Below are 57671 nucleotides of genomic sequence, written 5' to 3' on the forward strand. Positions count from 1 at the left end.
ATTACGCTACGATAGTTGCTACAACACCAGCACCTACAGTACGACCACCTTCACGGATAGCAAAACGAAGACCTTCATCCATCGCGATTGGTGCGATTAGAGTTACTGTCATCTTGATGTTATCACCAGGCATTACCATTTCTACGCCATCTGGTAACTGTACGTCACCTGTTACGTCAGTTGTACGGAAGTAGAACTGTGGACGGTAACCTTTGAAGAATGGAGTATGACGACCACCTTCATCTTTCGAAAGTACGTATACTTCTGAAGTGAATGTAGTATGTGGGTTGATTGAACCAGGCTTAGCTAGTACTTGACCACGTTCAACATCTTCACGTTTAGTACCACGTAGAAGTGCGCCGATGTTTTCGCCAGCACGACCTTCGTCTAGAAGCTTACGGAACATTTCAACACCAGTACAAGTAGAACGAGTTGTATCATTGATACCAACAATTTCTACTTCGTCATTGATGCGGATGATACCAGCTTCAACACGACCAGTTACAACAGTACCACGACCCTGGATTGAGAAAACGTCTTCGATAGGCATGATGAAAGGCTTATCAATGTCACGCTCTGGCTCTGGGATGTAAGTATCAAGTGCGTTTGCAAGCTCAACAATCTTATCTTCCCACTCTTTCTCGCCTTCTAACGCTTTAAGCGCAGAACCAGCAATTAGAGGTAAGTCATCACCTGGGAAATCGTATTCTGAAAGAAGTTCACGAACTTCCATTTCTACTAGTTCAAGTAGCTCTTCGTCATCTACCATGTCACATTTGTTCATGAACACGATGATGTAAGGAACGCCAACTTGACGAGAAAGAAGGATGTGCTCACGCGTTTGTGGCATAGGGCCATCAGTCGCAGCAACTACTAAGATCGCGCCGTCCATTTGAGCAGCACCAGTGATCATGTTTTTAACATAATCGGCGTGACCAGGACAATCTACGTGTGCGTAGTGACGTGAAGGAGTATCGTATTCAACGTGAGACGTTGAAATAGTGATACCACGTTCGCGCTCTTCAGGAGCGTTGTCGATTGATGCGAAATCTTTAGCAACACCGCCGTATACTTTTGCAAGTACGTTAGTGATTGCTGCAGTTAGTGTAGTTTTACCGTGGTCAACGTGGCCGATTGTACCAACGTTTACATGCGGTTTTACGCGTTCAAACTTTTCTTTTGCCATGACGGAACCTATCAGTTTTGTGTATCTAAATTACATATGAAAATAATCCACCAGAGGTAGATTAAGTTAATTTTTTCAAATAGTATTTTCTGACAGATAAAGGAAGTAATCAAGGAGATTCTTAGGACTGGTGCTGATAGGCAGAGTCGAACTGCCGACCTCACCCTTACCAAGGGTGCGCTCTACCAACTGAGCTATATCAGCAACACAAGAACTGGAGCGGGCAGCGGGAATCGAACCCGCATCATCAGCTTGGAAGGCTGAGGTAATAGCCATTATACGATGCCCGCATAAAAATCTGTTCTTAAACTACCTCTAACCGTCAAGAATAAAGTGGTGGAGGGAGCTGGATTCGAACCAGCGAAGGCTGAGCCGTCAGATTTACAGTCTGATCCCTTTGGCCGCTCGGGAACCCCTCCACGATAATTCTCTACTAATTCACTTCCGGTAAAAGGAAAGTGGTGCCGACTAACCGAGTCGAACGGTTGACCTACTGATTACAAGTCAGTTGCTCTACCAGCTGAGCTAAGTCGGCACTGCTTTAGTACGGGGCGAGATATTAGAGTAAGGTTTATTGGGATGCAACAATAAAATTAAAAAAAGTGTAAATTTTTAGTTTAAATGCTCAATATTCACGCGAAAACGCGTTTTTTGCACTTTTTTATACTGTTTCGGTTAATTCGTACCAATAATTCAATCCCTTCATTACGAGCAATGAATCAAAAATACTTCCTGCAAATTGCTGCTGCAATAGTGAGCCATAGCCACCAGCAAAAATAATTTGTGTTGCTTGTTCTGTTTTTTGAGCCGTTAAATTCAGCTTAGCTTGCTCAATTGCCCCGATGGTTGCCACTAAGGCACCGTTTTTTAAACCATTTGGCGTGTTTTTACCCAATTCATTAGTAAACGGTGTTTTACCGTCATCAAAAACACGTTGGGTGTTTTGTGTAAGCGATGAGGTCATTAAATCAAGCCCGGGTAAAATCCAGCCACCTAAATGTAGGCCTTCACTATCGAGCACGTCAATTGTGGTTGCGGTGCCTGCATCAACAACAATACATGCTTTATTTGGGTATAGCATAAAGCCTGCAATAAGCGCCAACCACCTGTCTATGCCTAAGTTACCCACATGCTCGTAAGCGCATACAAGATCTCCAAGCGTTTTGGTTACCTTGGCCTCAAAGCAAGTAATATTATTGCTAGCCGCTTGCACGAGAATATCATTTAGTAAATCACTGCGCCCTACGCACGCATAAATCACTTCGGTTATTTGCAACCAAGGTAGGTTATTTATATCTGCTGGTTGTGCTTGCTCGTTATGCCACAGCACAGCTTTTAGTGATGTATTTCCTACGTCGATCAGTAATCTCATACTTGCGCCTTTCTGAGGGAGACTTCCCCACCGTAATAACTTTTTACTTCACCATCTTGGCGAATTCGTATTCCACCTTGTGGGTCAATACCTTCGCATATTCCACGCCAGCTTCGGTGTCCTGTATTTAGCTCAACATAATCGCCAGCAAACGCATTAAGCGAATTCCATTGCTCATACATATCTTGTAAGCCAGTTTGACGATACTGCACTAAACGCTGCTCTAAATGATAAGTAAGTGACGCCACCAGCTGGTTTTTATCAAGCTTTTGAGTATGTTGATTTAAGTCGGTCCACGCTTGGTCTATATGTTGGCTAAAACTCTCAGGCATTTGTAAATTAATACCTATACCAATCACTAACTGACAAGGTCCTTGCGGTTGCCCATCTAATTCAACCAATACACCTGCAAGTTTTTGTTTATTTATATAAATATCGTTAGGCCATTTAAGCTCTACGTCAATTTGGTATAACGCTTTAATTGCATCATAAACAGCAAGGCCTACCGCAATTGATACACCCATTGCAGCTTGAAGCCCGTCATCTAAGCGCCAAAAATAACTGTAATACAAATTAGCGCCAAATGGGGATTGCCAAACACGGCCGCGTCGGCCGCGTCCTGCTTGCTGCATTTCAGCAACAATAACAGTGCCAGACTCAAGCGCTGTTTTGGCCTGTATACGGCGCATAAGCTCGCTGTTGGTCGAATCAATAATAGGGTGTACTTCTACATCGGCAGTATTTGCACCTAGCGCTTTGTAGTGCTGATCAATTTGTGTTTTATTTAAAAGGCCCACCTGACTATTCAAACAATAGCCTTTGCCAGTCACTTTAAAAATATCCAAGCCCATTTCTTGTAACGTTTTGATATGTTTACTCACCGCAGCTCGGCTAATTCCTAGCTTTTCACCCAAGGCTTGGCCAGATACAAAGCCCCCTTGGTTAAGTGCATTTAAAATAGCGAGTTTGTTTCCATCAGGTGCTTTCATTGCTCAGGCTCCGCGTTAATATGGCATTCGCTGCGCGCATCCATTAAACGCACTTCGTGTTCTAGCATAATGCCGTAACGCGTATAAACAACTTGCTGAATGTGTTTAATCATTTTTATTAGGTCACCACCTTCACTATTTCCGTGATTAACAAGTACTAGTGCTTGTTGTTGATGCACTTCTATACCTGCCTCGCGGTGCCCTTTTAAACCACTTTGATCGATTAACCAACCTGCTGCGACCTTGTGATGGCTTTGTCCATATTCGTAATGAGGTAAATCTACAAATTGCTTTAATAGCTCAGCTAACTGCTGGTTGGTTATTATTGGGTTTTTAAAAAAGCTACCCGCATTGGCAAGTGTATATGGGTTAGGTAATTTGCTATTGCGCGTTTTTATAACTTGATCGAATACTGCTTGCGGGGTGATGCTTGAGAGCTGCTGCAGGGGGCCATAACTTAATACTGGTTGCCATTTTTTTGGGAGCGCTAAATGCACTTGCGTGATCACCGCTTTATTTTTGAGAGCATTTTTAAATATTGAGTCTCTGTAAGCAAATTCACATTGCTCGTTATTTAGTGAGTGCATAGTTTTAGTAGTTATATCAAAGTACTCTACCAACTCGACAAATTTAGCTATCTCAACGCCATAAGCACCAATATTTTGTACCGGCGATGCACCCACAGTGCCCGGTATAAGTGCTAGATTTTCAAGCCCGGGTATATTTTTCTCTAATAAATAACTGACTAGTTGATGCCAGTTTTCGCCTGCAGCAATACTAATTAGTGTGTCGCTCTCACGCTCGGTAATTTTAATACCTTTTAAGGCTATTTTTATAACCGTACCCATGTAGTCATTTAAAAATACGGTATTACTGCCCTCGCCTAGCAAACAAAACGGTGCACTAAAACTTTGCGTTTTAAGTTGCTCAAGCTGAGTAATTTCAACAAAATTTTGGCATTGGCTGTTTAATGCGAATGTATGTAAGGAGTGTAATGAATGCGCCACAAAGCTCTCTAAAAATACCGGTAACTAATCGCAATAGTTTACCTCATCGTCGCAAATGTGGCACTAGATTGTAAAAATCACTCAACCCACCGTGTCAATCGTGATATAAAACCAGCACTTTTTTATTTGTGTTCAGAGTAATGATGAAAATTAAACCTCTTTTTTTAAGCCTCGCTATGGCGGGTATGTGTTCGCAAGCAATGGCTAATGCGATTGACCAAAACTCGTATGCTAACCTTGACGATGTTGTTACTACTCACTTAAACCTTGATTTAGATGTCGACTTTGCCGACAAGCAGTTAGAAGGTTTTGTGGAGCATACTCTTCAGTGGAACAACAGCAAAAGTAGAACTCTCGTACTTGATACCCGCGACTTAGACATTGATAAAGTAATGTACAAAGATCAAAGTGGTAACTGGAAAAAGGCGACTTTTGATTTAGCTAAGCGAGATGACGTTAAAGGTTCAAAGCTTACTATTGTGTTTAAAAACCAAGCTGAATTAGTTCGTATTTACTACAACAGTCGTCCAGAAGCATCTGGCCTGCAATGGTTAACACCAGAGCAAACGGCAAGTAAAACGCACCCATTCATGTACAGCCAATCGCAAGCAATTCATGCGCGTAGTTGGATCCCAGTGCAAGATACACCCGCAATGCGTGTAACTTACTCTGCACGAATTCATACACCAAAAGATATACGTGCTGTAATGAGTGCTGATAACAAAGATGCGCTTTATAAAGATGGCGACTACATTTTTGATATGCCGCAAGCAATTTCACCTTACCTAATTGCTATTGGCGCAGGTAACTTAGAATTTAAAGCAATGTCGCATCAAACGGGCATATTTGCTGAGCCTACTATTTTAGATGCCTCAGTTGCTGAGTTTGACGACACCCAAGCCATGATCGACAAAACAAACGCTATGTACGGCGAATATGCATGGGGTCGTTACGACTTATTAATGCTACCGCCTAGCTTTCCGTTTGGTGGCATGGAAAATCCACGCTTATCATTTATAACCCCAACGGTTGTTGCCGGTGATAAAAGCTTAGTGAACCTTATTGCCCATGAGCTTGCTCATTCTTGGTCAGGTAACTTAGTAACTAACGCAACGTGGGAAGATTTATGGTTAAACGAAGGTTTTACCTCGTACGTTGAAAACCGCATTATGGAAGAAGTATTTGGTCATGACCGTGCGGTTATGGAACAAGCACTTGATTCAGCGTCTTTACGCGCACAAATTAAAACAATTGATGCACCAGATACACGCCTTAATTTAAAACTTAATGGCCGCGACCCAGACGATGCGTTTAGCTCAGTGCCTTACACTAAAGGTCAGTTATTTTTAATCTATCTAGAAAACAAATATGGCCGCGATAAGTTTGACCCGTTTGTAAAAGCATACTTTAAAGAATTTTCGTTTAAATCACTTACTACCGCGCAATTTGTTACTTACTTAAAAGCTAACTTAATTGAGAAGTACCCTGGTGTTGTAAGTATGGATAAAGTAAACGAATGGATTTTTGAGCCTGGCTTACCAAGTGATGCGCCAAACCCTACTTCTGATGCATTTGATAAAGTAGATACTGCAACAGCAGCATGGTTGAAAGGCGACACAACAGCAGCTCAACTACCAACGGCTGATTGGTCTGTGCATGAGTGGCTACACTTTTTAAATAACTTACCACGCGATTTAAGCATAGAGAAAATGAGCGAGCTTGATAGTGAATTTAACCTAACGCAATCAACTAACGCTGAACGTGCGTTTGCTTGGTTTATGCTAGCAGTAGGTAATGGTTATCAACCAATTTATCCTGCGCTTAATAAGCACTTATCAGGTATTGGCCGTCGTAAGTTAATTGTGCCGTTATATAAATCACTTATCACTAACGGTAAAAAAGACTGGGCACAAAGCGTGTACTTAAAAGCACGCCCTGGGTATCACCCTCTTGCGCAAGGTACTATTGACGCATTATTTGAATAAATAGCGTTAACTAGAAACTAAAAAGGGCCAAATTTGGCCCTTTTTGTTTTTCTGTTATTTTACTTTGTTACTTTTTCTAAAAAAGCTTTACGCTCTGTAGTTGTAGCTTGTTGCCACCAAAAATCAAGCATTTGCGGCGCACTTGGCATTCCTTTACCTGTAATTGGTGCTATCGGCTTTATTGGCTGACTAGGACGTGAAGGTCCTGCAGGCATTGTATTTTGCATTACCGGTTTATTGCTTGCTAGCTGCGTGTTAGAAATAACACTTAAAGGCTTAGCAACAGCGCTACTTTTTGCTTTTAAACTAACTTGTGGTGCTTCTGCAAATACTTTTGCAGATACTGAATTTTCAGCACGATTAAACACTAAGGTATAATCTTTACCTGCTTCAACAGTTACACTTACCCAAAATGGTTCCGACTCCACAACTTCATGCGTGTCATAATCATCTTCATATAAATCGGTGTACTTTAGCCTAAGCTGATAAGTTCCGGGAGCAAGCTCTACATCATCAATACGACTAAACAAAGAGCTTTCTAGCATTTTATCGCCCACTTGCAGTGGTACAAATTCTTCTGGAAAGTGAATATTCTCAGCATTAGCCGAAAAACTAAGTAGTAATGCAACTGCACTACTTATTAAAATTGGTTTAAGCATATTAACTCCTTTATTTGATTTCAGTTTGACACTGCTTTGAAAGTTTGTCATTAGTGAGCTTAAAATTCACAACACTTAATTAGGAACACACTATGAGCCAAGAAACTATTTTTACCAAAATCATTAATCGTGAAATTCCAGCAGATATTATTTACGAAGATGAAAACACTCTCGCATTTAAAGATATAAACCCACAAGCGCCATTTCATGTGTTAATTATCCCAAAAAAAGCAATTGCTACTATAAATGATATAAATCCTGAAAACTCACATTTAGTAGGCAACTTATACGTAGTTGCAGCTAAATTAGCTAAGCAACATAATTTTGCTGAGGACGGATACCGCGTAGTTATGAACTGTAACGAACATGGTGGGCAAACTGTTTATCACATACATTTACACATGCTTGGCGGTAAAGAAATGGGCTGGCCACCTTATCAAAATGTAAAAAAAGTAAAATAATTAAAAGTTTTTATTAAATTGTTCCACTCAATTAATTAGTTACAAATGTTATAATTTTCATAGTTATAAAGAATAAATAGTTACTTATTTGCAACATTTTGTGTTTAAATAATCGTAATATCGTATTTGTTATTGAGTACATCAGCGATTTTCTAATACAAAAGGTGTGGAAGTCGTGGTAAACTTAGTCAGTCAGCTTTATAAAAGAGTATAAAAAACATGAGCAGTTCAGCCTTTTTGTTATTAGATCAAGAGCCAATTAACACTATTGGTATTAACGTTTTAGAACCTTTGTTAAAAACGCAAGGCCTTGACGTAACCACAGGTACTAATATTTTAGACATACCTGAAGGGACTCGACTTTTGTTTATTGAAACATCAAGCAAGGATGCATGGGGAAAACTAAAAGAACAACTAGTAAACCTACGTATTAAATGCGATATCATATTATTTAATTTAGACGAAAACCCTGAGCTTGCTAATCGTGCATTGTTAAGCGGTATTCGTGGCGTATTTTACACAACAGATAACGCCGATGTATTAATGAAAGGTATTCGCTTACTACTTGAAGATCAACTTTGGTACCGTCGCGATATTATGTGTAATGCATTAAATCGTATGCTGCAATTTAATAAAGATGCGCTGCATAAACTAACCGAAGGTGATATTGAGCCTGTTAAACTTACTAAGCGAGAAAAAGCAATAATCTCACTAATGAGTAAAGGTTCGAAAAATAAAGAGATCGCAGAAGATTTAAGTATTAGTCCACATACTGTTAAAACACATTTATACAGCGCATTTAGAAAAACCAAATGTCGTAACCGTATTGAACTTCTATCGTGGGCACAACAAAATATCCCTGATGAAATTCGTTAATCAAATATTTAGTTTAAATTTAAAAGCAGACACTTAGGTGTCTGTTTTTGTATGTGCTATACACTTATTTAATACCAATTAGCTTAATTAAGTAATCTGTTTTGAGGATTGGTATAAGTGTATACTTTTGATAACCTTAGTTTAATAGCTACTTTGCTGGAATATTAATGCTCGACTCCTTCACTCTTTATTTTGCCAGCATCGCCATCATGGTCGTAATGACCTTACTTAACTTTTTGACATGGCGAACAAACAAACAAATATCGGGCACGCTGCTATACATTTTCTATCCCATATTGCTATTAGGCTCTGTTATTGGCTTTACTCTTGTTGGTGATACACATAATTTAGTAATTATTAGCGCTGCCAGTAGCATGATGTTTGCCGCATCAATAGTACACTGCCTTTCACTTAGTCAGTTTTTAAATTATCGCGGTATTGGTTTTAAATTACTCTGCTCAGTGACCGCTTTTTGCACTGTAATGCTTGGCTATTACACCTTTTTTGACCCATCTTTACACGAAAGAGTGATTGCATCCGATATACAACACATAGCAGAAGCCGGTTTTTTACTGTTTATATTTATCAAGTGTGCACGCAAACCCTATCCTAATGGCAGTATTGTATACATAACCATTTTAACGCTTGTTGCTTTAAGCTTTATTGGCCGCTCGTTATTTATGGATAACATTGAACAAAAAAATCTTTTAGTAAACGGCTGGTTTAGCTCTTTGCTATTTTTAAATGGCGTAATTGCTCCCATGTTTTATGCTGCAGGTATGGCGTTATTATGTAATGAGCGCAGAGAGCAGCACCTCAATAAATTAGCCGATAAAGCACAAAAAGATTTAGAAATACGCGGGCTCTTTTTATCAACTATAAGCCACGAAATTCGCACCCCGCTAAACGGTATTTTAGGCAGCGCCCAACTTGTTATGAACCAAACAAGTGATACCCGCAATAAAGCCTATTGCGAAGCGATTATAAATTCTGCCGAATCACTTAACTTATTGGTAGATAAGGTCCTTGATTACGCGAGCCTAGATCAAAGTGACGAAGCGCTTTACGAAGAAGATGTAGAGTTTAAAACATGGCTTAATAATTTATGCTTATTACTAAGCCCTCTCGCCGAGCAAAAGCAACTCAAGTTTGAACTAATATGTAATATTCCTGAGCAAGCCTGTTATTACTGCGACCAGCAAAAACTTAGGCAAATAATTATTAATTTAGTAGGTAATGCCATTAAGTTTACAGACCACGGAACCGTTAAAATTCAGGTTGATTTAGTATTAGAAAAACAACTTGAGCACACTATAAAAATTAGTGTCAAAGATTCAGGGCCAGGTATAGAAAATGATGAGATAGCCTACTTAACAGAACCTTATGTACAAAGTAGCGCAGGAAAAGAAAAAGGCGGAACTGGCCTTGGCTTAGCTATTACCAGTCGCCTGCTTGAAAAGCTCAGTAGCCGACTCGAAATAGCCAGCCAGCTTGGTACTGGTAGTGTATTTAGCTTTACCGTTACTTTTACTTTAGGTGAATTAAGCCTTGTAGAGCAGCGCCATCAAACTAAAGATTACTTAACAGGTCTTGATGTACTACTGGTTGAAGATTTAGATTTAAATCAAAAAATTGCTATAGAATTTATGGCCGACGATGAGCACAAAATTAAGCTCGCAAAAGATGGGAAAAGCGCCATAGAGCTCATGCAAGCTCACCACTTCGATGTTGTTTTGCTTGATATGAACCTACCTGATTTAACAGGCCAAGAAGTACTTAAACGTCTAAAACGCATTGATCATAAAAATCAACGAACTCCAGTACTCGCATTTACTGCAAGCCTTAGCCCTGACGAAGTAAAAGAATATTTAGAATTAGGAATAAAAGACATTGTAGGCAAGCCTATTAAGCACGAAAAGCTTCGCCAAGCACTTAGCGACTCTCAATCTAATCAAACTGCGAGTATTGCAGTAGAACTTATTGATACCTTGTATGACAAAACAGCGGCCGAAACACTCACCAGCTCATTTAGTGAAGATGAAGTATCGTCGATTTATAATGAGTTTGTGCTCTCGGCGCGTAACAAGCTAATTCGCTGTCAAAAGCTTATTGACCAACAACCAGAGCAATGCATTAAGCTTTTACATCGCCAAGCAAGTACCGCTCTGCAACTTGGTTTTAATCGCTATGGTATTGAGCTTAAAAAAATAGAACGTCGTTTACTCGATAAAAAGCCACACAACGATATGCTTGATGAAGCGTTAGATCTGTGGCAACGCAGCTTAGAGCAATATTTAAAGTTTGTGCGCGGGCAGTTAGAGTGAAATTAAAAAAGCGTTAAGGTTTTTTAAATTTTACTTTAAGTTAATCAAATCTCGCTACCTCTTCAAAGTTAAGACCTGTGAAACCATGTGCTCGCAAGGCACAAAAGAGGTTTAAAGTAATATCTTTATCATTTACACGAGAGTCAAAAACGTAAGTGCCTTCAAATCGGTCTTCTGGCATTTTAAATATGCAGCTATGCTTTGGTAGTTTTTCTTTTTTGAACACCGCTTTTTGTAATCCGATATTTAAACTTGGCAGCATAAAAGTACTCATCTCAACATTTAATATACCCTCTATTTTTCGAGTGACATTATAAAAGTACCAGTTGTCATCACCTACATAGAAAGGAAGTAACTCTCCCGAATCTTCGAAAAGTTCAGCTAACTCATTTGCAACATGATCCCTTATAGCAAGGCCTTGTAAATTAATTGCAGTGAAATCACCTAGGGGTGTCTCTTTTTCATTATTATAATGGGCACTAAAATTTATCAGTGTAGACTCTTTTGATGAACCATCAGGCTTCCATAGGTCAGGTTCACATAAAGCTTCGCTATCAGCGAAATATGACTCTGAAATGATTAACATCCGTCGTTATTTTATAAATTATTTTACTCATTAATATTGAAACGTCCTTTTTGGCATGGATCTGATTTTTTAACCCCTTCCATATTTATCATCAAATCGCTCTATATCGCTTTCATCAAGTACAGCACCGGTTTGCACTTCAATGACTATTAGCGGCTCTTTTTGATTATTAGCCAAGCTATGAATTTGTTTTGCGGCGATATAACACGATTGGTCGTGCGTTAGCGTATACGCTTGCTCATTAATACACACATCTGCAATACCCGAAACCACAACCCAATGTTCAGCGCGATGCTGATGGCGCTGCGTCGAAAGCTTAGCACCGCTGATAACAGTAATTTTTTTAACTTTAAAGCCAATGCCTTCAACCAAAGTACGGTAATTCCCCCATGGGCGAAAAACCACTTGATGATGGTTAAGTTTATCAGCCTGTGTTGTAGCAATTTGCTTAAGCAACAAAGGCAAAGAATCTAGCTCATTTTGGTTTGCAATTAGTGTGGCATCGTGGGTATGAATAATTGCTAAATTGCTTACTCCAAGCGTGGCAATAGTGTGTTCAGCCTCGTTAATAACTAAGTTATTAGTACTTTTTTGAGCCATATAATTAGCGTTTAAACTATTACCGTTTTTATCTTTTTTTGTAAGCGCATCAAGGGATGAAAAACTACCTACATCACTCCATTTTAAATCAACAGGCATAACAACTACGTTATTACTGCGCTCTAAAATGGCGTAATCAATTGAATCGCTTGGGCAGTGTTCAAGCGCACTGTTGCTTGGGCGGGTAAACCCTAAATCTTTAGTAAATTGTGCTGCTGCAGCGACACTCGTTGCTATTTTTGGCGCAAACCGCTCGAGCTCTTTTAAATAGGCTGCGGGGGTAAATAAAAACATGCCGCTATTCCAGCTATAACCACCTTGAGCTAAATAACGGTTCGCTGTATCTAAGTCAGGCTTTTCTTTAAATTGTGCAACATCGTAACAACCAGTTCCAGCAATAGCCGAGCCTTGTTTTATATAGCCATAACCAGTATGCGGTTCTGTAGGAGTAATAGAAAATGTAACTAGCTTTCCTTGCTCAGCAAGTTTTACAGCTTCTGGGAGCTTAGCTGTTAATACATCAAAGTTTTTAATATGATGATCGGCAGGCATCACTAATAGTGGACCGGTAATCCCATTTTGCAGTGCATAGTGGGCGGCTAATGCGATGGCAGGCGCGGTATTTTTACCTTTGGGTTCGAGTAATAATGCACTAGGAGTTGAGCTTGCAGCTTGCTCGGCGGCAATAAATCGGTGCTGCTCATTACACACTAAAATAGCATTATCAAACAACTCATTAGAAACACGCGCCAACGTACTTTGTAGCAATGACGTGTTTTCATTTAGTAGTGGTAAAAATTGTTTAGGCATTGCTTGGCGAGAAAGCGGCCACAAGCGAGAGCCTATGCCACCAGCTAAAATTACAGGAGTGATTAAAGTGTTCATAATGTATATTAGCCGCCAACAAAAATATCAGCGACTATTTTAACACTTTATTAGCTCTGCGCTAAATTAACCTGTCTATATTAATGTAAAAGGGTCTGCATCTAAATAGGTAGGAAACGTTGCTTTAAACTCATCCAGTGGTGCTTTTTCAAGTGTTATAGTAACTAGCTGCTCAGTGTTATCTTGCGCTTTAGTTAAGGCATCGCCTTTAAAGTCGTATACCGCTGTACCGCCATTGTGCGAGGCACCATTACCGTCTTCCCCCACGCGATTAACGCCTACTACGTAGCATAGGTTTTCCATTGCACGCGCCATAAGTAACGTATCCCAAATATGGCGGCGTACAGCAGGCCAATTTGCTACGTTTATCATTACATCGTAGTCGTTATTATTGCGTTGAAATACCGGAAAACGCAGGTCATAACATACTTGCGGTAATAGTTTAAAACCATTGATTTCAAAAACTTTGCGCGCTTGCCCTGCTACAACGTAGTCGCCCTCACTGCCTAAGCGAAATAAATGGCGCTTATCGTAATAACTCACCTCTCCATCGGGTTTTACCCAATAAAACCGATTTGCTTTTTTATCGCCTTGTGCAACAAGTACCGAACCCGCAATAACCGCATTATGTTTATGAGCCTGCGCTTTTAACCAAGTCAGTACTTTACCATTTTCGGGCTCTGCACAATCTAAATTAATAGCAAAGCCAGTCGAGAATGTTTCTGGCAGTAAAATAAGATCGGGCTGATGCGTAATTGCGTCAAGCTGTTTATTAAACATGGCTAAATTAGCGTCTTTATCAAGCCAATAAAGCGAGCTTTGCAATGCTGTAATGGTTAAAGTTGACATAATATTTGCGCAGCCTCTATGAGAGTGTTGTCGTTTTTAGCAAAGCATAAGCGAATTACTTTATCGGTTGGTGGTTTTTGATAAAACACACTTAACGGAATAGCCGCCACACCTGCTTGCTCAACTAACCAATGGCAAAATTCAACATCGTTTAAATCCGATACATCACTGTAATCTAATAATAAAAAGTAAGTGCCTTGGCTAGGTAAAATTTTAAAACGACTATTACTTAAATGGCTCGCTAATAAGTCGCGTTTTTGCTGATAAAACCCACTTAGCTCATCTATATGCTCGCCTTGCTGCTCGAGCATATCGGCAAGCGCATGCTGTGCGGGGGTAAAACTTGAAAACGTAACGTACTGATGAATTTTTCTAAATTCGACAGCTAAATCGGCAGGTGCAATACAGTAACCCATTTTCCAGCCCGTACTGTGAAACGTTTTACCAAAACTCGATACAACAAAGCTTTTGGCAAATAATTCATCATCGCGTAATACGCTTAAATGTGGTTGTTCATCAAACGTAATGTGCTCATATACCTCGTCGCTTATTACATACAAATTGTGAGTACCAACTAACTCTTTAAGCTCTTTTATATCTTGTGGCTGTAATATTTTACCGCTTGGGTTATGAGGCGTATTTATAATAATTGCACGGGTATTTTTAGTAATTACTTGGCTCACTACTTGCCAATCAATAGTGTAATTTGGCGCACTTAAAGCAATGTGTACCGACTTTCCACCAGCGAGTTCAATTGCGGGTTGGTAGGAGTCATATGCAGGGTCAAATACAATCACTTCATCACTGGGGCGCACGATTGTTTGAATAGCCACAAACAATGCCTCTGTTGCACCTGAGGTAACAGTAACTTGATCAGCTGCGTTTATAGCAGCTGCATATTTATGCTTTGCTAAATCAGCAATTTGTTGCTGTAATCGTGGTACACCACTTGAAGGTGAATATTGATTAACGCCCTGCTGCACATAATAATTTAACTGCGTTTTTAAAAGATCAGGAGCATCAAACTCAGGAAAGCCTTGAGAGAGATTAATTGCCGAAAACTCATTAGCCAACCCACTCATTTGGCTAAATATACTAACGCCTAAATTTGGTAATTTACTTTCAAACACGTGATGCCCTTAATGATGGTTTTGCGCTTACAGCGATGCTATCATTGCTTAAAACAGAAGTATAGCCGTCTAAAAACAATTAACTTTACGCTCATTAGTGAGGAATGTATGCAAAACAATACCGCTATTTCACAACTTATTGAAGCCGGAAAATGGGTTAGCCAAAAAGGCTGGGTACCCGCAACAGGTGGAAATTTTTCAGCTCGTACTAGCACTGGCTTTGTTGTTACGGCAAGTGGGCACGATAAAGGCTCACTTACGCAAGAGCATTTTTTGCAATTAGACCACCAAGGCGAGCGCCTAGCAGGAGCTGTAAAGCCATCGGCAGAAACACAATTACACCTAAGTTTGTATCAGCTTATACCTGATGCACAGTGTGTTTTGCATACTCACTCTGTAGCCGCCACCGTACTGTCGCAAATTACCCAAAGGCATCAGCTTGATTTAACAGGCTATGAAATGCAAAAAGCACTGAGCGGCTTTACTTCGCATTTAGAAACGCTGAGCATTCCTATTTTCGATAACGATCAAGATATTGACCGATTAAGCCTGCTGGTCAGTGACCATCATTTACATACGCCGATAGAGCACGGCGTACTGATACGTGGTCATGGCTTATATGCAGTAGGGCGTAATATTGATGAAGTTCGTCGCCACCTAGAAGCCTTAGAGTTTTTATTTAGTTGCGAACTAGAGCGCCTGAAAATAATCGGTATTCAAGCGGGAGTAACTAAATGATTAAAGCCATTTTAACCGACATCGAAGGCACAATAACCCGCATCTCGTTTGTTAAAGAGGTGTTGTTTCCTTACGCGGCAAAGCAGTTACCTACCTTTGTACGTGCCAATGCTGATAAGCCTGATGTAGCCGAGCAAATTAGTGCCGTGAAAGCCCTTGTCGAAAAGCCAAACGCCGATATAGAAGAAGTCATTAGCACTTTACTTACCTGGATTGATGAAGATAAAAAAATCACTCCACTTAAGCAGTTACAAGGCTTAATTTGGCAAACAGGGTATGAACACGGTGATTTTAAAGGTCATTTATACCCAGATGCATTTGATTTTTTACAAGCTCAACACAACAACGATATTACTTTGTATGTGTACTCGTCAGGGTCGGTAAAAGCGCAGCAGCTACTTTTTAAATACAGTGATTATGGCGACATTAGCAGCTTGTTTACTGACTTTTTTGACACCAAAGTTGGCGCAAAACAAGAACAAACAGCCTATAACACTATTGTTAAGCTATTACCGTTTAAAGCAGCAGAAATACTCTTTTTAAGTGATGTAGCCGGTGAACTTGATGCCGCGCAAGCTGCAGGCTTAAAAACACTACATTTAATTCGTGATGGGCAAGCAAGCACTAAAGCACACCCTTATATTAATGACTTTAGCCAATTTAAATTGGGGCAATTAGTATGAGCCAATTAACAGTGTATGCCGACAACAATGCAAACAAAGCACTTGTAAACACATCAAATGCTGATGATATTGCAAAGCAACTAGCTAAAGTAAACGTACGTTTTGAACAGTGGCAAACAAATGCAGATATTAATGAGCACACCACCCATGAGCAAATTATTAGTGCGTACAAAAGCGATATAGATCGGTTAAAAATCGAAAATGGCTATCAAACAGTAGACGTTATATCTCTAGCTAAAGGCAATCCTGCCGCTTCAGAGCTACGCAAAAAGTTTTTATTTGAACATACTCATAATGAAGACGAAGTGCGTTTTTTTGTAAAAGGCCAAGGGCTATTTTGCCTGCATTTAGGCAATAAGGTTTATCAGGTACTTTGCCAACAAGGCGATTTAATTTCAGTACCTGAACTTACCCCGCATTGGTTTGATATGGGAAGCGACCCTGAGTTTACTGCCATTCGCTTATTTAGCAATACAGAGGGCTGGGTAGCAAAAAGTACTGACTCGTCTATTGCAGAGCAATTTCCGCTATTATCGTAAGTTAGTCATTCAAAACCTTGGTCCACACTAATAAACATAACGTGGACCAAAAATATCGCGAAGTTACTTAAGCTTTATGAGATCGCCATTTTCTACCTGACTTTGGTTATACACACCCGTATCTAACACCCACCCTGTGACCAGCTTTGCCGGCGTTATATCAAATGCAGGGTTATATACATTAGCATTGGTGGGCGCCCATAAAGCTTCGCCAAAGCTACCGCTAACTCCGCGCACTTCTTGAGGATTACGTTGCTCTATTTCTATATCATCACCACACGCGGTGTTGGTATCAAGCGTCGTAATAGGCGCGACCACATAAAATGGAATGTTATGAAAATACGCAAGTACGGCTAAATTATAGGTGCCCACTTTATTAGCAAAATCACCATTGGCAGCAATACGATCAGCCCCTACCACTATTTTATCTACTTTACCTGCAGCCATTAAACTTGCCGCCATATTATCGCAAATTAATGTGTAAGGTATTTTCCAGCGCTCAAGCTCAAAGGCAGTTAAGCGACCGCCTTGTAATAATGGCCGTGTTTCATCAACCCACACATGTACGTTGCCATGTTTTTGCTGCGCTTTATAGATAACACCTAGTGCAGTACCAATACCAGCGGTTGCAAGCGCCCCTGTATTACAATGAGTTAATACATTGTCGCCACTATTTATAAGTTCGGCGCCACGGTTTGCCATTCGCTCACACAGCTCAATATCTTCAATAAACAACCGCTCGGCTGTGGTAACAATACTGGCAACATAATCGCTTTGCGTTAAAGCTTTACGCAATGCCGCCATACAATGCATTAAATTAACCGCCGTTGGGCGAGTGGCTTCTAGCTCATTGATTGCTTTTTCAAGCTCACTTTTAACTACCCCTTGCTCAGCTAAATACGCCACTAGCAAGCTCGCGCTTAAACCAATAAGTGGAGCTCCACGTACTTTTAAACTAATGATCAGCTCTTTCATGGTTTCTACATCATGGCATTGATGCCATACCTGCTGGTGAGGTAGTAAATATTGGTCGAGCACACTAAGCGACCCGTTTTCATATTTTAAACTGCTTGCGATTAAATTTTGCATAATGCTTAAGGTATTAAAAATACGTAACGTTATTTTACACCACTTTGAATAACTCTCAAGTTAGACTTATAGACATCTAAACATTTAAAGGTATAGAATGCTTAAAAGCTGATTTTTGAGATTTAAACCATGACTAACTATGTTGCTTTTAACGCACAGCGCGCTATCGATTACGTATCGACATTAATTGAATCTAAACAATGTAATTTTTTTGCTCAAGGACAAACCTTATCGGCATATGAGTTTGGCGATGGCAATCTTAATTTGGTATTTAGAATTACTGATGAGCAAAACAATAGCGTTATTTTGAAGCAAGCTCTGCCTTACGCGCGTTGTGTGGGCGAGTCGTGGCCATTAACACTTGATAGAGCTCGTATAGAAGCGCAAGTTTTGCTTAATCATGGCGCTATTTGCCCAACTTATACTGCTAGGGTTTTACATTATAGTGAAATGCAAGCGCTGACTATTTTAGAGGATTTAGGTAATTTACAAATACTGCGCACTGCACAAAATAATGCGGAGCAATTTCCTAAATTGGCGCAGCATGTAGCGACCTACTTAAGCCATACTGGCTTTTATAATTCAGATTTTTATTTAACCGCACAAACTAAAAAAGCACTCGTTAGTCAATTTACTAATCCTGAGCTCTGCCAAATCACTGAAGACTTATTTTTTAGCGATCCGTACATTGAGCACGAACGCAATAACTACCCAAAGCAACTACAAAACGAAGTTGATGCAATACACAAAAACAGCGTATTAAAGTTAGAAATAGCAAAACTAAAAGCTAATTTTTTATCTAACCCGCAAACATTACTTCATGGTGACATGCACAGCGGTAGCATTTTTGTTGATTGTAATAATACAAAGATGATTGACCCAGAGTTTGGTTTTTTTGGACCTGCTGGGTTCGATATTGGCTCTTTTATTGGCAATTTACTTTTAAATTACTGCGCACAATACGGGCATATTGAAGATTTTGTGGCTCGTCGTAATTACCAAACCCACTTATTAAGCACCCTTGTTGAATGCTATACCTTATTTGAACAGCATTGGCTTACGCTTATAAATGAGCACACTACTGAAGGTGCGCTAAAGGTTACAGGCTACGGTGAATACTTTATAAAGGGCGTATTACAAGACGCCATTGGCTACTGTGGTGCTGAGTTAATTAGGCGCACCATAGGGCTCGCACATGTAACCGATATAGATAGCATAAATGATGAGAAAGCGCGTCTTATAGTGCAAAAACAAACATTAGCACTAGGCGAGCAACTTATTTTGAATGCCCAAACATGCGACAACAAAGAAGCATTTTTTAGTTTATTAATAAGCCAATTAAACTAAAAAACATTAAAAAGGCGCTATTAGCGCCTTTTTTAGTTAGTTAAAAACTTACTTATAGTTTTCGTAAATTTTATCGAGCGGTTCTGATAAACCACTTTCTTGCACTATACGTACATGTTCACGTTTTAATTCGCGTGCACTAGTCACACCACAAGAATGAGCTATTAGCCCAGCTCCGTAATGAATGTATTTATTATAGTTAGCTACTCGCTGCGCTTTATCAGCTACATTTAAACCACGTTGCAAACGCTCGTTATGCGTAGTGATACCCGTCGGACAGGTATCTTTATTACATTGCATTGCCTGAATACAGCCCAGTGCAAACATATGCCCCCGAGCCGATACAACAAAATCAGCACCGAGCGCTAACGCCCAAGCAACCTTTGAAGGAACAATTAATTTACCTGAGGCGATTATTTTAATACGATCTCGCAGCCCATGTTTTTCAAGCATGTTAACTACAAGCGGTAAACTTTCGCGCAGTGGTAAACCCACCGAATCCATAAGCGGTTGTGGTGCTGCGCCCGTACCACCATCAGCACTATCTATGGTAATAAAGTCAGGTGCAGACTCTATACCACGGTGGTTTATTTCAGCGAACAACGTTTCTAACCATCCGTAAGCACCAATTACCGCTTTAAAGCCTGTAGGCTTTCCTGTCGCGTTACGTACAGTGGCAATCATATCGAGAATATCGGCTGGGTTTTTAATTTCAGGATGACCATTGGGGCTAATAGAATCTTGCCCTTCTGGTATACCCCTAATTTTAGCTATTTCGGCGTTGACTTTGCGCCCTGGTAACATACCACCTTTACCTGGTTTTGCGCCTTGGCTCATTTTAAGTTCAAACATTTTTACTTGTTCGTGAGCCGCTATTTCTTTAAGTTTTTCAGTACTTAAATTACCGTGCTCGTCTCGTGCACCATATTTAGCGGTACCAATTTGGAAAACAATATCAGCCCCCCCTTCTAAGTGATAAGGGCTTAACCCCCCTTCACCGGTGTTCATCCAACAACCTGCTAGTTTTGCCCCTTTTGATAAGGCTCGTACAGCTGGCTTTGAAAGCGCACCAAAACTCATACCAGATACATTGAATAACGAGTTGGTTGTGTAAGGTGTTTTACAGTATGGACCCAAAGTAACATTGCTCGGGTCGAGTGCTTCTTCATCTAAAGTAGGAAAAGCACAGTTCATAAACATAACCGTACCTGTTACTTCTAAGCTTTGCGTAGAACCAAACGCAGCTGTACGGTCAACATCTTTTGCTGCACGATAAACCCAGCTTCGCTCTGCGCGGTTAAACGGCATTTCTTCTCTATCTTGAGCAAAAAAGTACTGTCTAAAAAACTCCCCTTGGCGTTCAAAAAAATATCGAAAGCGACCAATAACAGGGTAATTACGTCTAATAGCATGCTTTGTTTGCGTTACATCTCGAATATAAAAAATAATAACAGTAAGCACAACGAACCCGAGTACAACTATAAACATACTTGCAAATATATCGATACTAAACATTATAAAATTGCTCATTTATGACCCTTGGTGATTTTTAAAATAATACCTAATAAATACTGACCGTTTTAATGAACTAAATGGCTCATTATATTTACTAACTTGCTTGCTTAAAATAACAAATACAAACACTTACCAACAAACTAGTAACTTAAATAGCTATAAAAACAACTCAGTACCCATTTTTTAAAATTATACTTATTTACTTTCCAGCTTAACTGATTCATTTTTTATATACATGCGTACTTGTGTTTCTAGCACTGATAAAGGCACTGAACCATGACGTAATATTTGATGATGAAATTCACGAATATCAAAGTTTTTTCCTAGCGCTTGCTCTGCCTCAGCGCGTAAACGCTTAATAGTTAGCTCACCTATTTTGTACGAAAGCGCCTGTGCAGGCCATGTAATATAACGATCGGTTTCGGTTTTAACGTTATGCAACGAAAGCGCTGTATTTTCGCTCATAAAGTTCATGGCACGCTCGCGACTCCAGCCATACGTATGCATACCTGTATCAACAACTAAACGCGCTGCTCGCCACATTTCATACGTCAAACGACCAAAACGGCTATATGGGTCTTGGTAAAAGCCTGCTTCTAAACCTAAATATTCAGAGTAAAGCCCCCAACCTTCGCCAAATGCCGAAAGGTAAGCATCACGACGATAGCTCGGCAGATTTTCAAGCTCTGCATTAAGTGATATCTGTAAATGATGACCTGGCACTGCTTCGTGCAGCGTTAATGCTTCCAAAACATACAAAGGACGCTTATCTAAAGCGTAAGTATTTACCCAATAATACCCTGCTTCATCATCTCGATTAGAGCCTGAATATCGACCGGTTGTGTATTTAGGTGCAATACTGGCCGGTACAGGTGCTACACCATAAGGTTTGCGCGGTAAGGTATGAAATAACTTAGGCAGTTGTGCATCCATTTTTTTAGCAATATAAGATGCTTCTTTTAAAAGCTGCTCTGGTGTTGTAGCGTAAAATTGTGGATCAGTGCGTAAAAAGTGGATAAATTCAGCAAACGTGCCTTTAAAACCTACCTCTGCTATTACGTTTTCCATTTCACTACGAATTCGCTCAACTTCTTTTAAGCCAAGTTCGTGAATCTCTTTAGGTGTCATGTCGGTGGTGGTGTAGTACTTAGCTCTATTTTTATAAAACGCTTCGCCATTAGGTGTTTCTGATATGCCAATACTTGTACGTGCAAAAGGTCGATACTGCTGCGTAAAAAACACTAAGTAACCTTTATAAGATTTTATAACCTCTTTTTTTATAATGATTTTGGCTTTTTGTTGTAGTGCTTTAAATTCACTGTCGCTCAAACCCGCTGTATTAGTTAAAAAAGGTTTATAAAACTCAGATGTAGTTACATCGTCAACAATGTAAGCATTAATTGAATCTTCATAACCTTCCAATACAGCTTTAGGTTGAGTAAGCCCAGTCTCAAGCCCTTTTTTCATCCAATACATGTTTTGCTCAAAAAAGCGCGGAACTTGCGCCAATCGTGCAAGATACACTTGGTAATCTTCCGGGTTTTTATATTGAGAGCTATTTATTATGTACGACAAACCAGAATGAAACCCATATTCAGAGGTGAGCGGCATATAGTGCGCATTAAATACATATTCATCGACACTGTTTTGTACTTGAGCTCGAATAATATCGAAGTTAATTTGATTTTCATCGCTTAGCTTTTCAATATTAATAGTGTCTAATTCAGCAAGTAATCGCGTTTTATTTTTATATTCTTGTGCTAAAAATTCGGGCGATAAATTTGGTAATAAGTAACCTTCAACTCCCTCTAAGTTTCTATAAGGATTAGTACTTTGCCTATAATCGACAATGCTTTTCGCTACTTGGGTGAATTGTTTATTGGCATTTGGTGTTGTTATTTGGCATGCACTCAATGAGCACAAAACCGTGATGCCAAATAAATATTGGCGAAGTGGCTTAATTAAAAAATGATTCATTATAATGTAACTTAGCAGTGTTATTAATTTCACAAAGCTATCGCAGGCTAAATAAATAGCAAGTAAATGAGACCAACTTTAATTAATAAACCTTACTAAAAACAAGTGTATTAAAGTGAAAAGCGACACTAACAGAGTTAATAATAAGCTTAATTGATGAGAAAAACAGCTATCAAGCTGCTAAAGTAAAATTTAAGTTCCCTAACATCTGTTTTTACTTTTAAATAACGCACATAACGATTACTGTAGTAAAAAATAATAAAAAGCTCGGACGCATAACCGCCTCATGGAATGAGATATTCGAATTTGCACTTATGCGTACTTAGTTGGTATTTAAAAAATGATGTTCCATGATTCCATGGCTATTGCACAAGAAAAAATGACCAAAGTGTGTGTTTTTTTAGAGCGTTATGCGCTCCCACCTACGCCGCTGAATTATCAAGTTATTTATGCTTATACCAGTCAAACTAATCTCAAGCTAAATAAAGCTTTAGACCGTGCTATTGCTGTTGAAGACAATATAGATAGCGTTTTAATTGAACAGCTACATTCTGAGTTTTTAAATACTGGGCACAAAGCGCAAGTTAACATGATTCAAAATGTTGATGGTGTTATAAACTCACTTTCTCAAAATTCTCAAGCTACTGAAAAGCAAATAATTCGCTTTGCGGGTCAAGTAAGCGAATGCGTACATTCGCTAGATGAGAACAACATAGAACAAAGCCGTCAAGCGCTTGAAGTACTTCATAATCAAACCGCCGAATTACTCAACCAACATAAGCAATTTAAGCAAGAACTAAGCAAAGCCAAACAACTACACGAAAAAACACAAAAGCACCTAACTCAACTTCGTAAACAGCATATTATTGATAGCCAAACAGGGCTTTATAAGCGCCATTATTTAACGCAACAAACCCAAGTGTGGACTAATCAACAAAAATCTATTTGCGCAATAGCGATTCAAATAGACAACCTTGACCACTTTACTAAAAATTATGGTGATATTATTGGTGAAGTCATTTTGAGTAAGGTAGCTAAGCAAGTGCAAAAATATGTTTTTCAAAGTGGCTTACCTGGTCGCACAGCTAAAGATCAATTTACTGTTTTGCTCGCCGACATCGACCCAGATACGGCCAATGTGATAGCCGAGAAAGTACGAAATGGGGTCGAAAAGCTACGCTTTGTTAGTTCAAAAACAGGTATCAAGCTACCAAGTATTGGCTTATCACTAGGAATTGCACAGCATCAACAAGAAGATGATTTTAATCAGTTAGCAAAAAAAGCATCTCATGCGGCTTTTAAAGCACGTTCATTAGGGCAAAGTAGTTACACTGCAGGGCAATAAATTACCTGATAAATCATATTCAAATTGCACCTACTGCGTACAATAAAGTACACTAACCTCTATTGTCACGATAGAGATTAATCATGAACGAAACCGAACAAAAGACCACGCATTTTGGTTATAAAACAGTAGCCGAGAACGACAAAGCTTCTATGGTTGCTGATGTATTTCACTCAGTAGCTGCAAAATACGATGTAATGAATGATTTAATGTCTTTTGGTGTGCATCGTTTATGGAAACGTCAAACTATTGCAAGCTCAGGTGTTCGTAAAGGCCATCATGTACTCGATTTAGCCGGCGGTACTGGCGACTTAACTGCAAAATTTAGTCAATTAGTGGGCGAAACGGGTCAAGTTGTTTTAGGTGATATAAACTCATCTATGCTTAAAGTTGGTCGTGAAAAACTACATAATCTTGGGTTAGTGGGCAATATAGACTACGTACAAATGAATGCAGAAATGCTGCCGTTCCCAGATAATAGCTTTGATGTGATCACTATTGCCTTTGGCTTACGTAACGTTACCGATAAAGACAAAGCATTACGCTCTATGTACCGCATTTTAAAGCCAGGTGGTCGTTTACTTGTTTTAGAGTTTTCAAAACCAGAGCATGACGTACTTAGTAAAGCTTACGATTTTTACTCATTTAATTTATTGCCTACAATGGGTAAGCTAGTTGCTAACGACAGTGAATCGTATAAGTATTTAGCTGAATCTATTCGTATGCATCCAGATCAAGACACGCTAAAAGCGATGATGGAAGATGCAGGCTTTGAGCAAACAACATACCAAAACCTCACAGGCGGAATTGTTGCGCTGCATCGTGGTTTTAAATATTAAGGCTAGCAGTTATGGCGCTTGAGAAAATAACAAAAAATAATAATGATGCAATGCCATCTGAATTTTTTATGTTACCTAGTTTTGTACTCTCGCTTATTGAGCGTGTACTAAATCAAGCACTTAGCCTTGACCCACAATTATCTCAAAAGCTAAGCGCAGTTAAATATCAGCGCTTAGTGGTTGAAGTAAGAGATTGGCAACAAAGCATCCAACTTGTTTATAGCGCTGAGCAATTACACTTATACAGTGCTCAAAATAATGAAAACGCAGATTGTATGATCAGCGCAGACATAGACACGCTTTTAGCTCTTAAAAACCCAGCTATGCTTACCCAGTTAATTCGCCAAGATAAGCTCAACTTACAAGGCGATTTAAATATTGCGCAAACTTATAGTAATGCGTTTTCAGGCATTGATATTGATTGGCCTGAACAGCTCTCTAGATACATTGGTGATACTCCCGCCCAGCAGTTATATCTGCACTTAAAAAAACTAAAACAAAAGAGCAGCAAAACCAACACTAAAATAAGTACAATGCTTACAAGTTTATGCCAAGATGAGCTCGCAATTACTATTCACCCATTAGAACTTGAGCAATTTAAACAAAAAAATAGAGAACTCAAAGGCCAAGTCGCTGCTGTTGAGCAGCGTATAAATACCCTGTTAAACTCTTTTTCACCTTCAAACACCCGCTAAGGATTTTTTGTGTCGACTGCACGTTTATATAACATCACCAAAACTTTACTTAGCTATGGGCTAGACGAGCTAATTCCAAAACATAAGATCCCTTGGTTTGGTAGAGTAGCTCGTGGCAGTTTGTTTTGGCTGCGTAATCAGCACAAAGAAAAACCTGCAGGGCTACGCTTACGTTTGGCACTACAAGAGCTTGGTCCTGTTTGGATTAAGTTTGGCCAAATGCTCTCTACTCGTCGTGACTTACTCCCTCATGATATCGCTTTAGAGCTTGCATTTTTACAAGATCAAGTTCAGCCATTTGAAGGCGAACTTGCACAAAAAATCATAGAAAAAGCGCTAGAAATTAACGATATAAGTGAATTGTTTAGTGAGTTTTCACAAACTCCACTGGCCTCTGCATCTATAGCGCAAGTACATACAGCAAAGCTTATTGATGAGCAAAGCATTGAACAAGATGTAGTCATTAAGGTTATTAGACCCAATATTTACGAGCAAATTAATGCCGATTTAGCGTTAATGGAAAAGCTCGCTAAGGTACTTGCAAAAGTCCATAACGAATCAAAACGTCTACGCCCCGTTGAAGTGGTTAAAGAATACAAAAAAACACTCCTAGACGAGCTCGATTTAATGCGAGAAGGTGCCAACGGCATTCAACTAAAACGCAATTTTGAAGGCTCTGATTCATTATATATCCCTGCAGTTTACAGTGATTATAGCCGTAGCAATGTGCTGGTAATGGAGCGTATTTACGGTATACCGGTGTCTGATACGAATGCATTACTGGCGCAAAACACTAATATGAAATTACTTGCTGAGCGCGGCGTAGAAGTGTTTTTTACGCAGGTGTTTAGAGACAGCTTTTTTCATGCCGACATGCACCCTGGTAATATATTCGTCTCTCGCGAGCATCCTGAAAATCCAATGTATATCGGTATTGATTGCGGTATAGTTGGTACGTTAAGCAAAGAAGATAAACGCTATTTAGCTGAAAACTTTATCGCCTTTTTTAATCGTGATTATCGCCAAGTTGCACAGCTACACGTTGATTCAGGTTGGGTACCACCAGATACTAGCATTGAAGAATTTGAATTTGCGATTCGCACAGTTTGTGAGCCTATATTTAATAAACCTTTGGCTGAAATTTCATTTGGTCACGTGCTCGTAAATCTATTTAATACTGCACGTCGTTTTAACATGCAGGTACAACCGCAATTAGTATTGCTACAAAAAACCTTATTATACGTTGAAGGATTAGGGCGTCAGCTTTACCCGCAACTCGACTTATGGAAAACAGCCAAACCCTTTTTAGAAGATTGGGTGAAGCAGCAAGTTGGACCGCTATCAGTACTGAAGCAAATGTATGCTAACTTGCCATTTTGGGCTGAAAAAATGCCTGAACTACCTGATCTAATTTACCAAAATTTAAAGCGTGCACCACACGCTCATCAACCTCAAGAACAAAAGGTATCTCATAAACCTTTAATATTGAGTTTATTTGGTAGTGCTACAATGATTATGGCAACACTTTGTTATTTACAGCACGATTTAGTAGCTGCAAGTATTGCAATAAGCTTATCGGCTATTAGCTTTATAGCGGCATGGCGCAGCGCATAAACTGGGTGCTATTTGCGCTAGTGAGCGTATAATTAGTATTTAAAATAAACATTTAACCGTTTTATATATTGGAGAAAACCATGGGTTTTGGTGGTATTAGTATTTGGCAATTATTAATTGTTTTAGCGATCATAGTTTTACTTTTTGGCACAAAAAAACTACGCGGTATGGGTGGTGACATTGGAGGCGCTGTTAAAGGCTTCAAAAAAGCAATGTCGGATGATCAAATGAGCGAAAAAGAGAAATCCGAGCAAATTCAACAATCAGAAAAAAACACTGCTGACAACTCAACCGATACTGAAAAAAACAAAGATAACAATAAGGTTTAATTAGTATGGGCATGTGGGAACTTGTTGTTATTTTTATTGTGGGTTTAGTGGTGCTCGGCCCTGAGCGCTTACCTGTTGCGATTAGAACAGTGAGTAAATGGGTTAAAACCGCTAAATCACTTGCCAACTCAGTAAAAGCCGAAGTAAGTGAAGAGCTTCGTATTCATGAGCTGCACGAAAACCTTAAAAAAGCAGAACAGCAAGAATTAAAAGATTTAAGCCCTGAGCTACAAAGTTCATTAACAGAGCTACAAAAAGCGGCGGAGTCAGTTACTCACAGCTACAAAAAAACACAACCTGATACATCAAATAACCAACAACTTGATGAAAAAAAGTGAAATTTATCTCTCACTTTGTGGTCAACTTACTACATGGTATAAAAAATAATGGCTGAGGAAGTAAAATCGGGGTTTGTAGCGCATTTAATTGAGTTACGTGATCGGCTAATAAAAGCACTATTGAGCATTTTAGTTATTTTCATTGCCATAGTATATTTTGCGAATGATATTTACGCCTTTGTTGCACAGCCGTTAGTTTCGCATTTGCCAAGTACTGCGACTATGATTGCAACTGATGTAACTGCACCCTTTTTTGCACCTTTCAAACTTACTTTATTTGTCGCTTTATTTGCGTCGATTCCGTGGATATTGCATCAAATTTGGGGCTTTATAGCACCGGGGTTATATCAGCACGAAAAGAAAATGCTCATGCCCATTCTCGCCTCAAGTATAATATTATTTTATGGCGGCATAGCTTTTTGTTATTTTGTAGTTCTGCCAATTATTTTAGGCTTTTTTACAAGTACCGGCCCAGAGATGATGACTCTTGCCCCCGATATAAGTAGCTATTTAGGGTTTGTATTAAAACTATTTTTTGCATTCGGTGTCGCTTTCGAAATTCCAGTGGCAATTATGTTGCTATGCTGGAGTGGCGCAACAACAACAACAAGCTTAAAAGAAAAGCGCCCTTATATCGTGGTGGGTGTATTTGTAGTGGCAATGTTTTTAACACCGCCTGATGTTTTATCACAAACATTATTAGCATTTCCGATGCTTCTTTTGTTTGAACTAGGTTTAATTTTAGCAAAATTTTATACCGCCAAACCACAAAAAGAATCTGAGGAATAAAATGAAAAAACAACTACTCTCACTATTGGTTTTATTAAGTGCGCCTACTTTTGCTGCGCAAACTGAATTTAATACTCAGGCCCTGCAAGCATGTAGCTTTATTGAAAATGACTTTAACCGATTACTTTGCTATGACAATACAATTGCTGGTAAATCACTAACAAAGCCAACAATAACAAAAACGCTCACTCCACCAACGGCTAACAATGTGCCTCAAGTCGTAGCTGCAGCACCAATTCAAGCAAAGGCAAAAGCTGACAATTTTGGTTTAGAGCATAAAATAGAAGAGCAAGTAGAGAAAGAAACTGAAATAAAAGCCATGATTACATCAATTGATGAAGCTGCTTATGGCGAGTTAATTATTTCACTAGATAACGGCCAACAATGGCGCCAAATTGGCTCTGACAGCATGCGTTTAAAAGAAAATGATACAATTATAATTAGTCGCGGTGCATTCAGCTCTTTCTTACTGAAAAAAGACGGTAAAAACCGCTCTATTCGCGTTAAACGTACTAAGTAATGTCATATACGTTAATTGATGCTGGGGTTAACTTAACTAATCATCAATTTGATGACCAGCATCGTGATGTAATTACCCGCGCAAGCGAAGCCGGGGTTACAAATATGCTTATTATAGGTTGTGATATTGCAAGTAGTCAGCAATCACTTGAACTTGCGATAAAACATCTTCAATATTCTACGGCGGGTGTCCACCCGCATGATGCTAAATCGGCGACGAATGAATTAGAAGTACAATTAACTGCACTTGCAAACAATAAGCAAGTCATAGCGATTGGTGAATGCGGCCTTGATTATAACCGTGACTTTTCACCTCGCGATGTACAGCGTAGTGTTTTTAGACGCCACCTAGTGCTTGCCGAAAAATTAGATTTACCTGTTTACTTACATGAACGTGATGCAAGTGACGATATGTTGAGCATTCTAAAAGAGTTTAATATTCGCGGTGTGCTTCATTGCTTTACGGGTAACTCAGTAGCTCTTAAGCAATATTTAGATTTAGGTCTGTATATTGGTATAACAGGTTGGGTATGTGATGAAAGGCGTGGTAAAGATTTACAACAACTAGTGCCTAGTATTCCTCTAGATCGATTATTAATAGAAACTGACGCGCCATTTTTAATTCCACGAACAGTTAAGCCAAAACCTAAATCGCGTAAAAATGAACCTGCCCTGCTTCCTTATATCTGTCAAACGGTTGCACAACTTTATCAAATAGATGAAGAAGTTGTAGCCCGTAAAACTACAGAAAATTTTCACCGTGTTTTTGGTTTAGAAGATCGTTAATGGCCTATGCAAAGGCACTTTTAAGCCTATTGGTATTCCTTTGCACTTTTTGCTCTTTCGCAAACCCGGTAATAATAAAACACGATTTTAACTCTCAAAACATCAATAATCTGTATTACTCTTTTGAACCAACATCGCTATTAAGTGCACAACAAAGTGGCCATATACAGTGGCTAAAAAACACAGGAAAACCTCTCAATTTAGGACTAGAGCAGCGTTCTGTGTGGATAAAATTTAAAATAAAAAACACGCTTAGTTATAATACCGAACAACTGTTGTCACTAAACAACCCTCTGCTAAACGACGTTCAAGTATATCAGTTACATAACTCGCAATTAATTTCTCACACCCAAATTGGCGATGCATACCCCCTTGATAAACGTGCGATTAAGAGTGAATCTTTATTAGTTAAATTAATTAGCCCTGCAAATAGCGAAACCATTATTATTATGAGAGTGACGAATAGCTCCGGCTTGCGAGTCCCTTTAACGCTGTGGCAACCAGAAGCTTATTTGGCACATAAAGGTAAACTTAATTTACTCTATGGCTTATTGATTGGTTTTATATTTTCTTTAGGTGTGAGTTGCTTAGTTTTATATAGTTTTTCACGTAAACGTTATTTTGTTTATGCTGGTTTAATTACCCTCACATTAGGTAGTTTATTAGCCTACATTTGTGGCTTTGGCCTAAAATATATTCATCCTAATTTGCCAGCATTACAGCAAGTTATGATCCCTGTATTACTTATGCTTATTGCTTTAATGTTTTTGCCTTTACAAAAGCAAATTTGCCATCCAAAGCCCTCTTTTTTACTAACGGTTCAAAAAGTGGTAGTTAACGCATTAGGTGTCTCGTTATTATTTATTTGGCTATTTCCAAACCATATAGTGACACTATTTTGCTTAACTACTATCCCAATCGTTTTAGGCTTTTATATTGCAACTACACTTATGTGCATACGTTTATCACCTTCTAAACCTAATAAAGCGCTACTGCTCGTATTAGTTTTTTTCTTGGTGGTGATGCTTTATTTTATTGTTGCAGTAATAGGGCTATACGCCTTTGACAGAAGTACATTAGCATTTGTATTTACATGCTTTTTTAGCTGCACATTTTGTCTATGCTACAGTGTAATGAAGTTATTTATTTTGCAACGTGATGAAGAAGTAATTGCTCAGCAAACCTTGATTGCTGAAAATGCGGCTCAAGATACGCTACTTAAAGAGCGCTTAAAGTTACAAGAAAAAACACGCCAAGAACTCGAATCACAAGTCGACGAACGCACCTTTGAATTACAAATTACACTCAGAGAACTTGAAGAAAAAAACCGCTCACTTGAGTTACTCAATACCGAAGACGCTTTAACCGGAATAAAAAACAGACGCTTTTTTGATAAAAAGCTAATAATGGAGCTTCGTCGGTCTCGCCGTGAACAAACGCCGCTTAGTATTGTTATGCTTGATATAGACCGATTCAAAAGCATTAACGATACATACGGACACATAATTGGCGATCAAGTTATTAAAGCTGTATCTGACCTTATAAAAGATCATTTAAAGCGACCACTCGATGAAGTTGCTCGTTATGGCGGTGAAGAGTTTGTGGTGCTATTACCTAATACCCCCAGCGAAGGTGCACAAGACATAGCTGAAAAAATACGAGCAGCTATCTCAGCCAGTACAGTAACGGTTGCCAATAATGATATTCAATTTACAATTAGCGCTGGTGTATACACCAGCATTGCTGATGATGTTAGCAATCCTCAAATTTTTACTGAGTGCGCCGACAAAGCACTTTATTACGCAAAGCAACATGGCCGTAATCAAGTAATCACTTTTCCATTACCACAGTAGGAGCATATTAATATGGCCCAATCAGGATTAGACCTTTTCCCGTATACTCGCATGCGCAGAATGCGCCGCAGCGACTTTTCTCGCCGCTTAATGGCCGAAAACCAACTTAGCGTAAACGATTTAATTTACCCTGTATTTGTACTTGAAGGTAAAAATCGCCGCGAAGCAATTGAATCAATGCCTGGTATTGAACGTCTATCGATAGATTTACTATTGCTTGAGGCAAAAGAACTTGTTGAACTTGGCGTACCTGCCGTTGCTATTTTTCCGGTAACCCCTGCGGACAAAAAATCACTATTTGCCGAAGAAGCATATAATGACGATGGCTTAGTGCAACGTACTGTTCGCGCTTTAAAAGAAGCCTTTCCTGAGTTGGGTGTAATTACTGATGGTGCACTTGATCCATTCACGACGCACGGTCAAGACGGCATTATTGATGACACAGGCTATGTAATAAACGACGTAACCACCGAAATTTTAGTTAAACAAGCACTCTCGCATGCAGAAGCGGGCGCCGATGTAATTGCCCCTTCGGACATGATGGATGGCCGTATTGCTGCAATTCGTGAAGCACTTGAAGCTGATGGGTTTGTGCATACCCGTATTATGGCCTACTCAGCTAAATACGCATCTAGCTACTATGGCCCATTTAGAGATGCAATAGGTTCTGCTGGGAACTTAAAAGGTGCCGATAAAAAAACCTACCAAATGGACCCTGCAAACTCTGATGAAGCAATACGTGAGGTCGCATTAGACTTACAAGAAGGCGCTGATATGGTCATGGTTAAGCCTGGCATGCCTTATTTAGATATTGTACGTCGTGTTAAAGACGAGTTTGGTGTACCTACTTTCGCATATCAGGTAAGTGGCGAGTATGCAATGCACAAAGCAGCTATTGATAACGGTTGGTTAAGTGAGGAAGCTACTATAATGGAGTCTTTACTTGCATTTAAGCGTGCAGGCGCCGATGGAATATTGACCTATTTTGCTAAGCAAGCCGCACAATACCTAGCTAAAAAGTAAGGTTTTTATAAAAAGGCGGTTAAATCGCCTTTTGTTTACATTCGTTTACATTTTTGTATTATTTTCGTCATATTTATTCTCTAAACTGGTGTCCCATTTTGGGATTAATACACGGGAATAATAAAAAAATGTTTAAAACAAAAATAACACCACTCGCACTTGTTATAGCAAGTCTCAGTGCACCAGCCTCTGCAGATCTAATCATTTCAGAATACATAGAGGGAAGCAGTAATAATAAAGCAATTGAGCTTTATAATAATGCACCTACCTCAATAGTACTTGATGGATACACATTAGGACTGTATTCAAACGGTAGCGATACTGTAGGAAATTCTATTGCTTTAACAGGTGAATTAGCTGCAAATACAACATACGTAATTGCCAACTCCGGCGCAATTGAAGACATACTAAGTATTTCCGATACTACTAGCACTGTTACATTTTACAACGGTGACGATGCTCTTGTGTTAACAAAAGATGGTATTGTAGTCGATAGCTTTGGTCAAGTGGGTGTAGATCCAGGGTCATTTTGGTCTGATGCCTCAGCACAAACGCAAAACAAAACACTCCGTAGAAAAGACAGTATTACAACAGGCCGCACTGATTCAACATCAGCGTTTAGCCCTAGCGATGAATGGGTTCAATTTGATATAGATACATTCGATGGATTAGGTTCTCATTCTGGTTCTGAAGGCAGTGCTCCTGAACCAATTCCAGAACCAGAACCACTTGAACCACTTGTTTGTGGCGCAGAAAAAGTACTAATTAACGCTATACAAGGCGATAGCTCTGCAAGCCCGCTTGTTAATACTTTAGTAGAGTTTGAGGGTATTGTAACCGCAGACTTCCAAGATGATGATCAATTAAAAGGCTTTTTTGTTAGCTCACTTGCTGCTGACATAGATGCAAATCCTCTCACCTCTGAAGGTGTATTTGTTTATTTTGCAGATATTGACGTAAACGTAGGCGACCATGTACGTGTACAAGGTACTGTAGAAGAATATTTTGATGCAACACAAATCGGCAGTGTTAGCCAAGTTGCCGTATGTGGCACTGGTTTAGCTGCAGCAGCTACAAAAATCACTTTACCTTTAGCTGATACAACTGATTTAGAAGCTTTTGAAGGTATGTTAGTTACATTAGAACAACCATTAGTAGTAACTAATAACTTTGGCCTTGGTCGATATGGTGAAGTTGAATTAGCAACAGAACGCTTGTATCAAGGTACCCAAGTTGCATTACCTGGAGATGCAGCTAATGCAGTTGAAACTGAAAATCTACTTAAAAAGATTTTACTAGATGATGGCTCTACAGTACAAAACTTAGACCCTACAGCCTACCCAACTCCAGGCTTATCAGCAGAAAATACATTACGTACTGGCGATACAGTTAATACGGTTACGGGGGCACTTGCTTATAGCTTTAGCCTTTACAGAATCCACCCAACTGTAGCACCTTCGTTTATTGCAACAAATGCACGTGAAAATGCGCCTGAACTTAATGCTGAAGCAGATTTACGTGTAGCTAGCTTTAACGTACTTAATTACTTTAATGGTGATGGCCAAGGCGGAGGGTTCCCGACAGCCCGAGGTGCAGATTCAGAAGCTGAATTTACTCGCCAAGAAGCTAAAATTGTAAGTGCCATTAGCGCTATCCAGGCCGATGTTGTTGGTTTAATGGAAATTGAAAATGATGGTTTTGGCGAATTTAGTGCAATTGCAAGCTTAGTAGATGCATTAAATGACGCTGATAGTGCTAACAACTATGCATTTGTTGATTTTAACGTAGATCAAATTGGTACCGATGCAATTACTACCGCACTTATCTATCGTGCTAACAAAGTAGAAGAAATAGGTACTGCTGCTATTACGACTGAGGCTCCATTTGATTTTAGTAACCGTGCTCCAATTGCACAAAGCTTTAAATCATTAGAAACTGATGAAGTATTTACTGTTGCTGTGTCACACCTTAAATCTAAAAGCTGTGGTAGTGCTTCTGGAAACAATGCAGATTCAGGTGATGGACAAGGCTGTTGGAATGAAATACGCACAGAAGGTGCTAATGCATTCGCAAATTGGCTTGATAGCAAACCAACCGGTGTTGACGACGAAGATACTATTTTAGTCGGCGATATGAATGCTTACGCAATGGAAGATCCTATACGTGCATTTGCTGATAAAGGCTACAAAAATGTAGTTGCAGAAATTGATGGTGATACGCTTGGTTATTCTTACAGTTTTTCTGGTCGCGCAGGTAGTTTAGATCATGCAGTAGCTACCCAATCACTACTTAGCAAAATTGTCGCAGCAACAGATTGGCACATCAACGCAGATGAACCTATTTCTCTTGATTACAATGTAGAGTTTAAAAGCGAAGGTCAACAATCTAGTTTGTATTCTGAAAGTGCATACCGCGCATCAGATCACGACCCTGTAATTATTGATATTAAATCTGAAATCACTTTAACACCTGAAGAACAAACGCCAGTTATTAAAGCTGATCAAGTTTTTGCAGTCGATGAAAACAGCGCAATTGGAACAATTATCGGCACACTCGATTTTAGTGATCCAAATGCCGATGAATCACCAGTTGTTAAATTTATTACATCTGATAATGACAGCGTTTCTATTAACAATCAGGGGCAGCTAATTGTTGCTGGAGAGATTGATTACGAATTTGAAAATCGTATTACTTTAACAGTGCAAGCTCAGGATAGCGTGGGTAACTTATCTAACGTTGAAAAAGTAGCCGTGAAAGTAAATAACTTACGCTCAGATGATGATAATGATGCAGGTTCATTATTATGGTTATCACTTCTTTTAGCACCACTATCAATAGTGCGTCGATTTAAAAAGAAATAACTAAGTTAAATCTAAACATTTGAAAGCCGCTCTTGCGGCTTTTTTATTTTATACAAATGTAATTCAGACAAGCTTCATTAAACCCCCCGTAATATGTTCAGACGATCTGTGAATCTTCTAGTAATTAATCAGTAACAACTACATACATTTGAGTGAATTTTACACAACAAAACCTCAGTGAATTATGTATATAAATATTACCTATTGAAAAATATGAACTTTTATTAAGGTTTAAATTTTGCTCTAAGTTATTTAGAAGATACTTACAAAATAAAATCAATATTTACCCTAAACGTAAAAATAAGTCGTGTTTTTATAAAGGAATGAGAATGAAACAACTAACCCAAAATCTGCCTAAATGGCAAAAGAAGTCAGCACCACTACTGGGTCTACTTATTATTTTTTCGACTTGGGGCAATAGCAACCAAGCGATTGCTGCAACCGTTGATGTAGCAATCCCACAAAGTAGCTTATTTGACGTAATTAGCGCCCGCGCTAAAAAGTTAGCAAGCGAAGAATACGTGGCGCCTAAAAACATTGAGCTTGAAGCACTTAACAATATTGATTATCAAGATTACCGTTCAATTCGATTTAAAAAAGACAAAGCAGTATGGAAAGATGAAGGCCTGTACGAGCTGCAATTATTCCATCCTGGTTTTTTATATAAAACACCTGTGACAATAAATACCGTTGATAGCGACTCTAAACGCAGTCGCTTACCTTTCAGTACCGACTTTTACCAATACGATGGCACTGCTGCACCACTACAAGAAGAAATAGCTAAAAGTGTTGCGGATACTCAACTAGGCCATGCTGGATTTCGCTTACATTACCCGTTAAATACTAACGAGTATAAAGACGAAGTAATGGTATTTCAGGGAGCATCGTATTTTAGAGTCGTTGGCCCTCAGCAAGTTTATGGATTATCAGCTAGAGGCCTTGCCATTGATACAGCAGAAAATTCGGGTGAAGAATTTCCAATGTTCAAAGAATTCTGGTTAGTTAAACCAAAGGCCGACCAAACCCAAATCACCATTTTTGCATTATTAGATAGCCCATCTATATCGGGTGCATACAAGTTTAGTGTTGACCCTACAACTAATATGCTAGTTGATGTTGATATGCAGATATTTGCGCGTAAAGATATTAAAAAGCTAGGTGTAGCTCCACTAACGAGTATGTTTTACCACGGTGAAAACAGTACCAAATTTTTTGATGACTATCGCCCTGAAGTTCATGACTCAGATGGCCTATTAACTCAATCAGCTGATGATAAATGGGTATGGCGCCCTCTTAACAACCCTTCACAGCTAAGTGTAACTTCGTTTTCATATAATAATCCAAAAGGTTTTGGGTTAGCTCAACGAGACCGAGACTTTAATAACTACCTGGACACAGAAGCACATTACCACAACCGCCCTAGCCTATGGATCGAACCACAAGGTGAATGGGGAAGTGGCCGTGTAGAACTTGTAGAAATACCTACTGATACAGAAACTAACGACAATATCGTAAGTTACTGGGTACCAGAAAAGCCAATGAAAGCCGGTGATTCATTAAAGCTAAGCTACAAAATGACGACCTTTAATGCAGTTTTAACTCAGCACGAGAAAGCGAGAGTACTGCGCACAAGGATCGGTAGCGCCGCTTTACCAGGTGAAGACAATCCACCACCAAAAAGCCATCGCCAATTTACTGTTGATTTTACTGGGTCAGAAATAAATCAACTCTCTGAACAGTTAAAGCTAGATGCCGACATTCAACTTACAACAGGCGAAGTAACCGACGTGAATGTACAAAAACTGCCTGATTCACGAGGATGGCGTGTAGCCTTTAAAATTGCACCACAGGACGATCAACCCGTTGATATGCGTTTATCGTTAAAACTACGTGATAAAGAAATTAGCGAGGTATGGAGTTATGTTTGGTACCCAAATGACATCAAGTAATAAAGGTAAGGGCACTCCAATGCCATTCAAAACATTAAGAGTTTGGCTATTTGCTATTGCAGCGCTTGGCACATCTGGCTACGGCATATCTATTATGTTTGAGATTTTAAGCTCAAACGGTATGACATTACTTGAGTATGCTCTTTTAGTATTATTCTCAATCACTTTTGCCTGGATTGTAACGGCATTTTGTAGTGGAACAATCGGCTTTGTATTACAGCTATTACGAATTGACCCACTTACGCTAAAGCGTATTAAACCAATTGAGTTCAATAGTGAGGCAATTAACGCCCAAAAAACCGCCGTTGTAATGCCTATTTACAACGAAGACACCCACCGTGTTATCGCGGGCTTTGAAGTTAGTCTGCAATCGTTAAAAGAAACAGGTCAACTTGCAAACTTCGATTTTTATCTATTAAGCGACACGCAAGACCCAGAAATAGCTAAAAACGAGCTAAGTGCATGGCATGCATTGTGTGAACGTTTAGGTGATACGACTAAAAACGTTTTTTATCGTCGTCGCGAAGATAACAAACACCGTAAGGTAGGTAACCTAACCGACTTTTGTGAGCGCTGGGGCAGCCAGTACGACCATATGATTGTGCTTGATGCAGATAGCGTAATGACCGGAAAATGTATGCTAGAGCTTACTACAAGTATGCTCAACAACCCACAAGCAGGCCTGATCCAAACTATTCCGATCCCTGTTCGTCAAGATACCTTTTTTGGCCGCTTTTTACAGTTTGCGTCAGTGCTATATAGCCCAATGCTCGCTACTGGCTCAGCTTTTTGGCAAACTGATAAAGCCAACTACTGGGGTCATAATGCAATCATTAGAGTTGAAGCATTTATAACGTGCTGTGGCTTGCCAACACTAAAAGGTAATGCACCTTTTGGCGGCGAAATTTTAAGTCATGACTTTGTAGAAGCTTCACTACTTCACAGTGCTGGTTGGGATGTATTGTTGCTATCAGATATTGAAGGTAGCTATGAAGAAGTACCAAGTAACATTCTAGACTACGCTGTACGCGATAGACGCTGGGTGCAAGGTAATATTCAGCACTTAGGTTTACTATCGTCATCCAAATTAAAATTAATGAGTAAGCTACACTTTTTACTCGGTGCCACAGCCTATATTTCATCACTAATTTGGCTCTCAATGCTAGCGCTAAGTACTATTGACGCAGTAACGCGCGCATTAAATAGTGATGTGTACTTTAACCGTGTTTATCAATTATTCCCTACATGGCAAATAGCTAAAACCGATCTGATTGATTCACTCTTGTATTTAACTATTGTTATTTTATTAATGCCTAAACTAATGGGCATAATAGTCACCTTAATACATAGAAACAAACGCTTTGGTGGTTCAATTAAGCTCATACTAGGCTCAATCATTGAAACCGTATTTGCTATTATTGTTGCCCCATTAATGATGGTATTTCATGCTTACTTTGTACTTTGTGTGTTTTTAGGTAAAAAAGTGAAGTGGGATGCGCAACCGCGCGAAGGTCGTATGGTTCAGTGGAAAGAGGCGTTTGGTTATACGTTATTCTCAACTATTGTGGCTATTGCATGGGGTTGTACGGCTTACTACTTCACACCAGTATTCTTTTGGTGGTTATCACCTATATTGCTGGGCTTAGTATTAGGCGCTCCGATTATCCGTTATACCAGTAGCATTAAACTCGGTGTACAACTAAGAAAGTTAGGTATATTTATTTGCCCTAGTGAAGTTGATAACGACTCAACTCTAGAAGCACTTAAAATACATCTAAAAGAAATTTCGGTACCAAAGGAAGGTGCTTATCCACAAACAATACCGGCACTACCACAAGAGCAGTTGGTAACAATGCCTATCCAGTCTTTTAAGAAGCCACGCAGGCTAAAGATGAAAGCGCTAAAAGCTAAGGCTATAAAAAAGTTTAATTAGCGCGTTATAAAATACAAAAACAAAAAAGGAGCGATTAATCGCTCCTTTTTGCTATCTAAATTAAAGATCAAGCATTGCATTTATCGCTAATATTTTCAATTTTGTTAGCTAACTTATTGCAGTACATTTTAGAAATAGCTGATTGCGTTTCATCATCAAGTTGCCAGTTATAAAAATGGAACGTTTTACCATTATCTAACTCCACCTTAAAAATGGTGAAAAGAAAAAACGAACTAAATGATACGCAACTAATTTCCTCGCTATTGATATAACGCTTTGTGCATAAACGCGTATAACAAATGCCTGCTTTATAACAATGTAAAAAACGAAGATGAAGAATATTAAAAGTAGTAATAATCAGTAGAGCTGGCATTACAGTGAGAAAAACAATTTTTAGGTTCACAGAAAATATAATATGAATTAAAAATATTAAGCTGAATGCTAAAACGCATTTTGTAAATTGTAGCCACCAGTTTGGTGCTAATTTAATAGATTTCATGATTGTTACGTCTTATATAGAATTAATAGCAAACGTCTCTGCTGCGGAGACTTCCTTATCTGACTTTAGAGCTCTAGTCTAAAAGTGCTAGTATTCTACATTACGTATATAGATGCATCAATAGAAGTTCTTAAAATTCATACAGTTACATTTACTTTACAATTAACCTCTTATAAACCAACCAATTAAGTAATTGAGGTAAATAAATTGCTCTCTAGTACCTTTTTATTAATTAGTAACATAGGACTAATTAATAATAAAAAGTAGTTATAAACAACTAAAAAAATAAAACCAAATTATAGGCAATAAAAAACCCGCAACATGTGCGGGTTTTTTTAAAGAGTTAAAGAGCTAATTACTTAGCAGCTTTTTTCTCTTTTTCTGCAGCGATTACTGTATCAGCAACGTTTTGCGGACATGCAGCGTAGTGTGAGAACTCCATAGAGAACTGACCACGACCAGATGTCATTGTACGTAGTGTACCGATGTAACCGAACATTTCTGATAACGGTACGTCAGCTTTAATACGGCTGCCTGTTAAACCAGCTTCTTGGTCTTTCATCATGCCACGACGACGGTTAAGGTCACCGATTACGTCACCAACGTGATCTTCTGGAGTGAACACGTCAACATTCATGATTGGCTCAAGAAGTTGTGCGCCCGCTTTAGGGATCGATTGACGGAAAGCGCCTTTAGCAGCGATTTCGAACGCGATTGCAGATGAATCCACGGCATGGAAACCACCGTCGAAAAGTTCAATTTCAACGTCAAGTACAGGGAAGCCAGCTAGAACACCAGTACCCATCATTGACTTGAAGCCTTTCTCAACTGCAGGCCAGAATTCTTTAGGTACGTTACCACCAACAACTGATGATTTAAACGTGAAACCTGAAGCAACTTCGCCTGGCTTGATGCGGTAGTCGATTTTACCGAACTGACCAGAACCACCAGATTGTTTCTTATGCGTGTAGCTATCTTCAATTTCTTTAGTGATAGTTTCACGGTAAGCAACTTGTGGTTGACCAACAATAAGGTCTACGCCGTAAGTACGCTTAAGAATATCTACTTTGATATCTAAGTGAAGCTCACCCATACCTTTAAGGATAGTCTCGCCTGAATCTTCATCAGTCTCAACTTGGAAAGATGGATCTTCTGCAACCATTTTACCGATAGCAACACCCATTTTCTCATTACCGCCTTTATCTTTAGGCTGTACAGCAATCGAGATTACTGGAGTTGGGAATACCATTGGCTCAAGTGTTACTGGGTGCTTAGGATCACATAGAGTGTGACCAGTTTGCACGTTTTTCATACCTACGATAGCAATGATGTCACCAGCTTGCGCGCTAGTTAATTCGTTACGATCATCTGCTTGCATCTCAACCATACGGCCAACACGCTCAGTTTTACCAGTAAACGAGTTAAGGATAGTGTCACCCTTGTTTAGTTTACCTGAGTAAATACGTACGAATGTTAATGCACCAAAACGGTCATCCATTATTTTGAATGCTAACGCTTTGAAAGGTTCGTCAGTAGATACTACTGCGAACTCGCCATTTTCGTTACCTTCTTCATCCATAAGAGGTTGAGGATCAACTTCTGTAGGACATGGTAAGTAATCAACAACAGCGTCAAGAATAAGCTGCATACCTTTGTTCTTAAACGCAGAACCACAGTATGTTGGGAAGAAAGCAAGGTCACGAGTACCTTTACGGATACAACGTTTGATGTCTTCTAAAGAAGGTGCTTCACCTTCCATGTAAGCTTCAAGTAGTGCATCGTCTTGCTCAAGGGCAGTTTCAACAAGCATTTCATAATACTCGTCAGTTTTATCTACCATGTCTGCAGGAATGTCTGTGATTTCGTAGTTTTCAGGAAGACCAGTGTCATCCCAAACGTATGCTTTTTTAGTTAAAACATCTACAACACCAACAAACTCATCTTCAATACCAATTGGTAAAGTCATGATTAGTGGAGTTGCGCCAAGTACTTTACGTACTTGCTCAGTTACACGGTAAAAATCAGCACCCATACGGTCTAATTTATTTACGAAGATAATACGTGCAACTTCTGAATCATTAGCATAACGCCAGTTAGTTTCTGATTGTGGTTCAACACCACCAGAACCACAGAACACACCGATGCCGCCATCTAGTACTTTAAGTGAACGGTAAACTTCAACTGTGAAGTCAACGTGTCCAGGAGTATCGATAACGTTAAAACGGTGATCTTTCCAGAAACAGCTTACAGCCGCAGACTGAATAGTAATACCGCGCTCAGCTTCTTGTTCCATGAAGTCAGTAGTAGATTCACCATCATGAACCTCACCAGTTTTATGGATTTGACCAGTAAGCTTTAGGATACGCTCAGTAGTCGTGGTCTTACCCGCATCAACGTGCGCGAAAATACCAATGTTTCTGTACTTCGATAAATCTGCCATTAATTTTGCTCTTAATAAAGTCGATAAATTATTCCGCAGGAGTATAACATCACTTAAAGCGAACATCACCATACAAGCCGCTTAAAATGCAATCAATTCAACATATTTTTTTTATCGTCAGAATCTATTAAATATCAAACATAACAAAAAAAACGTAAGGCATTGAAATAAATGAAATTTAATATTTAAGCCTTAGGTACAAAAAGTTACTTCGCTATTTTATAGCAACGTTCAGGGCGGCCAATACTGCCATAACTTTGATCCGCTGTTAACTTACCTGATTCAAGCAAATACTCCAAGTAACGGCGTGCTGTAGAGCGACTAACACCAACCAAATCGCCCATTTGCTGAGCGGTAAATGCAGTGGTTGCGTGCTCTACAAAAGCATCATGTATTTTTTGCAGGGTAAGTTGATCGACCCCTTTTGGTAAACGAACAGACGTGTTGGTTTGCTGCTTTGAACCAAATAACGTATCAACCATTGACTGCGTTACTTCACTTGCATCAGAAAAACATTGCTGACGTGATTCAAAACGTGCGAGTGCTTGATCAAGTCGGTTTAACATTAATGGTTTTACTAAAAAGTCGCATGCGCCTAACTGCATTGCTTTTTCAAGGGTTTCGACCTCTTTTGCAGCAGTGAGCAGCATAACCTCACTTTTAATCGTTCGACGTCGTAAGTCGGTCAATAAATCAAGTCCGTTACCATCAGGTAAATGTATATCGAGTAAAATCAAATCGGGTTCAATTGCATGCAGTAAGGCTGTTGCCGTGCTTAAATTACCTGCAATGCCCACTACCTGATACTGTGCTTGCCTTAAACTTTGCTTTGGCGTTTGACTACCTGCGACACCATTTGGTAATAACAAGTACTGCGCTAATAGCTGTGCTACCTCTACTTCGTCTTCAATTATTACTACTGAATACGTCATGTTTAATGCTCTTATTATTTTGGAATGTAAACACTTAGTCTTGCACCAAGTAGGTCTGACTCACCAATTTCTAACGTGCCACCGCATGAGTCTAAATTTGTTTTTACTAAATATAAACCAATACCATGCTCTGCTCCTGATTTAGAGCTGTACTGAGGGGTAAAAATAACATCATGGTCAGAACCTAACCCAAAGCCTGTATCTTCTACATCAAATAAGAGAGTTTGGCTGGTTTCATCAACGGTTACCCGTACTTTTGCAGAGCGAGAGTTCGATGACCTAATAGCAGCCTCAATCGCATTATCTATAAGGTTACCTAAAATAGATACAACTCGCTCGAGCATATCTTTACGTGCAATAACACCAAGTAGGCTGTCGGGGTTAAGCTCAAGCGCAACATTTAATTCTCTTGCTTTATGATATTTACCCACCAACAAACCAGCAAGCACAGGGTCTTGTATGCGCTCTAACAAGTTATGAATTTGTGCCTGAGAGCCCTGGCTTTCTTGCCCTATTATTTCTATAGCTTGTTCGTTTTTGCCCATTTGCACTAACGCACCAATTAAGTTGAGCTTATTAGAATAGTCATGAGTTTGTACCCTTAAAAGCTCTGCAAAAGCCTGAACTTTAGTAAGTTGTTGGCTTAAATACTCAAGTTCATCAGAGGGGCGCATACTCAGTAAAATACCATCCGCCTGCCCTTGCACTTGCAAAGAAAATCTCGATAATATAAGGCGTTTATCGGCGGCAAATAATTCAAAACCCACTATTTTACGTCGCTGATTACGCAATAAAAATTCTGCATGTTCAGGTAATAAATCGTTTAAGCTGAGGTTCTGATTAATAATTGAAGTTGGTTTATCTAATATTTCGCAGGCGCGTTGATTGAGTTTTCGTACTTTTCCGTCCGGGTCGAGTGCAATAATACCGCTGCGTACCGTATTTAAAATTGCATCTTGTTCTGAAAACAAACGTGCAATTTCATCTGGCTGCAGGCCAAAAATAGCATTTCTGACACGCTGTCCAATATAAATAGCCGCCAGTATACTTAAACCTACAAGTATTAAGCCCCATATTAAAATTTCACTACTGCGAGAGAGAATAAGCGGATCGATTGATTGTACTAAAAAACCAACCGATACAACGCCTATTATTTCATTATTACCTGCGTACACCGGCACTTTGCCACGAATTGATTCACCTAAGCTACCATGGGCCACCGAAATATAGCGTTCACCTTTTAATGCAGCTTGGCTATCGCCTCCGACCATTTTTTTGCCAATTTTATCTTCATCTGGATGCACAATACGAAGCGCATTTTCATCGCCAACAACAATAAAATCAGCACCTACAAGCTGTCGTAAATCTTCAATTTGCATGTTAATAGCGGTTAAGTCATTAGGTATTTTCAGTGCATTAATTACATCAGCACGTGTGGCAATACTGCTTGCTACAGCTAATGCTTTATCACCAATATGGTTATGTAAGCTTTGCGCTGTAAGTTGATACACCAACGCGCCAAATAATAAAGCCTGCAATACACACAATCCTGTTACCCAAATAATTAATCGTGTTTCTAATCGCTTAGGTTTTATGGCCATGTTTTGCAATGGATTTAGCTTGTTGGTGTTTTTCATTTCATTCTCAATTATGCATTTACTTTGTCTGCACGGCGTTGCATTAAATAATCTTTTAACGGAAACAACAGCACTAAAATTGAAATTACAAATATGCTCAATGTTAGCGGACGATCCCATAAAAAGCTTAATGAGCCATCAGAAATCATCATTGAACGACGGAAGTTTCGCTCAATCATATCTCCTAATATAAAACCTAATAATAATGGTGCCATAGGAAATGACAGTAATCGCAATACTAGCGCAACCACCGCAAATCCTACCATCATAAATAAGTCGAAGGTATTGAAGGACACTAAGTAAACACCAATTAAGCTAAAGAACAATATCATCACGGTGAGTACCGACTTAGGCATTGCTAATACTTTTGCAAAGTAAGGAATAAGCGGCAAATTTAAAATAAGCAGTACAATATTACCAAAGTACATACTTACAATAACCGCCCAAAATACACTTGGGTTTTCTTGCATAAGCATTGGACCTGGTTGAATGCCGTAAGCAATCAAAGCACCTAGCATAATTGCCGTAGTACCTGAGCCCGGAATACCAAGCGTTAACAGTGGAACAAACGATCCTGTACACGCCGCATTATTTGCCGACTCTGGCGCAGCTAAACCACGTAATGAGCCTTTACCAAACTTTTCTTTCAAACCTTTTGGCGCTAAATTTCGCTCTGTTGCATAAGCCATAAAGCTTGCAATAGTTGCACCAGCACCCGGTAACACCCCCACTATAAAACCTAAAATAGACGAGCGACCAATCACTGGTGCTATCTCTTTAATCTCGGCTTTACTTAACTTGGTTGAACCTATTTGCGGTGTGTCTGAGTCATTAATGTTTTTAGCATCTTTTTTCTCTGGTTTTACAACATTTACAAGCGCCTCGGCTAATGCAAACGTTGCCATAGCAACCAGTAAAAAGCTTATTCCGTCGAGTAAATCAGGTTGCCCAAAGGTAAATCGGTCAGTCCCTGATGATGGATCAATACCAACCGTTGCTAGCATCAAGCCAAACACAGTCATCATCATTGCTTTTAAAAATTGCCCTTTATTTGAAAATGCTGCAATAGCTGTTAAGCCTAAAAACATCAACACAACATAATCAGGGGATTGAAAACTCAATGACACTTTTGCTAATAAAGGTGCAGCTACCATTAATAATATGGCGCCAATCGTTCCGCCTATAAAGGAGGAATAAGCAGCAATTGCCAATGCTTTACCTGCGTGCCCTTGTTTAGCAAGCGGGTAGCCATCAAAGGAGGAAGCTACCGTACCCGCCACGCCAGGCGCATTAATTAAAATAGATGACGTAGAGCCACCAAAAATAGCGCCGTAATAAACACCCGCCATTAAAATCATGCCCGAATCGGCGCCAATGCTGTAAGTAATTGGGATCATCAAGGCAATTGCGGTAATTGGCCCCAATCCTGGTAACATACCTATAAAAGTACCTACCAAGCAGCCAGCTATAACGTACATTAAATTATTAAAGTCGAGCACGGTCGACAAACCAAGCATAATTCCATCAAACATAACTTAACTCCACAAATCGCCCGGAACCAAGTAAATACCTAATACTTGAGTCATCAAAAACCAAAAAACCACCGCAACCGGTATCGATGCAAATAGCAAAATTCCCTTACGTCTTTCGCCCATCACAAAAAAGCCCGCAAGCAAAAACGCACTAGTAGAAATTAAAAAACCAATTGGCTCCAGTGCCGCGCTATAAATTACCATTAATATTAATAAACCAAAGGTGCGCAGTACGTGTGACTTTTCAAGAACATCATCAGTATTAGTTTTCTCTCTTGGTTTAAGCAATGTTGAACCAATAGAAAGTAAGCACACCACAATACCAAACCCGGCATATACTTTAGGAAGTGTCGCTGAGGTAACCGTTTCGTATTCTTCAAACGGTAGTAGCGGAATTTGCCATGCAACCACAGCGTATAAAGTAAATAGCGCCAAGAATAAACTTGGCCCTATTAATTCTCGATTCGTCATTTTAAAACCTCGATTACGGCAATGTGCGGATAAAGCCAAGCTCTTCCATTACAGCTCTAAGCTGCACTTCTTGTGCTTCTAGTGACTTAATAAACTCATCTTTTTCTTGAAAAAGATTTAGCCAACCGTTACGAGCTCGTACAGCTTCCCACTCAGGTGTACTTTGCAACTCACGTAGTTTTTTTGTGTACTGTGCTAACTTTTCAGCGGGTAAATTAGGCGCAGCAAAAAGACCACGCCAATTAACAAATTCCATATCGTAACCTAGTGACTTAAGTGTGGGTATTTTTGGGTAATCAGGTAAGGGCTCACCCGATGTAACCGCTAAAATACGTGCTTGACCACCGTTAGCTACTTCAAGCGCTTCACTTAAGCCAGTAGAAAGTAAATTCACTTCGCCTGAAAGCAACCCAGCCTTAGCTTTACCGCCTGCATCGTAAGGAATATAACGTAGGCGTCGACCATCTATACCCGCAGCTTTAACTGCTTGAGCCGCCACTAAGTGATCCATACTGCCGCGAGCAGAACCGCCCGCTACTTTTACCGAACTTGGATCTTCTTTTATTGATTTAATAACATCCTCCCAAGTTTTAAATGGAGAATCGTTACGCACTACAAACGCGCCATAATCTGCAATCATACTGGCTACAGGTGTTAAATCGCGATAGCTATAAGGAATTCGGCCACTTAACGCGCGCAATACGATAGGCGTTGAGTTAACCATTAAAATATCGCCCTTTTTAGTGCCCGACTCAATTAAATACGCAATAGCACGACCGCCTCCACCACCAGACATATTTTGAAAAGATGCATTATTTTCAATGCCCGACTTAACTAACCCTTCGCCTATACCACGGGCTGTTGTATCCCAACCACCACCAGGTCCGCCAGGGATTAAAAAGTGAGTGTCGGCCATTGCCATTGGGCTACTAAGTACTAACGATGCTGCAAATATGGTCGTTTGTAATGATTTAAATAATTTCATTGTGTGTCCCTTTAAAATAAATACTGCATACGTGCACTAAAGCCCATACCAGAGTCTTCGTCGCCAACCAGCGCAGTAGTACCGGCACCTTCTACATCGCTGTAAATTAGATTACCCATAAACTTAATATCACTACTTACGTAATAAGATGTACCTAATGTATAAGTTGTCGCTTTTGTGCCTTGTAAGCTACTTGTAGCATCTACTTCTGAAACACGTGCCACCAACTCCCATGCATCTTTAATATTTTTAGGTTGTACAAATAATGCAGAGCTCGCTTTGTATTGGCGCTGTTCTCCACCTAAAAAGTAACTTGCCGATACATGAAAACCATCAAAGCGCTCGCCATCTAAAAAATCAGCACTATTAGCGGCATCAAGTGAGCGGCTTGCATATTCAGCCTCAAGTGTTAAAGAATCCGCCTGATAAGCAAACTCAAGACCGGTTTGCGATAAACTATCAAGTGGGCTTGTTACACCACCAGCAGCATAATCAACAAGGCGAGTATTAGTCTCGCGCACTTCACCACGCGCAAAACGTGCGCCTAATTCATTGCCACCCATATCGCGATATGAATGCCACACGCCTAAATGAATTACATCGCCAGGTGATGCACTCGACCATGTAGCACGCCCAGTAATAGCAAGAGTAAGCTTGTCGTTTTCATCGCTACCTGTTGCACCAAATGCATCATTTTTATAAACGCCTATCGCGTAACGAAAGCCTGAGTCTTTAAAATATTGATAGGCAGAAGCGCCCCAACGAAAAAATGGGGAGAAAGTATTGGCAAGCGAACTACGCTCAATTGTATTAATGTGCTTTGAACTGGTTAATGCATTTAGCGATATATCTTCGCGAATTTTACCTGCTTTAACTTTAAGTCCGTTATCAAACGCATAACGAACACGCGCCATCACTATTTCAGCAGTGCCTTCGGCAAACTCGAGTAACAACTTGTGATCCCAATTTCCGTGCTCACTTTCAACGTAAGTACGAATACGACGAGGGAAAAAATTGCTCCCGCCAGAGCCCTCGTTATCAGCATTGTAAGCACCATCAAAATAGTTGTAGTCGAGCTGAACCCGTCCACCAAACTCTAAATTAAAACCACTGGTTGTTTTTAATGCACTTACTTCTTTTTGTAACGCATCTAATTGCTCTTGTAGTTTTTGCGTATCGTTATCGGCTAAAACGGATGTACTTGCTAATGCAGCAGCAACTGCCAAAGCGAGTTGTGTGTTACTTGCTTTCATTATTTTCTCCACGCTTGTGTATGTATTTATTGTCAGGTAGATAAGCGACGACAAACTGCTATCTAACTCGCAGCTTATTGTTAACGTGAAATTAACTAAATATTTAGAAGGTAAGGTGCATTGATGATCGTTATGTGCTTTTTGCTCATAAAGCTCATGAACAAAAAGAGCAAAAACAGTTACTGTTATATTTTGATTTATAAACACTTTTAAAGGTTTGAATGATTACCGTACGAATAAATAGATAGGATTTTTGCAGCTCTAACAAAGCCCACAATAAAGTAGGCTTAGCTAATTATGATTTAGCAATACAACTAAAAAATTATTTTAGGAACATTTGAGGGGGGTTAAGCGTTTCGCACTTACCATAGCAGTTTATTTATATACTATTAATTAACTGCTCAACAATGAATTTGTTAACATCTCATTGTCAAAAAAGCCTAAATTTGGTACATTATTCCTTCAATAGTATTTATAAAAACAACTATAAGACCCTACAATGAAATGGAACTTCCTTCGACTCAGCTCTTGGCTAATTGCACTTACCTTATTAATTTTCTCTCATAGTATTTTTGCGCAGCAATATAAAATAGATAAACCAGCTAATTGGGTTAATACACATATTATTGAGCAACCCAAGCATTCCGACATAACCAAGGTACGTGACGGCACACTTTATTTGTTACTTGATAACCAATCCTATATACCGAGCAGACAAAAACAGCAACGCTATACGCGTTTGGTTATGAAAGCTTTAAATCAAAGTGGTGTTGATTATATAAGCCAGCTTAATCTTGATTTTGATCCAAGTTACGAGTCGCTAACATTAAACAGCTTAACGATTATCAGAAATAATGAGCGCATTGATAAGCTTGGTAGCGCGAGAATGACGGTTATACAAGGTGAATCTGAATTAGCTGATCGTATTTATAATGGTAGCTTATCACTCAATATTATTATTGATGATATGCGCAGTGGCGACATACTCGATTACAGCTACACAGTGATAGGTAGCAACCCTATATATGCTAATAAATTTAGTACAAGACGCACGCTAAACTGGTCGGTACCCGTAGTGCAACAGAATATGCGTGTACTTTGGGGTAAACAAACACCTTTACATATTAATACAATAAACGGCGCAGCTGATATTCAAGAAACGCTTAATAAATATGGCAAAGATTATTCTATAACTCTTTTTGAAGAACCTTTACTGGAGCAGAATTCTCAAACCCCAACGTGGTACGACCCATATACACAAGTTTACTTTTCTGAGTTTGACGATTGGGGTCAGGTAGTTAACTGGGCATATCCGCTTTATCAATCAGCCATAGAAACCCCAAATAGCATTTTGGATATAGCTGAAAAAATAAAAGCAAAACACACAAAAACATCAGATAAAATTGCCGCAGCACTGCGCTTTAGCCAAGACGAAGTTCGATATTTAGGGCTTGAAATGGGCACTAACTCGCATCAACCAACGTCAGCTTCAGAAACGCTTTCGCTACGATACGGAGATTGTAAAGATAAAACAGTACTGCTTATTTCGTTATTAAAAGCGATGGATATAGAGGCCTTCCCCGCGCTAGTTGATACAGAAGAAACCAAACGTTTAAAAGAACTCCCACCTTCTGCAAGTGTATTTAATCACGTAATTGTTACGCTTAAACAAAACGGAAAACGCTACTGGCTCGATCCTACGGTTAGCTACCAACGGGGTACTCTCGAATACTTAGCACAGCCTGATTATGGCTATGCCCTAATTATTGATAAAGGTGAAACCACTTTAACCTCAATGGCGCAAAAACCTGTACATACAAATGTATCTGTAGAAGATAACTTTTTTATTGCTGAAAAAGTATCTGAGCCATCACGTTTTGAAACCCAGTACACTTATGCTGAATTTGAAGCAATTAACCGAAGAAGCAATATAGCCAGCAGTGGTCTAAATAGCGTTGCTAAATCTTATTTCGAGTATTACCAAGGCTTTTTAAATGGTCTATCAATCAATGAAGCAATGACTATTAGTGAACAAGAACAAACGGGTAAACTAATAACCAAAGAATCGTATTTAATTAGTGAATTTTGGGAAAAAACAGACGAAGGCTACGAAGCTAGTTTTTACGCGAATGAAATACAAAATAGCGTTTACGAACCAAAGCAGGTAAATCGCACCGACCCACTCTACTTTGGCTACCCCAATATAATTAACACCACAATAAAACTACATTTTGCAGAAAAAGGTTGGGGATTTGATAGCGATCAACAAGAAATTGATAACGACTACTTCAACCTAAAAACAACTACTGAATTTAATGATAACGTTTTAACACTGAGTTATGAATATTACGCAAAACAAGATCATATTAAAGCCGCTCAAATAGATGATTATTTAGCACAGCGTAAAAAGTTAATATCAGCAACCCATTACCCTATTCTAAAATACGCGGAAACGACCGAAACACCTCAAACAACAGCTGATGTGCTAGATAGCTTTGGTTATAGCTGGCTTAAATATGTGTTGGCTGGCTATATTTTAGTACTCATATTCTTTTTCGCCGATTGGCGATTAGAGTCAGCAAAAAAAGTGAAATTTGAAGATAGTCCATTTTATGCAGTATCTGTAAGTAAGTTTATTATTTACAGTATTTTAAGTTTAGGCATATTTGTTAATTATTGGAGTTATCGTAACTTTAAAGCCATTAAAGAGCGCGATAACTCAAGTATTATGCCTATTGCTCGAGGTATATTTGCGTTTTTATGGTATTACCCTTTGTATCTCGCACTTGCAGAGCACAGCCAACAACAGTTAAACAAAAATAGAGTAATGCCTAACTGGACTGCCTTAACACTCTGGCTAATGATACTCGCCAGCGTCTTTGCTTATCGTATGGACGAATACGCAACCATAGTGATTTGTATAATGCCATTTTTATGGTTGCCTCTAGTTAGTTACATTGAACAAACCGATACAAGTAAAGAAGCCCTACATTACAACTCGTACTGGCGAATTAGACAGTATTTAATCTCGCTTGCGTTTGCACCTCTATTATTTTTAGGCGTACTTCAAGAAGTAAATATTTTACCCAATGCCGCAATTATAAAAGGCGATAGTTTATGGTCTTACCAAGTACACTTTTTAAAACGTAATCGCCTAACACCTGAAAACGAAGAAATACTTTATTTTTATAGCGATGCAGTATTTGATTACCGAGAAGACGGTAACGGAATAACCGAGAACTATATTTTTAGCTATTACAAAAATGACCAAGGAGAACTTGAATCAGATCTTAGTCACTTTAAAGACATAGAAAAAATAGAAACCACATACGGTAAAACCAAACTTGATAATACAAGTATTAAAGTAATAAAAACTGACGGTAGTGATTTTTTGCTTATTGTAGGACGTTTTAACAAACAAGATAAAGTACTCGTAAAGCAAATTAATTTACGTATAACAGCCAATAAATTACAGTAATTTGACTAAGCTTAATTTAATGCATATTATTGTTTTGTTCATAAAACAAACAGCCGTGAGCGATATTGGATATAATCATCGAGGGAAATAATATGATCAAATTAATAGCTAAATCTATAATACTGAGTACGTTGCTGTCAGCCCCGTGCTTTGCTGAAAGTAGCAATACAACAAATTCTTTAAACAGTAAGAATCAAGTGACTGCTAATTTTGCAGTTGACTACTCTCAATACAATACTGTTTTAGAAGCCTCTGTTCTTGAATTGGCTCGTTCAGATAGATCGTACATTTCCTATGATGAAAATGAGCAAGGTCCTAACCTCGGAAGTAACCGAGCGACTGATGCAGAAGCAAACCGCTTTTATTATGAGCAATTTATTGATGATCCAGAATTAACAAAATCAATTGCAGCTATACAAAGTAATCTTCTTAGTTATTTAGCAAATAACCAACTTAGTAAATTAAGTAATGAAGAACAAACTGCATTTTGGCTGAATCTACATAATGTAGCAGTAATAAATGAATTAGCTCAGCGCTACCCAAAAGACACAAATAGTTTATCTTATGACGTGGCTGATAAAAGCAGCTTCTTTTACAAAAAGCTATTCACATATAACGGACAAGAACTTAGTTTAGATGACATTGAATACAAAATATTAATGCCATTAAATAAAAATAACCTTCTTGTAATGTATGGCTTATATAAAGGCTATATCGGTTCACCAAATATTAGAACTCAGGCATACACCGCTAATAACTTAATGCCTTCATTAATTGATAACGCTCAAGAATTTATTAATTCAAATAGAGGCACTAATTACAGCAGTAACCTTCTTAATGTATCGACCATGTATAAAGATAAAAAAGCATATTTTAATGACTTTAATAATGATTTACTTGCTCACCTGAGTTTGTATGCAGATAACGATTTACTCAATAAGTTAAAAAATAAAAAAACAGCTCTTTTTACCATCGATAATTATGACATTACTGATGTAACAGGTCCTAAGCACCGAGACTCTTACGATATTATTATTAGTAATTGGGATAAAGCATTACTGATCCCTCAGCATAGCTTTCCTCGCTTAAACAATCTTAATATTCCAGCTAAGCGAATCGTTATTCTTAGAGAGTTACAAAGAAAAAATGATTTGTTAAAAACAAACGTAAGTGGTGAAAACGCCTACTACGCTAATAACCAATAGTATAATACCAATTAAAAATGCGCAGTAAATGAAGTAACCCCAATAGTTGGACCTACCAATTACTGGGTTTTTTTTATGTCTAAACATTATAGAGCATTCACATTAAAGCTCGCTAAACTTTTCCAAAGACACAGCCTTAAGACTCTAAGCTTAAAATACAAACGAAAACCTCTCTCCTGCATTAATCGATTAGCTCTAATAAATAAAAATCACTATTAGATATATCGAATTAAAGCTCTACTGATTAGTCAAACAGCTTAGATTATTATTCTTTTTCATACTTAACATTAGCTTACAAAACAAACAAAGAGATAATAGGAATTATTTGCATTTAGATGTTGACAGACAGTTAGATCTAACTGATAATCAATATCAACAAGACGGATTGCATACCACTTGTTAAGGAATGAATTGATTTGTTTCTCGACCCTGAAACAACGTGTGGCGCACGTAAACAGCTATGGTTACTTGTTATGAACCGCAACGCCCCTTGATGTTGATGATGAGTAACCGCCCTACTATTTTACTTGCTACATTGCTCATATCGGTGACGGTAGATATGAAACTAAAAAAGCCCTTACGGGCTTTTTTTATGTCTGTAATTTAGTAAAACTAAATCTCTTTAATTAAATAACCTGAACTCTGGTTAAATATTAACGACGGTTTTTACGAGCTCGCGCTCGGCGTTGAAGCTTTTCTTCTTCTTTAGCTGCTTTTTTAGCTTCTGCAGCGGCGCGTAAACCAGCAACCATTACTTCTTCTTCCTCACGCATTTGCGGAGTTTCCATAGTAATACGGCCAATAATACCGTCGCGTAATTCGTTGATTAGTATTTCAGACATTTTATATGTGTCTATTTGATTACCACCACGAATACAGCCGCGTTTTTTACCTGCCATTTCAACAAATTCCCAATCACTTTCTGGTAATTCGTCTATTTTATAACGCGCTTTTAAAAGCTCAGGGTATGCACGCAATAAGTACTCAGCTGTGTAACTTGCTACTTCTTCATACTCAAGCGCCGTATCACGAATGGCACCGGTAGCGCCTAAACGATAACCTGAGTTTTCATTCTCTACTTTTGGCCAAAGCATACCTGGCGTATCGTAAAGCATAATACCGTCTTCAAGCTTAATGCGTTGTTGTGCTTTGGTTACCGCAGGTTCATTACCTGTTTTTGCAACTATACGTCCAGCCAGTACATTAATTAACGTAGATTTACCCACGTTAGGAATACCCATTATCATGGCTTTAATTTGCTTATCTGCACCCACTTTATGCGGCACTAACTTTTTACAAAGCTCATTTATACGACTTACTTCAGCTGCTTTATCATGTCCAAAAGAAATCGCTTTAACACCATTTTCTTGCTCAAAATAATCTTTCCAGATTTGAGTCATTTTAGGATCAGCTAAATCAGCTTTGTTCAAAATTTTGATGACCGGCTTACCTTCACGCAAGGTTGCCACCATCGGGTTTTCACTACTGTAGGGAATGCGCGCATCAAGCACTTCAATGATCACATCCATTTGTGGCATTATTTCTTTAATTTCATTGCGGGCTTTATTCATATGCCCAGGGAACCACTGGATAGCCATTTTTAACTCCTAACGTATAATTAACCGCTATTTTAACTGGCAATTCATTTAATTGCGCTATACTGACGCAAATTTTTTCAGATTAGTTGTTATGGCTCTTAAATCCACCATTATGAAAGTGCAGTTATCGCTTAGCGATATGGACCGCCACGTTTATCAAGATTTTAATTTAACCTTGGCTCAACACCCATCAGAGACCGATCAACGGTTGATGATTCGCTTACTCGCTTTTGCGCTAAATAGCTGTGATGGTTTAGAATTTACTAAAGGATTAAGCGCTGATGATGAGCCTGAACTTTGGCATGTAAGCTATAGTGAAGAAATAGAACTATGGATTGAACTTGGCTTACCAGATGAAAAACGCCTTAAAAAAGCCTGTAATAAATCTAAAAAAGTGGTGCTATATACTTACGGTGAAAACAATCAAGCAATTTGGTGGCAAAAACACCAACCTAAATTGTATGAATTTAAAAATCTAAGTATTTTTAGCCTTGATTATGCAGCAACACAAGCACTTGCTGCTTTGGTTGATCGTGGAATTAAGCTCGCCATTACCATTCAAGATGGTGAAGTATGGGTAAATACCGATACAACCAATATTGAAATAAAACCGCTACAGTTAATGTAATTACGGTAGTTATACCAATTGCATTAAATTAGTTATCTATTATAGCGACAAATAAATAAGTCGATAACAAGGCGAAAATTATGACATATAGTTGTTCTATATAAATAATTTTTAACGCAGGTAGCGGATTATTTAATACGCTAGAATGATCATGTTTTTAATAAAATTGGTATTAGGGAGCATATGAAAGTTAAACACGTTATTGTTTTACATGGCTTGTATATGTCTGGCTTTGTTATGCGCCCACTTTGTTCACGACTTGAAGAATCGGGGATGACGGTATTAAACATTACCTATAATACGCTCGACCCTCACCGCGATACCATATTTGCACAAATTGATGAGTGTATTTCTAACGAACCTGCAGCGCTTGTATGCCACTCAATGGGAGGGCTTATTGCACGTGCTTACCTAGAGGCAAACTCCCCTGCTAGCCAGAATGTTACGAAGGTAATTACACTGGGTACTCCACATAAAGGCAGCCATATAGCGCAAAAAATGAAACAAAAAGGGTTTGAATCATTTTTAAAAAATAGTGTTGAATTTTTACTCACTAAAAATGGTAATTGGCCTTTTAAAGCTAAGCTTTACAGTATTGCGGGCGATTTACCTATTGGGCTTATGCCCTTAATAGTCAAAGGTAGCCAGTCAGATGGCACTGTATTACTAGATGAAACCAAACTTAAAGGTATGGCCGAACATAAAGTGTTTCATTTAAGCCATACCAGTATGATTTACTCGCGCCAAGTACTCGATTACATTTTAAAGTGCTTAAACGAGAAAGATTAATCCTCAGCATTGGCTGCTATTTTATAACTAATTAAAAATACCACTGCCAATATAAGCGGAATCGGCGCCGCAATGTAGCCAAAAAAATCTGAGTTCGCAAAGCTTGCACCCGCCAAGTGCGCTACTAACCCAAGTACAAATGCGATGACTGCAATTCCTACCACTATTAACTCTGCTTTATTTTGTTTCGCTGTTTTTGCATGCATGTTATCTCTCCTAATTATTTCGACAACATTATTATGCGCCGTTAGGGTGGATGATTTTTGACCTGCATCAATAAAAAAATAGCTAAGTTATTACCTTGAATAAAGTTTGTTTTAGATCATGATTTATATACTTTTGAGGTTTATTTACTTTTGAGGGGTAGTATTTTTATTAATCAGACCCACTTCTATTAATAGTCTAAAGTGAATATAGGTATCAAAAACAGCTAATAGGTTAAAACTATTAACTAGATACATTTAAACGATTTTACTAATTTATCGAAATTAGTAATACTTATCACAAGTTCACAAACAAACGGTTATTCAGGAGCAAGTTATGTCACATGTAAA

Annotated in this window: 48 protein-coding genes and 4 tRNA genes (1 of these 52 running past the window's edge); 27 read left to right on the forward strand and 25 right to left on the reverse strand. The window is 38.9% G+C overall.

Annotated elements, in window-relative coordinates; genetic code table 11:
* Nucleotide 1 precedes the first annotated feature (1 nt).
* The 8 genes from tuf to murB form a co-directional block, all read right to left on the reverse strand.
* Nucleotides 2-1186, reverse strand: coding sequence for an elongation factor Tu (gene tuf / locus L659_RS0102160; RefSeq protein WP_024589451.1), 1185 nt, complete (start codon nucleotides 1184-1186; stop codon nucleotides 2-4).
* 128 nt (nucleotides 1187-1314) lie between these two features.
* A tRNA-Thr gene (locus L659_RS0102165) sits at nucleotides 1315-1390 on the reverse strand.
* An 11-nt stretch (nucleotides 1391-1401) separates the two neighbouring features.
* A tRNA-Gly gene (locus L659_RS0102170) sits at nucleotides 1402-1476 on the reverse strand.
* Nucleotides 1477-1520: 44 nt separating this feature from the next.
* Nucleotides 1521-1605 (reverse strand) — tRNA-Tyr (locus L659_RS0102175).
* Between the two features lie 40 nt (nucleotides 1606-1645).
* A tRNA-Thr gene (locus tag L659_RS0102180) sits at nucleotides 1646-1721 on the reverse strand.
* Nucleotides 1722-1847: 126 nt separating this feature from the next.
* A complete protein-coding gene (locus tag L659_RS0102185) occupies nucleotides 1848-2558 on the reverse strand; it encodes a type III pantothenate kinase (RefSeq protein ID WP_024589452.1) in 711 nt (236 codons plus the stop codon).
* Nucleotides 2555-3547, reverse strand: a complete 993-nt coding sequence (birA, locus tag L659_RS0102190; protein WP_007579893.1) for a bifunctional biotin--[acetyl-CoA-carboxylase] ligase/biotin operon repressor BirA — start codon at nucleotides 3545-3547, stop codon at nucleotides 2555-2557. Before birA ends, L659_RS0102185 begins: the two co-directional genes overlap by 4 nt.
* Complete coding sequence (gene murB / locus L659_RS0102195) at nucleotides 3544-4554, reverse strand: UDP-N-acetylmuramate dehydrogenase (RefSeq protein ID WP_024589453.1); 1011 nt, start codon at nucleotides 4552-4554, stop codon at nucleotides 3544-3546. Before murB ends, birA begins: the two co-directional genes overlap by 4 nt.
* 143 nt (nucleotides 4555-4697) lie before the next feature.
* Between murB and L659_RS0102200 the strand changes: the two genes are divergently transcribed.
* Entirely contained in the window at nucleotides 4698-6539 is a 1842-nt protein-coding gene (locus L659_RS0102200) for a M1 family metallopeptidase (protein WP_024589454.1), read from the forward strand.
* A gap of 59 nt (nucleotides 6540-6598) precedes the next feature.
* On the opposite strand, the gene L659_RS0102205 is transcribed toward L659_RS0102200, so the two are convergent.
* Entirely contained in the window at nucleotides 6599-7198 is a 600-nt protein-coding gene (locus tag L659_RS0102205) for a DUF2057 domain-containing protein (protein ID WP_024589455.1), read from the reverse strand.
* Between the two features lie 92 nt (nucleotides 7199-7290).
* Between L659_RS0102205 and L659_RS0102210 the strand changes: the two genes are divergently transcribed.
* The 3 genes from L659_RS0102210 to L659_RS0102220 all read left to right on the forward strand — a co-directional run bounded on the left by L659_RS0102210 (nucleotide 7291) and on the right by L659_RS0102220 (nucleotide 10859).
* Nucleotides 7291-7659 carry a histidine triad nucleotide-binding protein gene (locus L659_RS0102210; protein ID WP_007579887.1) on the forward strand — a complete coding sequence of 123 codons (369 nt, stop codon included), beginning with the start codon at nucleotides 7291-7293 and terminating at the stop codon, nucleotides 7657-7659.
* A gap of 219 nt (nucleotides 7660-7878) precedes the next feature.
* Entirely contained in the window at nucleotides 7879-8535 is a 657-nt protein-coding gene (locus tag L659_RS0102215; protein WP_004334929.1) for a helix-turn-helix transcriptional regulator, read from the forward strand.
* Nucleotides 8536-8702: 167 nt separating this feature from the next.
* Complete coding sequence (locus tag L659_RS0102220) at nucleotides 8703-10859, forward strand: response regulator (protein WP_024589456.1); 2157 nt, start codon at nucleotides 8703-8705, stop codon at nucleotides 10857-10859.
* A 40-nt stretch (nucleotides 10860-10899) separates the two neighbouring features.
* Here the strand turns inward: L659_RS0102220 and L659_RS01000000122875 are convergent, their stop codons facing one another.
* The 4 genes from L659_RS01000000122875 to L659_RS0102240 form a co-directional block, all read right to left on the reverse strand.
* Nucleotides 10900-11445, reverse strand: coding sequence for a hypothetical protein (locus L659_RS01000000122875; RefSeq protein ID WP_231388424.1), 546 nt, complete (start codon nucleotides 11443-11445; stop codon nucleotides 10900-10902).
* Nucleotides 11446-11514: 69 nt separating this feature from the next.
* Complete coding sequence (locus L659_RS0102230; RefSeq protein WP_024589457.1) at nucleotides 11515-12930, reverse strand: mannose-1-phosphate guanylyltransferase/mannose-6-phosphate isomerase; 1416 nt, start codon at nucleotides 12928-12930, stop codon at nucleotides 11515-11517.
* 75 nt (nucleotides 12931-13005) lie between these two features.
* Entirely contained in the window at nucleotides 13006-13779 is a 774-nt protein-coding gene (locus L659_RS0102235; RefSeq protein WP_024589458.1) for an amidohydrolase, read from the reverse strand.
* A complete protein-coding gene (locus L659_RS0102240) occupies nucleotides 13767-14909 on the reverse strand; it encodes a methionine aminotransferase (protein WP_024589459.1) in 1143 nt (380 codons plus the stop codon). The genes L659_RS0102235 and L659_RS0102240 overlap by 13 nt, the downstream gene beginning before the upstream one ends.
* A gap of 108 nt (nucleotides 14910-15017) precedes the next feature.
* On the opposite strand from L659_RS0102240, the gene L659_RS0102245 reads away from it, so the two are divergent.
* From L659_RS0102245 to L659_RS0102255, 3 genes are read left to right on the forward strand one after another with little or no spacing between them, the layout of a single operon-like run.
* Nucleotides 15018-15647, forward strand: coding sequence for a methylthioribulose 1-phosphate dehydratase (locus L659_RS0102245; protein ID WP_024589460.1), 630 nt, complete (start codon nucleotides 15018-15020; stop codon nucleotides 15645-15647).
* The gene (mtnC, locus tag L659_RS0102250) at nucleotides 15644-16330 is read left to right on the forward strand and encodes an acireductone synthase (RefSeq protein ID WP_024589461.1); all 687 of its coding nucleotides are present in this window, start codon (nucleotides 15644-15646) and stop codon (nucleotides 16328-16330) included. Before L659_RS0102245 ends, mtnC begins: the two co-directional genes overlap by 4 nt.
* Nucleotides 16327-16869: a 1,2-dihydroxy-3-keto-5-methylthiopentene dioxygenase gene (locus L659_RS0102255; RefSeq protein WP_024589462.1), complete on the forward strand. Its 543-nt coding sequence runs from the start codon at nucleotides 16327-16329 to the stop codon at nucleotides 16867-16869. Before mtnC ends, L659_RS0102255 begins: the two co-directional genes overlap by 4 nt.
* A gap of 63 nt (nucleotides 16870-16932) precedes the next feature.
* Here L659_RS0102255 and mtnA read toward each other — a convergent pair whose 3' ends face one another.
* A complete protein-coding gene (gene mtnA, locus L659_RS0102260) occupies nucleotides 16933-17958 on the reverse strand; it encodes an S-methyl-5-thioribose-1-phosphate isomerase (RefSeq protein WP_024589463.1) in 1026 nt (341 codons plus the stop codon).
* 129 nt (nucleotides 17959-18087) lie between these two features.
* Here mtnA and mtnK point away from each other — a divergent pair, with 129 nt between their 5' ends.
* Nucleotides 18088-19305, forward strand: a complete 1218-nt coding sequence (gene mtnK / locus L659_RS0102265) for an S-methyl-5-thioribose kinase (RefSeq protein WP_024589464.1) — start codon at nucleotides 18088-18090, stop codon at nucleotides 19303-19305.
* 48 nt (nucleotides 19306-19353) lie between these two features.
* On the opposite strand, the gene L659_RS0102270 is transcribed toward mtnK, so the two are convergent.
* Together L659_RS0102270 and L659_RS0102275 are read right to left on the reverse strand one after the other, a co-directional pair.
* Entirely contained in the window at nucleotides 19354-20835 is a 1482-nt protein-coding gene (locus L659_RS0102270; protein ID WP_024589465.1) for an FMN-binding glutamate synthase family protein, read from the reverse strand.
* 180 nt (nucleotides 20836-21015) lie between these two features.
* On the reverse strand, nucleotides 21016-22797 hold the full coding sequence (locus tag L659_RS0102275) for a DUF885 domain-containing protein (RefSeq protein WP_024589466.1): 1782 nt from the start codon (nucleotides 22795-22797) through the stop codon (nucleotides 21016-21018).
* 358 nt (nucleotides 22798-23155) lie between these two features.
* Here L659_RS0102275 and L659_RS0102280 point away from each other — a divergent pair, with 358 nt between their 5' ends.
* The 14 genes from L659_RS0102280 (at nucleotide 23156) to mdoH (ending at nucleotide 39670) form a co-directional block, all read left to right on the forward strand.
* On the forward strand, nucleotides 23156-24142 hold the full coding sequence (locus L659_RS0102280) for a GGDEF domain-containing protein (RefSeq protein WP_024589467.1): 987 nt from the start codon (nucleotides 23156-23158) through the stop codon (nucleotides 24140-24142).
* Nucleotides 24143-24225: 83 nt separating this feature from the next.
* Entirely contained in the window at nucleotides 24226-24981 is a 756-nt protein-coding gene (gene ubiE / locus L659_RS0102285) for a bifunctional demethylmenaquinone methyltransferase/2-methoxy-6-polyprenyl-1,4-benzoquinol methylase UbiE (protein WP_024589468.1), read from the forward strand.
* A gap of 11 nt (nucleotides 24982-24992) precedes the next feature.
* Nucleotides 24993-25676 carry a ubiquinone biosynthesis accessory factor UbiJ gene (locus L659_RS0102290; RefSeq protein WP_024589469.1) on the forward strand — a complete coding sequence of 228 codons (684 nt, stop codon included), beginning with the start codon at nucleotides 24993-24995 and terminating at the stop codon, nucleotides 25674-25676.
* Nucleotides 25677-25685: 9 nt separating this feature from the next.
* Nucleotides 25686-27290 carry a ubiquinone biosynthesis regulatory protein kinase UbiB gene (gene ubiB / locus L659_RS0102295; RefSeq protein WP_024589470.1) on the forward strand — a complete coding sequence of 535 codons (1605 nt, stop codon included), beginning with the start codon at nucleotides 25686-25688 and terminating at the stop codon, nucleotides 27288-27290.
* 80 nt (nucleotides 27291-27370) lie between these two features.
* Nucleotides 27371-27619: a Sec-independent protein translocase subunit TatA gene (tatA, locus tag L659_RS0102300; RefSeq protein WP_004334954.1), complete on the forward strand. Its 249-nt coding sequence runs from the start codon at nucleotides 27371-27373 to the stop codon at nucleotides 27617-27619.
* Between the two features lie 5 nt (nucleotides 27620-27624).
* Nucleotides 27625-27957, forward strand: a complete 333-nt coding sequence (gene tatB / locus L659_RS0102305) for a Sec-independent protein translocase protein TatB (protein ID WP_024589471.1) — start codon at nucleotides 27625-27627, stop codon at nucleotides 27955-27957.
* Between the two features lie 48 nt (nucleotides 27958-28005).
* On the forward strand, nucleotides 28006-28746 hold the full coding sequence (tatC, locus tag L659_RS0102310) for a twin-arginine translocase subunit TatC (RefSeq protein WP_024589472.1): 741 nt from the start codon (nucleotides 28006-28008) through the stop codon (nucleotides 28744-28746).
* Between the two features lies 1 nt (nucleotide 28747).
* Nucleotides 28748-29266 carry a hypothetical protein gene (locus L659_RS0102315; protein ID WP_024589473.1) on the forward strand — a complete coding sequence of 173 codons (519 nt, stop codon included), beginning with the start codon at nucleotides 28748-28750 and terminating at the stop codon, nucleotides 29264-29266.
* Nucleotides 29266-30051 carry a TatD family hydrolase gene (locus L659_RS0102320; protein ID WP_024589474.1) on the forward strand — a complete coding sequence of 262 codons (786 nt, stop codon included), beginning with the start codon at nucleotides 29266-29268 and terminating at the stop codon, nucleotides 30049-30051. Before L659_RS0102315 ends, L659_RS0102320 begins: the two co-directional genes overlap by 1 nt.
* A complete protein-coding gene (locus L659_RS0102325; protein WP_024589475.1) occupies nucleotides 30051-31904 on the forward strand; it encodes a sensor domain-containing diguanylate cyclase in 1854 nt (617 codons plus the stop codon). Before L659_RS0102320 ends, L659_RS0102325 begins: the two co-directional genes overlap by 1 nt.
* Nucleotides 31905-31916: 12 nt before the next feature.
* On the forward strand, nucleotides 31917-32927 hold the full coding sequence (gene hemB / locus L659_RS0102330; protein ID WP_007579839.1) for a porphobilinogen synthase: 1011 nt from the start codon (nucleotides 31917-31919) through the stop codon (nucleotides 32925-32927).
* A gap of 128 nt (nucleotides 32928-33055) precedes the next feature.
* Nucleotides 33056-35788, forward strand: coding sequence for an ExeM/NucH family extracellular endonuclease (locus L659_RS0102335; protein ID WP_024589476.1), 2733 nt, complete (start codon nucleotides 33056-33058; stop codon nucleotides 35786-35788).
* A gap of 329 nt (nucleotides 35789-36117) precedes the next feature.
* Entirely contained in the window at nucleotides 36118-37737 is a 1620-nt protein-coding gene (locus L659_RS0102340) for a glucan biosynthesis protein G (protein WP_024589477.1), read from the forward strand.
* A complete protein-coding gene (gene mdoH, locus L659_RS0102345; RefSeq protein ID WP_024589478.1) occupies nucleotides 37709-39670 on the forward strand; it encodes a glucans biosynthesis glucosyltransferase MdoH in 1962 nt (653 codons plus the stop codon). The genes L659_RS0102340 and mdoH overlap by 29 nt, the downstream gene beginning before the upstream one ends.
* Nucleotides 39671-40524: 854 nt before the next feature.
* Here the strand turns inward: mdoH and fusA are convergent.
* From fusA to L659_RS0102385, 7 genes are all read right to left on the reverse strand, one after another.
* Nucleotides 40525-42609 carry an elongation factor G gene (fusA, locus tag L659_RS0102355; protein WP_010554859.1) on the reverse strand — a complete coding sequence of 695 codons (2085 nt, stop codon included), beginning with the start codon at nucleotides 42607-42609 and terminating at the stop codon, nucleotides 40525-40527.
* A 206-nt stretch (nucleotides 42610-42815) separates the two neighbouring features.
* Entirely contained in the window at nucleotides 42816-43541 is a 726-nt protein-coding gene (locus tag L659_RS0102360) for a response regulator (protein ID WP_024589479.1), read from the reverse strand.
* A 14-nt stretch (nucleotides 43542-43555) separates the two neighbouring features.
* Entirely contained in the window at nucleotides 43556-45178 is a 1623-nt protein-coding gene (locus L659_RS0102365; protein ID WP_024589480.1) for an ATP-binding protein, read from the reverse strand.
* 11 nt (nucleotides 45179-45189) lie between these two features.
* Nucleotides 45190-46710: a tripartite tricarboxylate transporter permease gene (locus L659_RS0102370; protein WP_008136529.1), complete on the reverse strand. Its 1521-nt coding sequence runs from the start codon at nucleotides 46708-46710 to the stop codon at nucleotides 45190-45192.
* A 3-nt stretch (nucleotides 46711-46713) separates the two neighbouring features.
* A complete protein-coding gene (locus L659_RS0102375; protein ID WP_008136528.1) occupies nucleotides 46714-47181 on the reverse strand; it encodes a tripartite tricarboxylate transporter TctB family protein in 468 nt (155 codons plus the stop codon).
* 13 nt (nucleotides 47182-47194) lie between these two features.
* A complete protein-coding gene (locus L659_RS0102380; RefSeq protein ID WP_024589481.1) occupies nucleotides 47195-48166 on the reverse strand; it encodes a Bug family tripartite tricarboxylate transporter substrate binding protein in 972 nt (323 codons plus the stop codon).
* Between the two features lie 11 nt (nucleotides 48167-48177).
* Nucleotides 48178-49419 (reverse strand): OprO/OprP family phosphate-selective porin, encoded by a 1242-nt coding sequence (locus tag L659_RS0102385; RefSeq protein ID WP_024589482.1) that lies wholly within the window; start codon nucleotides 49417-49419, stop codon nucleotides 48178-48180.
* A 499-nt stretch (nucleotides 49420-49918) separates the two neighbouring features.
* Between L659_RS0102385 and L659_RS0102390 the strand changes: the two genes are divergently transcribed.
* Both L659_RS0102390 and L659_RS0102395 read left to right on the forward strand, forming a co-directional pair.
* Nucleotides 49919-52897 (forward strand): DUF3857 domain-containing transglutaminase family protein, encoded by a 2979-nt coding sequence (locus L659_RS0102390; RefSeq protein WP_024589483.1) that lies wholly within the window; start codon nucleotides 49919-49921, stop codon nucleotides 52895-52897.
* A 92-nt stretch (nucleotides 52898-52989) separates the two neighbouring features.
* Complete coding sequence (locus L659_RS0102395; protein WP_024589484.1) at nucleotides 52990-54102, forward strand: DUF547 domain-containing protein; 1113 nt, start codon at nucleotides 52990-52992, stop codon at nucleotides 54100-54102.
* 653 nt (nucleotides 54103-54755) lie between these two features.
* Here L659_RS0102395 and ylqF read toward each other — a convergent pair.
* Complete coding sequence (gene ylqF, locus L659_RS0102400) at nucleotides 54756-55700, reverse strand: ribosome biogenesis GTPase YlqF (RefSeq protein ID WP_024589485.1); 945 nt, start codon at nucleotides 55698-55700, stop codon at nucleotides 54756-54758.
* A gap of 91 nt (nucleotides 55701-55791) precedes the next feature.
* On the opposite strand from ylqF, the gene L659_RS0102405 reads away from it, so the two are divergent.
* Both L659_RS0102405 and L659_RS0102410 read left to right on the forward strand, forming a co-directional pair.
* Entirely contained in the window at nucleotides 55792-56328 is a 537-nt protein-coding gene (locus L659_RS0102405) for a YaeQ family protein (RefSeq protein WP_024589486.1), read from the forward strand.
* A gap of 183 nt (nucleotides 56329-56511) precedes the next feature.
* Nucleotides 56512-57117: an alpha/beta fold hydrolase gene (locus L659_RS0102410; protein WP_010554854.1), complete on the forward strand. Its 606-nt coding sequence runs from the start codon at nucleotides 56512-56514 to the stop codon at nucleotides 57115-57117.
* Here L659_RS0102410 and L659_RS0102415 read toward each other — a convergent pair.
* Entirely contained in the window at nucleotides 57114-57323 is a 210-nt protein-coding gene (locus L659_RS0102415) for a hypothetical protein (protein WP_007579816.1), read from the reverse strand. The two genes, L659_RS0102410 and L659_RS0102415, sit on opposite strands and share 4 nt — an antisense overlap.
* Nucleotides 57324-57657: 334 nt before the next feature.
* Here L659_RS0102415 and L659_RS0102420 point away from each other — a divergent pair, with 334 nt between their 5' ends.
* Nucleotides 57658-57671, forward strand: the start of a protein-coding gene (locus tag L659_RS0102420) for a Dps family protein (protein WP_004334993.1). The gene runs 460 nt beyond the window's last position; only the first 14 of its 474 coding nucleotides appear in the window; it begins with the start codon at nucleotides 57658-57660; its stop codon lies off the right edge, out of view.

Source organism: Pseudoalteromonas sp. S8-8 (assembly GCF_000497875.1).
Taxonomy (GTDB): Bacteria; Pseudomonadota; Gammaproteobacteria; order Enterobacterales; family Alteromonadaceae; genus Pseudoalteromonas; species Pseudoalteromonas arctica.

Excerpts from the sequence above, each read along its gene's own strand:
- L659_RS0102220 (WP_024589456.1), top strand. The coding sequence starts at position 8,703 with ATGCTCGACTCCTTCACTCTTTATTTTGCCAGCATCGCCATCATGGTC.
- L659_RS0102235 (WP_024589458.1), bottom strand. The coding sequence starts at position 13,779 with ATGTCAACTTTAACCATTACAGCATTGCAAAGCTCGCTTTATTGGCTT.
- tatA (WP_004334954.1), top strand. The coding sequence starts at position 27,371 with ATGGGTTTTGGTGGTATTAGTATTTGGCAATTATTAATTGTTTTAGCG.
- L659_RS0102270 (WP_024589465.1), bottom strand. The coding sequence starts at position 20,835 with ATGAGCAATTTTATAATGTTTAGTATCGATATATTTGCAAGTATGTTT.
- L659_RS0102390 (WP_024589483.1), top strand. The coding sequence starts at position 49,919 with ATGAAATGGAACTTCCTTCGACTCAGCTCTTGGCTAATTGCACTTACC.
- L659_RS0102290 (WP_024589469.1), top strand. The coding sequence starts at position 24,993 with ATGGCGCTTGAGAAAATAACAAAAAATAATAATGATGCAATGCCATCT.
- L659_RS0102200 (WP_024589454.1), top strand. The coding sequence starts at position 4,698 with ATGAAAATTAAACCTCTTTTTTTAAGCCTCGCTATGGCGGGTATGTGT.
- mtnA (WP_024589463.1), bottom strand. The coding sequence starts at position 17,958 with ATGCAAAATTTAATCGCAAGCAGTTTAAAATATGAAAACGGGTCGCTT.
- L659_RS0102370 (WP_008136529.1), bottom strand. The coding sequence starts at position 46,710 with ATGTTTGATGGAATTATGCTTGGTTTGTCGACCGTGCTCGACTTTAAT.
- L659_RS0102405 (WP_024589486.1), top strand. The coding sequence starts at position 55,792 with ATGGCTCTTAAATCCACCATTATGAAAGTGCAGTTATCGCTTAGCGAT.
- L659_RS0102410 (WP_010554854.1), top strand. The coding sequence starts at position 56,512 with ATGAAAGTTAAACACGTTATTGTTTTACATGGCTTGTATATGTCTGGC.
- L659_RS0102275 (WP_024589466.1), bottom strand. The coding sequence starts at position 22,797 with ATGAATCATTTTTTAATTAAGCCACTTCGCCAATATTTATTTGGCATC.
- L659_RS0102255 (WP_024589462.1), top strand. The coding sequence starts at position 16,327 with ATGAGCCAATTAACAGTGTATGCCGACAACAATGCAAACAAAGCACTT.
- hemB (WP_007579839.1), top strand. The coding sequence starts at position 31,917 with ATGGCCCAATCAGGATTAGACCTTTTCCCGTATACTCGCATGCGCAGA.
- L659_RS0102375 (WP_008136528.1), bottom strand. The coding sequence starts at position 47,181 with ATGACGAATCGAGAATTAATAGGGCCAAGTTTATTCTTGGCGCTATTT.
- L659_RS0102380 (WP_024589481.1), bottom strand. The coding sequence starts at position 48,166 with ATGAAATTATTTAAATCATTACAAACGACCATATTTGCAGCATCGTTA.
- L659_RS0102230 (WP_024589457.1), bottom strand. The coding sequence starts at position 12,930 with ATGAACACTTTAATCACTCCTGTAATTTTAGCTGGTGGCATAGGCTCT.
- L659_RS0102325 (WP_024589475.1), top strand. The coding sequence starts at position 30,051 with ATGGCCTATGCAAAGGCACTTTTAAGCCTATTGGTATTCCTTTGCACT.
- tatB (WP_024589471.1), top strand. The coding sequence starts at position 27,625 with ATGGGCATGTGGGAACTTGTTGTTATTTTTATTGTGGGTTTAGTGGTG.
- L659_RS0102280 (WP_024589467.1), top strand. The coding sequence starts at position 23,156 with ATGGCTATTGCACAAGAAAAAATGACCAAAGTGTGTGTTTTTTTAGAG.
- tuf (WP_024589451.1), bottom strand. The coding sequence starts at position 1,186 with ATGGCAAAAGAAAAGTTTGAACGCGTAAAACCGCATGTAAACGTTGGT.
- ylqF (WP_024589485.1), bottom strand. The coding sequence starts at position 55,700 with ATGGCTATCCAGTGGTTCCCTGGGCATATGAATAAAGCCCGCAATGAA.
- L659_RS0102210 (WP_007579887.1), top strand. The coding sequence starts at position 7,291 with ATGAGCCAAGAAACTATTTTTACCAAAATCATTAATCGTGAAATTCCA.
- L659_RS0102185 (WP_024589452.1), bottom strand. The coding sequence starts at position 2,558 with ATGAGATTACTGATCGACGTAGGAAATACATCACTAAAAGCTGTGCTG.
- L659_RS0102395 (WP_024589484.1), top strand. The coding sequence starts at position 52,990 with ATGATCAAATTAATAGCTAAATCTATAATACTGAGTACGTTGCTGTCA.
- L659_RS01000000122875 (WP_231388424.1), bottom strand. The coding sequence starts at position 11,445 with ATGTTAATCATTTCAGAGTCATATTTCGCTGATAGCGAAGCTTTATGT.
- mtnK (WP_024589464.1), top strand. The coding sequence starts at position 18,088 with ATGACTAACTATGTTGCTTTTAACGCACAGCGCGCTATCGATTACGTA.
- L659_RS0102365 (WP_024589480.1), bottom strand. The coding sequence starts at position 45,178 with ATGAAAAACACCAACAAGCTAAATCCATTGCAAAACATGGCCATAAAA.
- ubiE (WP_024589468.1), top strand. The coding sequence starts at position 24,226 with ATGAACGAAACCGAACAAAAGACCACGCATTTTGGTTATAAAACAGTA.
- L659_RS0102360 (WP_024589479.1), bottom strand. The coding sequence starts at position 43,541 with ATGACGTATTCAGTAGTAATAATTGAAGACGAAGTAGAGGTAGCACAG.
- L659_RS0102320 (WP_024589474.1), top strand. The coding sequence starts at position 29,266 with ATGTCATATACGTTAATTGATGCTGGGGTTAACTTAACTAATCATCAA.
- mtnC (WP_024589461.1), top strand. The coding sequence starts at position 15,644 with ATGATTAAAGCCATTTTAACCGACATCGAAGGCACAATAACCCGCATC.
- L659_RS0102205 (WP_024589455.1), bottom strand. The coding sequence starts at position 7,198 with ATGCTTAAACCAATTTTAATAAGTAGTGCAGTTGCATTACTACTTAGT.
- L659_RS0102385 (WP_024589482.1), bottom strand. The coding sequence starts at position 49,419 with ATGAAAGCAAGTAACACACAACTCGCTTTGGCAGTTGCTGCTGCATTA.
- L659_RS0102315 (WP_024589473.1), top strand. The coding sequence starts at position 28,748 with ATGAAAAAACAACTACTCTCACTATTGGTTTTATTAAGTGCGCCTACT.
- fusA (WP_010554859.1), bottom strand. The coding sequence starts at position 42,609 with ATGGCAGATTTATCGAAGTACAGAAACATTGGTATTTTCGCGCACGTT.
- tatC (WP_024589472.1), top strand. The coding sequence starts at position 28,006 with ATGGCTGAGGAAGTAAAATCGGGGTTTGTAGCGCATTTAATTGAGTTA.
- L659_RS0102335 (WP_024589476.1), top strand. The coding sequence starts at position 33,056 with ATGTTTAAAACAAAAATAACACCACTCGCACTTGTTATAGCAAGTCTC.
- L659_RS0102415 (WP_007579816.1), bottom strand. The coding sequence starts at position 57,323 with ATGCATGCAAAAACAGCGAAACAAAATAAAGCAGAGTTAATAGTGGTA.
- L659_RS0102215 (WP_004334929.1), top strand. The coding sequence starts at position 7,879 with ATGAGCAGTTCAGCCTTTTTGTTATTAGATCAAGAGCCAATTAACACT.
- mdoH (WP_024589478.1), top strand. The coding sequence starts at position 37,709 with ATGTTTGGTACCCAAATGACATCAAGTAATAAAGGTAAGGGCACTCCA.
- L659_RS0102245 (WP_024589460.1), top strand. The coding sequence starts at position 15,018 with ATGCAAAACAATACCGCTATTTCACAACTTATTGAAGCCGGAAAATGG.
- birA (WP_007579893.1), bottom strand. The coding sequence starts at position 3,547 with ATGAAAGCACCTGATGGAAACAAACTCGCTATTTTAAATGCACTTAAC.
- L659_RS0102340 (WP_024589477.1), top strand. The coding sequence starts at position 36,118 with ATGAAACAACTAACCCAAAATCTGCCTAAATGGCAAAAGAAGTCAGCA.